This is a genomic window from Bacillus sp. C1, from assembly GCF_054570475.1.
On record NZ_JBTMZT010000015.1, the window covers coordinates 1 to 57,671 of the forward strand.

A 57,671-nucleotide genomic window follows, 5' to 3' on the forward strand; every position below is an offset into this window, starting at 1 on the left:
AAAATAAAAGGCAAAGCCTTTTGGCTATGCCAAACCGAAATTCATCTCCCACCTACCGTTGGGCTAAGCCCTTCACACGCTTGAGGAAGGAGAATTCTTTCGGGGAATTCGTTAAATTAATAACACTTAAAAATATCAGATTTTTGAGGTGAGAAAAGATGCGAGTTTTATTTTTAGAGAGCCATCCAATGTGGATCCATGGTTTACCAAACGGGTTTCGTGACGCTGGACATAAAGTAAAGGTTTCAGGGCCTTTAGATGAACATATTATTTACAAACTGATAGATGATTTTGCACCAGATTTAGTTATAACAATGGGATGGGGGCCAGAAAATTCATCTAAGCTCAAACAACAATTGATTTTTGAATGCATGAAAAAATTTAATATTCCACATGTTTACTGGGCAACGGAAGATCCAACTTCTACAGAGATTTTCACATTACCGTATATACAGAGAACACGTCCAGATTTTGTATTTACAATTTGCCGAGATATGGTAGAAGTTTACAAAGGGAAAGGGATTCCTGCCGAACATCTAGATTTCGGTTATCATCCAATTGTTCATCATCCAATGGATAAAGATGCGGAATATTATGCACCAGTTGCACTTGTTGCAAATGGATATCCTAAAAAATTGAGTTACCTTCCAGATCATTTTCGGCATCAATCATTAAACATATTAATCAAACCTTTGTTAGAAAATAATATTAAAATAAATTTTTATGGTAGGTATTGGGATGAAATGAAGGATATTTTAGGTGTCGATATTCCAAAGGAGTGGATTCGAGGATATATTGATTACACAAATGCAAATAAAGTTTATAGCTCATCCGATATTATTATAGGACTTCAAAATCTCCCTACGCAACTTACGCAACGTACGTATGAAATACTTGGCTCTGGAGGCCTTCTCTTAACAAACGATATTCCTGAAATTCATCGCTTATTTAAAGCGGGAAAAGATCTTCTCACATCTTCTTCACCTGAGGAAACGGTTAAATTAGTTAATTATTATCTTCAGCATTCTGAAATGAGAGAAAAGATTAGGAAACATGGAAGAAAAGCAGTAAAAAAATATTCTTATGAAAAACGTGCAGAGTATATGATCAATATTTTAAAGGAGTACGGGATATTTAGAGGTAAAAGAAGTCATTATGTTTTGGGAAATGAAAAGAACAAGACATACAAACAGGGAGAATTTGAAATTTATAATGTACGCAATGGCGATACATTATCTAGTATAGCAAATGAATTAGGAATAACGGTAAGTTCAATGAAACAATTAAACAACCTTACTTCTGATAAAATTGATGCTGGAAGACCGTTGAAAATAAGAAAAACAAGTGAAAATCAGCTTGCAAATTATAAGTATTATACGATTTGTCACGGAGAGACTTTAGGTAGTATTTCAAGACGATTTGATATCTCAGTAGAAAAAATAAAGTTAGATAATGAATTGGATTCAGATTATATTCTTGCAGGGCAATTAATCAAAATTGATACACGCGATTCTAAATCAACGGTTTTCCCATCTGTGCTGATTTCAAAGGGATTAAATACTAAAAAAATGATTTCATTAACTTACGATGCAGGTGCTGATGCAGATAAAACTGAAGAAATTTTAGAAGTATTAAAAAAACACGATATCAAAACTACGGTGTTTTTAACAGGTGCATGGGTAGAAAAATTTCCAAGTCTCGCTAGACGTATTGTTTCAGAAGGACATGAAATTGCAAATCATTCATACAGTCATCCGGATTTGACGAAGTCATCGTATAGGGACATTATGGAGGAATTTAAGAGAACCACTAGGTGTTTTGAAAAAATTATGGAAACGAAAGGAAGTCCGTTATTTCGGCCCCCTTTTGGAAATTGGAATAAAGAAATTCTAGAGATTGCTGGTAAACTAGGTTTTCCTTACACAATTCATTGGAATATAGATTCAATTGATTGGAAAGAGCCTTCAGTTAAGACTATAGTTAATAGAGTACTGGGAGGTGTTAAAGGCGGGGATATTGTATTATTTCATTTAAATGGAAAACCGACCGCTGGTGCTACAGATATTATAATTTCTGAATTAAAAAAACAAGAATACCAAATAGTAAAAGTAAGTGAAATGCTCGTGTAGTCTTTTTAAGTACCTTAAAAATTAAGATTATTGTAAGAAATTTTGAAAGAATTACGTGAGGTAAGGAGTGAAATGAAATGCGTATTCTTTTTTTAGAGAGTAGCCATATATGGAAGAATAATTTACCTAGAGGGTTTCAAGCAAATGGGCATGATGTTTTAATTTCGGGCCCGTTAACCAAGAATCTTTCGCAAATGTTGGAAGAATTTAATCCAGATTTGGTGATCTCAATTGGTTGGGGACAAGAACAAACAAAAGAAAAACAAAAATTAATAAGAGAATGTATGAAGAAAACAACAATCCCCCTTATTTATTGGGCGGTGGAAGATCCTGCTTATACAGAAATTTGGTCTATTCCATTAGTCAAAAGGATGAAACCAGATTTTGTGTTTACAATATGTCCAAAAACAGTTAAAGTCTATCGGCAATTAGGAATTCCAGCTGCTCATTTGGACTTTGGCTTTGAAGAAACGGCACACTACAAATCTCCTAAATCCTCAGAATATAATTGTTCAATTGCAGTTGTTGCAAATGCATATCCTCATATTTTAGAAAAATACCCTAATCATTTTAGAAGTAATGCTCTAAATGTACTAATTCGTCCTCTTCTGGAAAAAAATATTCGTATTGATTTTTGGGGAAACAATTGGGATGAAATGGATCGTTTTTTTGGTATGGATATACCAAAAGATTGGATTCATGGTCCTATTCACTATTTAGAGACATATAAAGTGTATAACTCGGCAGACATTATACTAGGATTACAAAATTATCAAGAGTTGATTACCCAAAGAACGTATGAAATTTTAGGCTCAGGTGGATTTCTTCTTACGATAGATACTCCAGGTGTTAGGGAAATATTTAAGCCAGGGAAAGATTTAATTACGGTTTCGTCACCAAAGGAAACCCTTCAAGCAATATATTATTTTTTGAATCATCCGAAAAAGAAAACGAAAATTCAAGAACAGGGGCGAATAACAGTGCAGGAGCATACTTATCAAGCTCGTGCCAAGCAAATTATAGATACACTAATTGAGCATAATATTTTAATAGAGAGAACAAAAACAAGTAAGCAAACAGGGAAAATTATGCATTTTACGGATTTAGAAGAAGACTATGAAATGTATACAATTGAAAAAGGAGATACGTTACATGGGATTTCACAAAAATTCGGTGTATCTATTGAATCTTTAAAAACATTGAATCATTTAACATCTAATATGATATTAGAAAACCAAAGATTAGCAATAAGAAAGAAGAATACTAAATGAAACTTTTAAATAGCATGTTGCTTAGTGGTTATAACAAGCTTTGACTTTTAAAGATTTCCCCTCAAATTATGAGCATCTTTAAAAAGTTTCTGTCTAGGTTTTATATATGCGCGTTTCGCTTTCTTGTATAATAAATCTAATAAGATGGGATGAGTGATAACTAAAAATTTACATATGTTCTTTACGACGGAATCGTACAATTGAATGAGTCTGTACAGCGTTTTCACTACAAGTATCCATTACAATTTTGTTAAAGTTGTTATAGGCTACAGAAATTAACAAATTTTGACGTTCTTTCTTTGGTATAGTGTAAATAATCGGAATAATCGGTTTTGAATTGGAATGTTTATGGATTGTGCATATAAAATTTTTTTATGAAGGAGTGTACACATGCATAAAGAATTTGAGATTGAGGAATACACAGCAATTGAGGAACAAATTCATTATTATAGTCAAAGTTTATTAGTACATCACCCCGAACAAATTGTAGAATATTTAGAAAAAAGGTTAGAAAAGTATACAGAAACATTAAACAACCCTCATTTATATCCTGAAAAAGTTATTTTACCTATACAGCAATTAATAATTGAATATTCTTTTGACCTCGCTAGGATTAGGAAGTATTTAAAATTAGAGACGTAGTTTATAACGGATGTTTTAAAATGACACAGGGTCGGCAATTAGAAATCTATTCTATTGGCGACTCTGTGTCATTGTTTTATAGAAAATAGTACATACTTACGAATTGACATATCATATTTTAAAAGTAAAACAAAAGTGAGTACTCACTCATTTTATAAAAGGAGGATGATGTTCGTGTCACAAATCGCTGTGGATTTACAAGAGGTATCAAAACGATTTGGAAAGAAAGAAGTGTTGCATAATAAATGTATTTGCTTTAAAGAAACATCGTAGAATATGATTTTTGATAGAGAAGGGGATTTATGAATGGAGAAAGTTAATTGCTCATGCAGATAACGATAAACGGAATGAACGCCAACTACGTATATTAGAAGCTGCTGTAGATATGTTTGGAGAAAAAGGATATGCTTCAACTTCAACAAGTGAGATTGCAAAACGTGCGGGGGTAGCGGAAGGAACGATTTTTCGCCACTATAAGACAAAAAAAGATTTATTACTAGCTGTTGTTATGCCGACTTTAACAAAGCTTGCTGCACCGTTTTTCGTTCAAGCTTTTGCGAAAGAAATACTAGAAAATACGTATGAAACATATGAGGAGTTTTTAAGAAACGCAATCTGAAATCGATTTACTTTTGCTAAAAAGCATTTTCCGATGTTAAAGATTTTAATACAAGAAGTACCGTTTCAATCCGAATTAAAAAAGGAAATACAACAATTAGTGGAAAGGGAACTTTTTTCCCGTTTCAAAAAAATCATTATACATTTTCAAGAGCGAGGACAAATTATTGAAATGCCGACATCTTCAGTTATACGCTTTACTTTATCAAGTATAATGGGATTCATTTTAACTCGTTTTTTGTTATTACCAGAAGAAAAATGGGATGATGAAGAGGAAATTGAACAGACAGTACAATTCATATTACATGGATTAACGCCACGGAGGTAGCATAAACCAATAGTTGTTGTAATTGATGCTTAGAATTTGATGGGTGCCGTTATAAAGGGAGGTATAATTTCCGATATCAAATAAAAAAGTGCACAATTCGACAAAAATCCCTACACTGTTGTAGAACAATGTAGGAATTTTTTTGTGCATGAGTACAGATTCTGTTTTAAAATTAAGTTATGACAGAATTATAACAATTATCCAACTAATATTTTTGTCTCTTAAAAAGTAATGTTTGTAGTACAAACTCGCACGCTGTCGAAACTCAATATTCGATAAGGGATGTGTAGCGGAATGGAATTTACTCTAACTCGCGAAAAACAAATGATTAAAGAAATGGTACGTGACTTTGCTGAAAAGGAAATTGCACCAAAAGCTGTGTATTATGACAAAACAGCTGAATTTCCATACGAAACATTTCAAAAAATGGGTGAACTAGGTTTATTAGGAATCCCATTCCCAGAAGAGTATGGAGGATCAGGCGGCGATACGCTATCGTATGCGTTAGCAGTTGAAGAAATTGGTCGTGCTTGTGGTGGTACAGGCTTAAGTTATGCAGCAACAATTTCATTAGGTGCTTCGCCAATTTATTACTTTGGTACAGAGGAACAAAAGCAAAAGTATCTAATTCCAATGGCGTCAGGAAAAACATTAGGTGCTTTCGGGCTAACAGAGCCAAATGCTGGATCTGATGCAGGTGGCACACAGACAAAAGCATTTTTAGATGGTGATGAATATGTAATTAGCGGTGAGAAGTGTTGGATTACAAATGCGGAGTATGCAAATACAATTATTGTAACCGCTGTCAATGGTGTTGAAGGGAATGGTAAAAAACGTATTTCTGCATTTATTGTGCCGACAACAAGTGAGGGGTTAACGATTTCAAGTCCATACGATAAGATGGGCGTTCGTGCTTCTAATACTTGTGAAATCGTACTTGATAGTGTTCGTGTACCAAAAGAAAATATCCTTGGTGACGTCAATAAAGGATTTAAGCAGTTCTTATATACACTTGATGGAGGTCGGATTTCAATTGCAGCATTAGCTGTAGGGATTGCCCAGTCTGCTTTTGAGCGTGCGCTTCAATACGCAAAAGAACGTCAGCAATTCGGAAAAGCGATTTCTAATTTTCAAGCGATTCAATTTAAATTGGCAGACATGGCTACTGAAGTAGAATTAGCGCGTAATTTAGTACATAAAGCAGCGTGGTTAAAAGATCATGAAAAACCTTTTGGTAAAGAAGCGGCTATGGCAAAATTATTTGCATCTGAAGCAGCGAGCCGTATTGCGAATCAAGCAGTGCAAATTCATGGTGGTTATGGTTATATGCGTGAATATGAAGTAGAGCGTCATATTCGTGATGCAAAGCTTCTAGAAATTGGTGAAGGAACTTCTGAAATTCAACGTCTCGTAATCGCAAGACATTTAGGGTGTAGATAAAAGGAGGACTCACTATGTTTCAAAAAATTTTAATTGCTAACCGTGGTGAAATTGCAGTTCGTATCATTAAAACTTGTCAAAAACTTGGAATTCGTACAGTTGCGATTTATTCTGAGGCAGATGAAAATGCACTTCATGTAAAACTAGCAAATGAGGCTTATCTAGTAGGTGGACCGCGTGTCCAAGAGAGCTATTTAAACCTTGAAAAGATTATAGAGGTTGCTAAAAAAACAAATGCTGAAGCGATCCATCCTGGTTATGGATTATTATCAGAAAACCCATCCTTGGCGATTCGTTGTAAAGAAGAAGGGATTGTATTTATTGGTCCTTCTGAAGAAATCATTGCGAAGATGGGAAGTAAAATTGAATCACGCCTTGCGATGCAAGAAGCAAATGTTCCAGTTGTACCAGGAATTACAACGAATATTGAGACTGCTGAGGAGGCAATTGAAATTGCAAAACAAATTGGATACCCATTAATGCTTAAGGCATCCGCGGGCGGCGGAGGCATTGGAATGCAGTTGATGGAAACTGAGCAAACGCTCACCAAGGCGTTTGAGAGCAATAAAACGCGCGCACAAAACTTTTTTGGTAATGGCGAAATGTATGTAGAGCGTTACATTGCAGATGCACATCATATCGAAATTCAGCTTCTAGCTGATACTCATGGAAATACAGTGTACTTATGGGAGCGCGAATGTTCTGTACAACGTAGAAATCAAAAAGTAATTGAAGAAGCACCATCTCCATTTCTAGATGAAGAAACACGTAAAGCAATGGGCGAAGTTGCTGTGCAAGCAGCAAAAGCTCTTGGTTATACAAATGCAGGTACTGTTGAATTTCTTGTAGATGATCAGAAAAACTTCTATTTCTTAGAGATGAATACAAGATTACAAGTGGAGCATCCTGTTACGGAAGAAATTACAGGTTTAGATCTTGTTGAACAACAATTACTCATTGCGTCTGGTGAAAAGCTCTCCTTTACGCAGGAAGATATAAACCTGAGTGGTCATGCCATTGAAGCGCGTATTTATGCGGAAGACCCAAAAACATTTTTCCCATCACCCGGGAAAATTACAGGACTGACTTTACCAACTACTGTACGTATTGATCATTTTTTAGAAAATAACGTGACCATTACACCGTTTTACGATCCGATGATTGCCAAAGTAATTGCTCATGGGGAAACACGTCAAGAAGCAATTGAAAAACTGCAGAATGCACTTCAAGAACTGAAAGTAGAAGGAATTAAAACAAATACACCAATGCTATTGCAAGTATTAGAAGATGAAGTGTTCCAAAGCGGAACGTATACAACAGGTTTTGTAACAAAACAGCTTGTAAAAAAATAAGCTTTATAAATATTAAAGGGGGAAAAAATGATGACAAAAGTGTATGCATCGATGGCAGGTAACGTTTGGAAAATCGTGGTAGGAATAGGGGATACAGTAGAAGAAGAACAGGATGTCGTCATTTTGGAATCTATGAAAATGGAAATTCCAATCGTTTCAGAAGAAGCTGGCACAGTCATGAAAATCAATGTGCAAGAGGGCGATTTTGTTAACGAAGGAGATGTATTGGTAGAGATTGAATAGAGAGAAAAAGGGGTGAAATGGATTGAAGCTACCTACTTTCGCTGTTATTAAAGAAGTAGGACCACGCGATGGTTTGCAAAATGAAAAGAAAATTGTTGGCACAAAAGATAAAGTGAAGTGGATTCAATTACTTTCAGAAGCTGGATTATCGTATATTGAAGTTTCTTCTTTCGTTCATCCAAAGTGGGTTCCTGCTTTAGCTGATGCAAGCGATGTATTTGCAGAGCTAGACAGAGAATCTGATGTTACATATGCTGCGCTTGTTCCAAATCAAAACGGTTTGGAACGAGCTCTTTTGCAAAATGTAAATGAGGTGAACGTGTTTCTATCAGCGAGTGAATCGCATAATAAAAGCAATATTAATAAGTCTATTAAAGAAGCGTTATCGGTAATACAAGATATTGTGAAGCAAGCCGAGTTTGCGGGGAAAAAAGTAAGAGGCTACGTTTCTACTGTATTTGGTTGTCCTTATGAAGGAGACGTAAGTGTCGATGCTATAGATGAATTATGTAATCAACTTTTTTCATACGGTATTTATGAGGTTTCACTTGGAGATACGATCGGTGTAGCAAATCCATTGCAAGTAGAGTGTGTGTTAGAACAATTGCTAAAAAAATATGATCCTACTCAATTTGCGATGCATTTTCATAACACGTATGGCATGGCCCTTGCGAATGTCGTGCAATCGTTACAATACGGCGTTACGACCTTTGATAGTTCTTGTGGTGGACTTGGTGGTTGTCCTTATGCACCAGGTGCCTCAGGGAATGTTGCGACCGATGATTTAGTACATATGCTCCATCAAATGGGTGTACAAACAAATATAAATGAAGAAAAACTAGTAAAAGCTAGTCAATTTATTCAAAGTAAACTAAATATTCAATTGCCAAGTCATGTGTATAGAGCACTGCAACATAAAACAATAAGTAGGTGATAAAATGCTACAATTACAAAACATTTCAGTAGAGTATGTAACACCTCATATCGTAAATATAACATTAAATCGCCAGCAACAAGCAAACTCGTTATCTCTTGCACTACTAGAAGAGTTGCAATCTATACTAAGTCGTATAAACGAAGAGGCTGATGTTCGTGTTGTTATTTTAACAGGAGCTGGTGAGAAAGCATTTTGTGCTGGAGCGGACTTAAAAGAGCGGGCGAATATGAATGAGGAACAAGTACGCCATGCGGTTGGAATGATTCGTTCTACAATGGATATGGTTGAGCAGTTAGCACAGCCTGTTATTGCTGCAATAAATGGAATTGCACTTGGTGGTGGTACAGAATTAAGTTTAGCGTGTGATTTTAGAATTGCAGCAGAAACAGCAAGCCTTGGACTTACTGAAACATCTTTAGCGATTATCCCAGGAGCTGGTGGTACGCAGCGCTTACCAAGATTAATTGGTGTTGGTAGAGCAAAGGAATTAATTTATACAGGGAGACGTATTTCAGCGCATGAAGCGAGGGAATATGGGATGGTAGAGTTTGTAGTACCAGCTAACTTACTAGAAGAAAAAGCAATTGAAATTGCGAGAAGTATTGCTAGTAACGGCCCAATTGCGATTCGATTGGCGAAACAAGCAATCTCAAATGGTATACAAGTAGATTTGCATACTGGATTGCAAATGGAAAAGCAGGCATATGAAGGTGTCATTCATACGAAAGATCGACTAGAAGGACTACAAGCATTTAAGGAAAAACGTAAGCCGATGTATAAGGGGGAGTAAATGTGCTAGAACAAAAACAACAATCTCATTCGTTCGCAGAACGTGTTGAAACAATTAAACAAGGCGGAGCACCGAAATATCATGAACAAAATAAAGCAAAAGGAAAAATCTTTGTTCGAGATCGTTTAGCTCTTCTATTTGATAATGGCGAGTATGTAGAAGATGCTCTATTTGCAAATTGTGAGCAAACAGGTCTACCAGCAGATGGTGTTGTAACTGCTACGGGTAAAATACATGGCCGAACTGTATGTGTCATGGCGAATGATTCAACAGTGAAAGCTGGTTCTTGGGGTTCTCGTACAGTTGAAAAAATTTTACGAATTCAAGAAACAGCTGAAAAGTTACGTGTACCACTTTTTTATCTCGTTGATTCTGCGGGAGCTCGTATTACAGATCAGGTTGAAATGTTTCCCGGACGCCGGGGCGCAGGACGCATTTTTTATAACCAGGTGAAGCTATCAGGTAAAGTACCACAAATTTGTTTGCTATTTGGTCCGTCAGCAGCTGGTGGTGCTTATATTCCTGCTTTTTGCGACGTTGTTATGATGGTGGAAGGAAATGCCTCCATGTACTTAGGTTCTCCACGGATGGCGGAGATGGTCATTGGTGAAAAAGTCACACTTGAGGAAATGGGCGGTGCGCGTATGCATTGTTCAGTATCAGGATGCGGCGATGTATTATGTAAGACTGAAGAAGATGCAATTTCTCAAGCAAGGCAATATATTTCTTATTTTCCAAGTAACTATTTAGAAAATGCTCCTACGATGAAACCTCAAGAACCAAAGCAGTTCGAAAAAACGCTAGAACAAATCATCCCAGAAAACCAAAATGCACCTTTCAATATGAAAGATCTTATTAATCGTATTATTGATGAGGGTTCTTTCTTTGAAGTGAAGAAATTGTTTGCGCAAGAACTCATTACAGGATTAGGACGTATCGATGGGAAGCCTATCGGTATCGTAGCAAACCAACCGCGTATGAAAGGCGGTGTGTTATTCCACGATTCTGCTGATAAAGCAGCGAAATTTATTAACTTATGTGACGCATATCATATTCCATTACTATTCCTTGCAGATGTACCAGGATTTATGATCGGAACAAAAGTTGAGCGAGCAGGTATTATTCGTCACGGTGCGAAAATGATTTCGGCAATGAGCGAAGCGACAGTACCGAAAATTTCAATTGTTGTTCGTAAAGCATATGGTGCAGGTTTATATGCAATGGCGGGTCCAGCATTTGAACCAGACTGTTGCCTCGCATTGCCGACAGCTTCTATTGCTGTAATGGGGCCTGAAGCTGCTGTCAATGCTGTATACGCAAATAAAATTGCAGCGTTGCCAGAAGAAGAACGGGCAAGCTTCATCGCAGAAAAACGGGAAGAGTATAAAAAAGATATCGATATTTATCGTCTAGCGTCAGAAATGGTGATTGATGGTATTGTTCATCCAAATGACTTACGTGAAGAGTTAAAGAAACGCTTTGACATGTATATGAGTAAATATCAAGTGTTTACAGATCGAAAGCATCCAGTTTATCCAGTATAAAAGCCCTATTTAAGGGCTTTCTTGTTCAAAAAACGGGGAGGGAAAACAGTGAAACAGGCCGTTTGGTTTCCAACAGAAGAGTACAAAGATAAAACACGTTTATATGAATGGATGAAATCGCTTGGATATGAAGAGTATGAAGCGTTTTATAATAAGTCAATTGAAGAAACTGCATGGTTTTGGGGAGAAGCAGAACGTGCAGTTGGCTACCAGTGGATGACGCCATATACAGAAGTGTTAGATTTAGCAAATGGTACACCATTTGCTAAGTGGTATACAGAGGGGACGTGCAACGTAGTAGAATCGGTTTTATCTCGTTGGCTTGCAGATGAAGAAACAAAAATACAACCTGCTCTTATGTATGAAGGTGAAAATGGCACAACAAAATCATTTACATACGAAGAACTTGATAACTGGGTAAGCCGCGTCGCAAATGGGCTCAAGCATTCTGGTATCAAGAAAGGTGACCGTGTAACGATTTATATGCCGATGATTCCAGAAACAGTTGTTGCTATGCTAGCTGTAATGAAAATAGGTGCAATCATTTCTCCGATTTTTTCTGGATTCGCAGCGGATGCAGTCATGACACGTGTACAAGCGGCAGGTTCAAAAATGATTATTACAGCGGATGGATTTTCACGCCGCGGTAAAATCGTTTCGTTAAAAGACGAGGTAGATAAAGCATGTGAAAATTGTCCATCTGTTGAGAAAGTTGTTATTGTTCGTCATGCTGGAAATGATTTTACACCGCATAATTATGATCTTTCATGGAGCGTTTTAGAAAAAGAAAAACCATTTACACATGCAGAAGAGATGAAAAGTGATGATCCTCTTATGCTCATATATACATCAGGCACGACTGGTAAGCCAAAGGGAACAGTACACACACATGCTGGATTTCCGCTAAAATCAGCGTTTGATGCCGGATTTGGTATGAATATTAAGCAAGGTGACCGTGTATTATGGGTGACTGATATGGGATGGATGATGGGACCATTTTTACTATTTGGTTCTCTAATTAACGGTGCGACAATGGTAATGTATGAAGGAGTACCAGATTATCCAGAAGCGGATCGACTATGGGAAATCGTTGATCAATATCAAATTACGCACCTTGGTATTTCACCAACATTAATTCGAGCGTTGATGGCAAAAGGGGATGACTACGTACAAAAACATTCTCTAGAAAGTTTAGAAGTATTTGCATCAACGGGAGAACCTTGGAATCCAGATCCTTGGATGTGGCTCTTTGAAACAGTTGGGAAAGGAAAAGTACCAATTTGTAACTATTCAGGTGGGACAGAAATTTCTGGTGGGATTTTTGGGAATGTATTAGTAAAGCCAATTGCACCAATCAGTTTCAACGCACCTTTACCTGGAATGGCAGCAGTTGTTTTAGATGAACAAGGCAATCCAATTTACGATGAAGTTGGGGAGTTGTGTTTAGAAAAACCATGGGTTGGAATGACGAAAAGTTTTTGGGAAGATGATGAACGTTACATAAATACGTATTGGTCCCGCTTTGAAAATAAATGGGTACATGGTGATTGGGTTATTTATGACGGGGAACAATATATCATTACAGGACGTTCTGATGATACATTAAATATTGCTGGTAAGCGCATTGGACCTGCTGAATATGAATCAATTCTTGTAAAGCATCATGATGTAATAGAAGCAGCGGCAATTGGTGTACCAGATGAAGTGAAAGGCGAAGTTTGCCATTGCTTCGTTGTTTTACAAGAAGGAATAACATTTACAACGGAGTTAAAAAAAGAGTTAATGAGTTTAGTAAACTCTCACATTGGAAAAGCGTTATGTCCAAAAGATATTCATGTTGTAGAAGATTTGCCGAAAACACGCAATTCAAAAGTGATGAGACGCGTTATTAAAGCGGCGTACTTAGGAAAAGAATTAGGAGATTTATCTTCTTTAGTAAATCCAGAGGTTGTTTCATATATTCAAGGATTAAATGCTAGACAAATATAAAAAACAAAGGATTGGCTCTTTGGAAAAAGAACCGATCCTTTGTTTTTCGTCTTTAAATATACTATAGGACAAGCGTTTGTTTTCTTATAACTATGTATTTATCTTTATCATTTTATTCATTTTTACATATTTTATAGTAAAAGAATAAAGGGGGGAGAAATCATGGATTGTCGTAAAGAGTGGTCTGAAAAAAAAGGTTCTAAACATGGAGAAGAGTATAGTGATGACTGCCGGGAAAAATATAAAACGTGCAAAAAAGAGAAACACGAAGAATGTGATTGTTGTTGTACGACAGGTATTTTTCGTAAGTTGAAATCACTAATAACTAGTGTCAATTCCATTTCGATTCTCGTCAAAGGTGCAAGTATGGATGATGCAATTATCGGTGTTGTTGAATCGGTAAATTGCGATACTGTTACTTTAAGAGCTGGTCGTGATACGCGTATCACAATATCTCTTTGTGAGATTGTTGCAGTTGCGGAAACCGAACCACGAATTGCTTCTGAAATACCTGAAGAGCTTCTTAACGCTTTTAGTAAGAAGAAATAGTACTTCATTACAAAGTGAAAGACCCATCTATGATTCATAATAAGAGATAAAAAGAAACCTCGCAGCCTTTATAGTATAAGGAAGCGAGGTTTTTTGAAATAAAAGTTTCACTTTATAAAAAATGTATGAAATAGGTGCTGTTTTCCTAAAGGGGTTATATGTACTGCTCTTGTTTGCGGCACTTTTGTTATCCAACCGCGTTCTAACATTCGTTCTAACATGGCATTCCCTAAGGCCCCAGCTATATGATGTTGTCTTTCAGTCCAGTCTAAGCAACATTTTGAAAAAAATCTTCTTTTATTATGTAGTGCATGCAAATCGATACCAAACTCTTCAAAAAAACGTTCGCCTTTTTGAGTTACATGAAATAGCATGTTTTCCTTCAGCAATATGTTATTTTGTAAAAGAGAATTTGTAATATCAACAGCTAATTTTCCAGCTAAATGGTCATAACAAGTTCTGGCAAGTCGAATTTCTTTTGCTTCCTTCGATTGCTTAAAAGACTGAATGGGTTCAGGAGGAGCTAAATATAGTATTTTTTCTAGTGAGTCTGCGATTTCAGGATTGGCTATTTTGTAATAACGGTGTCTTCCATGTTTTTCGACATCTATAACTTTTGCTTCATATAACTTTTGTAAATGAAAACTAGCTGTTTGTGGTTTGATTTTTGCGGCATGTGCTAATTCAGTAGCTGGATGCGGCCGGCCATCCAAAAGTTGAATTAAGATTGTTGCTCGTGATGTATCACTAATAAGAGAAGCTATTTTTGCTGCATTTACATTCATTTGCATCACTCCTTATTTTAACATCCATATTTCGATGATAATGGAATTATTTGTGTTTTACAATACAAATAAAGAATAGAATATAGGAGTGATCATATGAATACGAATATAGATAAACTGTTATGTAAAGAGGTAAAACCAAAGATTTTATATTATGGAATGCCAATTTACTTTTTATCAACATTGAATGAAGATGGAACAACAAATATAAGTCCAATGTCGTCTTCATGGGCTTTAGGTAACTATATTATTTTAGGTATTGGACTTGGAGGGAAATCAATTGAGAATCTTGAAAGAAATAGAGAGTGTGTAATGAATTTACCTTCTTCATCGCAGTGGGAGCAAGTAGAAAAAATTGCGCCTTATACAGGAATGGAAAATATCCCGGTTTATAAACAAGAAATGGGATTTACATATCAAAAAGATAAATTTACAATAGTGAGTTTTACACCAATTGATTCAAAATCTATAAAACCACAACGTATGAAAGAGTGTCCATTACAAATTGAATTGAAGGTAAAAGATATTCGAGTTCCTGAATACGATCCTTTTTTTGCGATTGTTGAAACGGAAGTAATTCGTGTTCATGCGCATGAAGAGATTCTAAAAGGAGAAAATCATATAGACCCACAAAAATGGAGTCCGTTATTTTATAATTTTAGACATTATTTTTCAATAGGAGAAGAGTTAGGAAGGAACTATCGAGCTGAGAATTAGAGGTGTAAGAGAAAATGATTGAGCTTAAATATTTTGGAAGAAGAGATTTTCAACAATTAATAGATTGGATTGATTCAGAGGAATTTTTATTACAATGGGCAGGGCCAATATTTTCATACCCATTACAGGAAAAACAATTAGAGAAGTATATAGAGAATGCAAATGATGAGAATGCAGAAGTATTTGTATATAAAGTGATAGATCAAGAAACTAAGAAGGTTATAGGTCATATTTCACTTGGGAAAATTGACCGGGTAAATAAGTCCGCACGAATTGGAAAAGTTTTAGTTGGTGACACAAGTATGAGGGGGAAATCTGTTGGGAAAAAGATGATGGAAGAAGTACTTAAAGTAGCTTTTGAACAATTAGGTTTACATAAAGTTTCTCTTGGCGTATTTGAATTTAATACACCTGCTATTAGATGCTATGAAAGAGTAGGTTTTGTAAAAGAAAGGCTATTAAGAGATGCTAGGAAAATAGGAGATGGGTATTGGAATTTGTGGGAAATGAGTATGTTAGAACATGAATGGTTAAAAAGAGGTGGTTCTCTTGAAAAGTATGATACCTAATAAAATTCATATCATTGGTTCTGTAGGCAGTGGAAAAACAACCCTAGCAAGAGAATTATCATCTCAGCTAAATATCCCTTATTATGAGCTAGATAATGTCGTTTGGAGAAGGACAAAAAGTGGCGATGTAAGAAATACACCTAAGGAAAGAGATGAACAACTTAACAATATAGTACATTCAAACGCTTGGATTATTGAAGGTGCCCATCATAAATGGGTGCCGCAAAGTTTTCAAGAAGCAGATTTAATCATATTTTTAGATGTCGGTGTAGCTAAGAGGAGAGCCAGAATAATAAAAAGATTTGTTTTGCAGTTGCTTAATCTAGAAAAGGCTAACTATACACCTACATTTGAAATGTTTATGAAAATGTTCCAGTGGACAAATGATTTTGACAAAAGTAGTAAAGTAGAGATTTTTAATATGTTGAGAGAATATGATGATAAATTAGTTGTTTTGAAAGATAATACAGAGCGTGAATTATCAAGAATAGGAATGCCGATTTTGTATTGAACTATTTTACTGATAGTTGTCATAGAGTAAAAGACACCGAGACGTTAGGCGTACATAAATCCTAAATTTCGGTGTTTTTTTAAAGTAGGAAGGTTTTATTTATAATTCAAAGTGAATAGAAAAAGCTGTTTTGTAGTGAATGTATTGTAATGACAGTAAGACAATGTCTAAATTTAAGATTTGTATGGGGGAGATATGATATGGATAGAGAGGGCTGTTTTGTAGGTGAGGATAGTGAGCAAGACATTAAATTTTCTATTATAATACCCGCACACAATGAAGAAAAATATATTGAAAGATGTCTGGATTCTATAGTGGCTGCATCAAAAATTTATAAAAATCAGGTTGAAGTTATTGTTATACTAAATCGTTGTAGTGATCGAACAGAAGAAATTGCAAAATTATATCAATGCGTGACTGTACAAGATGAAAATAAAAATCTTTCTAAAATAAGAAATGCTGGCGCAAAGATAGCTAGAGGCGAAATTATAGTTACAATTGATGCGGATAGCCAAATGAGTGAGAATATGCTCAGTGAAATAGAAGGGCATTTAATAAGTGGAAAGTATATAGGTGGAGGTGTAAGAGGGGAATTTGAACGTATTTCCGTAGGGATTATCATTTCAGCGTTGTTATTAATTATTCCACTCATTTTTAAATACGGATTCGTATCTGTCGGGATGTTTTGGTGTTATAGAAAAGATTTTGATGCAATTGGTGGCTTTAACGAGAAGATGTTGATGGCTGAGGATGCAGAATTTGCAATGCGATTAAAGAAATATGGTAAGACGTGTGGTAGAAAATTCGCTACGATAAAGAAAGCATATATGACAACTTCTTGTAGAAAATTTGATGAACATGGTGATTGGGCGTTGATAAAGAGGCCGCAAATTATTTTTGCATATTTAAAGGGAACAAATAAAAAATATGCAGATGAGTTATATTATGAGAAAGAGAAAGACAAATAAGAAAAACCGACTTGTGTTGAAAACGCAAGTCGGTTTTTTTTCCGCTATTTGCGGGCAGTAAGACTCCCACCTCAAAGTTTAGCGAATGCAAAGAAGTTAGGTAGGAGTCGGGCTGTCCGTAAAAGCCCGATTGGTGAAGGCTAATAATCAGTGGGGGATGAAGAAAACCCCACTGATTAAAGTTTCACTTTATGTAAAAGAGGCTTTAAATTTAAAAATCCTCTGAATCTTTTTTTCGTTTATGTACAAAAAGTAAAAGAGCAATAACAAGAAAAATTGTTATGGCTTGTAAAAAAATATTTTTAAACTGAAAGATAGATATCCAGGATTTCACATAATCTTTAACAGATTGAAGAGAAGGCAGGCGATTAGGCTCAAAACCATAAGTAAATAGTTTTTTCGTTTCGATAAACGTACTATTTTCTCCATTTGCTTTCATTATAATAGAAATAAACCGTTTGTTTCCCTGTTTTGCTGTACCGGCAAAGCTATATCCATCAGTATTGGAAAAGCTAGTTTGTAACCCATCGACTCCTTTAAATTCCACATTGCTATCAAGTGAATACAACATTTTATTTGTATTGAAAACATGTATATCTTTGAGGGTGAATTGATAAGAAGTTAATTGAGCGATTTCCAATATTATCGGATAATCTGTTATTAAATGCTGGGCTAATTTTGAGGCATCTAAGGCGGTTATGCTAGATTTTTCGTACTTATTCATTATGCCGGTTGCATTTGCAAAATGCGTTTTATTAGATAATCCTAATTGCGCTGCTTTTTCATTCATTACATTTGTAAACTTTTGTTCGCTTTTTGAAATATGTTCTGCTAAAGAAACGGCGGCACTATTATCCGATGCAAGAACCATTGCATGAAATAAATCACGAACCGTTATGTTATCTTTAGTGGTTATGTTAATATTGTTTCCTTCCGTTTGAATAGCGGATTTGTTTATTTTTACACGATCGTCCCACTTTATTGTTCCGTTATATATATGCTCTAACACAATATACTCTGTCATCATTTTTGATAAACTGGCTGAGGAAAAAGAAGTATCTTCATTTTTTTTATATACAATTTCTTCTGATGTTGCATCTATTAAAATAGCAGATTCTGCTTGAATGGAAGGTCCGTTTACATAGAAATAAAAATAAAAAACAAGAATTGCAGTAATAAGAAAAGACAAGATAAGAAGCATCAAATTCTTAAAGTGTTGCATAAGCTATCCTCCTTGTATATCGATATTACTAGTGTAAAAATTAATATTTAATTAGGAGAAAAGAAAAGGTAAAGAATTTCTAAAGAATTATAAGGAAAATATTAAGATTGGATAATTATGGTGATATTGAGGGGGAAGTGTATTTGTATTTAAAATACAGAATATTTAGGATTAAATGGCTAGAATACATTAAGAAGATTAAAAATATTATTCTAGTGTAGTAACACCTCTTTAAATCCATCGAATAGGGAATTTGCATGTGAAAAAGGAATTTTTTTTCTTTTGTAGAATGATATTTACATTCACTTTATTAAAATTTAGAAAGGAGTATATTTATGAAGCATTCCCTATTGGAGAAAAATGCAAATCTAGAAAAGAAAGAATCATTGCTTACAAGATGTGCGAACGTATTTTCAAGATGGTCTCAAAAGTATGTCCCGGATGCCTTTGTTATTGCTGTGCTACTCACCTTATTTACTTTTATTGTTGCACTGTTTATGAACCCATCTAAGCCATACGCAATCGTAAAATCTTGGGGAGATGGGTTTTGGACTTATTTAACTTTTACAATGCAAATGGTATTGCTAATGGTTACAGGGATGACATTAGCTTCTGTCCCGTTTGTTAATAAGGGCTTGCAGGCTGTTGCCAAGTTAGCCAACACACCTCAAAAAGCTTATACGATGACATTTTTGATCAGTGCAATCGCATACTATATTAATTGGGGATTAGCAGTAGTTGTGGGAGCAATCATCGCGAAGGAAGTAGCGAAAAAGAATACAGATGCACACTTTCCATTACTTGTAGCAGCTGCTTATGCTCCGACAGCCTTATATAGCGCAGGCCTCTCCAGCTCCATTGGCTTGACAATTGCGACAAAGGATCATTTTCTTGCAGATATGATTGGAATTATTCCTACCTCACAAACAATCTTTAGCTACTCTACTTTAATTATTTTTTTCGCTCTATTTATCACGATGCCAATTATTATCGTACTTATGGCTCCAAAAAGCGGAATTATTAAGTATAAAGCACTCGAAATAGATACAACCTCTTTTGTAAAACCACCTCAAAAGGATTTAACGACTGCAGAAAAATTAGAATGGACACCGGTTCTAGGAATCGTATTAGGTGCAATTGGCACGTTATATTGTGTGTATGAATTTATTAACGGTCGCAGTTTAGATTTAAATATCATTAATTTGTTTTTTTTATCACTCGGTTTACTACTACATGGTTCTCTCGGTAACTTTGCACAAGGGTTCAAAGAGTCCACGCAATCGATCTCTCCCATTATCCTGCAGTTTCCATTTTACGCTGGAATTATCGCTGTTTTAGGAAGTTCAGGATTGGGAAGTTCTATCATCGAATGGATGACATCCATTGCGTCAAAGGATACATTTGATATATTTACATATTGGTCAGCCGGCTTGGTGAATTTATTAGCACCATCTGGCGGAGGACAATGGGCTTTGCAAGGGCCACTGCAAGTCCCGGCAGGATTGAAGTTAGGAGTAGATCCAGCTACTATCGCTATGGCGGTAGGATGGGGGGACGCATGGACAAATCTCATTCAGCCGTTTTGGGCACTCCCATTGTTAGGGGTATTAGGACTGAAAATGAAAGATATCATGGGTTATTGTTTCATTCTCTGTATTTGGGTTGGAATTGTTACAAGCGTATTGATGTTATTTGTATATTAGCTGTAGTCGGGGTAGCGTCAGGATTTTGCTGATTTACAACGTCAAAGTGAAAAACCTTGTATCAACAGGGTTACTCTATTGATACTCAACTGATTTTATTTCAAATAAGGCTTGATAGTGTCTCATATGACTTGTCTCAAAATCCTTATTGTTGTTAAGTTATTCATTTTTAATGATATAAACAACTTAACGTTGTAAATCCGCATTCTCAGGACGCTACCCCAAAAAGAGTAAAAAATGGCGGCTTAGCAAGAATTATTAATGGTAATTTAACTGCTACAAATGGAACAACAGGTAAGTAATAATATATTTTTATATTAGAGTATTTGTAGTAAAATCATAGTAGTTATCCATTAATTTAAGTTAAGGAAGGATAAATACATTGAAGAATAAACTGATACTGACACTAATATTAATTGTTTCTGTTATCTTAATTTTATCTTATTGTCAAAGAAATTATAGTGATAATTATGTAAGATGGGGTGACACAATAGAAAATGTAGATTTAAAAAAACTCGAAAGAAATAATATCCCATATAAAATAAATAATGATAAAGTATTTATTCCTGAAGATGCAGTTAATAAAGCAGTATATTGTTGTACATAAAATATTCATTTATTGATGTCTAAATTATTGTTTTTATACAACGATAGGTAACATAACACAACATTATCGGTAGCAAGGATAACGGACAAACCCTTGATATTATTAGGTTTTTCTGTTTCTTTTTTCTATCGTTCTATGCATGGTTTTATACATTGTGGAGACTTTAGGGGTTTTCAGGTTTACGGATATTCTGTATTAGTACAAAATTTTGTATAAAATCTTGTATATAAAAGTAGTTAGATTAGTGTGTTTTACTCCAGTTAATTTCAAAAGATAATTAAAAACACATCTTTAAATTTAAAAAAGAAGGTATTACCTTTTTAAAGACGGAAAACACTACATAATTAGGGCACCCTTTCATGCAGTACTGCATGAAAGGGTGTTTTAATTTATGTCTATAAACAACCATACGCCGGTTGAGGAGTTACGTATACTTGGTGAAGAATTCCAAAGTAAAGTTTCTATCCATCACCTACAGGAACTTGCATATCAAACAGGTATGATTCAGCGAAAACGAAAGTTTCAGGCACAAGACCTTGTATCACTCTGTGTGTTTTTGAGGCAAACAATCAGTGCTGAATCCTTAGTTAGTCTCTGCGCAAAATTAAATGAAGCCACAGGAACTCGCTTTTAGCTGCCGAAATGCCTATATCTTATTGTTTTTGTAAGGAAGAAGTTTTACAGTAAATGTTGTTTTTTCATCATTACTATATACATCAATGGTGCCACTATGAATTTCCACAATACTTTTCGCGATTGCTAAACCGAGACCCGATCCTCCTGTGTATGCGGAACGTGATTTTTCAACACGATAAAAACGTTCAAAAATATGTGGTAAATCTGTACTTGGGATAGGCTGTCCGTAATTCGTAATATCAATTGCAATCATGTTACCATCTTGATAGGCTGCTATATCAATGAATTCCCCATCATTTCCATACGTCATCGCGTTCATAATTAAGTTTTCAAATACACGCACTAATTTATCACCATCAGCAAGTACCATTAGTTTTTCCGTTGGAAATGAAGGTCTACATTCAATATTGGCTTCTTGAAATTGTATACGAAATTGAACAGATAGCTGACCGAGTAATTCAATTATATCAATCGGTACAGTACTTAGTTGTAACTCTTTATTTTGGACACGCGTATATTCAAACAAGTCATTCATTAGCATGTTTAACCTAGTTACTTTATCATAAATAACTTGAATATAATGACGCAATTCTACTTCATCTCGGTAATTATCATGATGAATAAGATTCACATAGCCAACTATGGATGTAAGTGGTGTTCGTAAATCATGCGATACATTTGTAATCAGTTCACTTTTTGCTTGTTCTGTTTGACGCTCTTCTTCAATAGAAACTTTTAACTGCTCTACGATATGATTGACACCGGTTGCTAAATCTTCTAAATAATCATGTTGTAAAATAGATACTTTATGATTAAAATTCCCATCTGCAATATAGCGAATTTCTTCAATCATCTGCTTTATACATACTTCATAATATAATTTTTTTTCGTGACGATAAAAAATATAAACATAGAATGAAAAAATAGAGAATAAAAACAGATAGGATCCTATCATTGTCCAAAGAGACTCTTTTAATCCGCGATATTTTTCATAACCGACGATTCTAACAAACTCTTCACTTAATGCCGTTAATGTAAGGGAACTATCAATTACACTTGTAACAAGGCGCGCTATGACAACTTCGGTAATTGGTGTAAGTAAAATAGATACGAAAAGCCAAAGTACAATTTTCCATTTTGGGATGGCTTTCAATATATCAAATGTTTCATTTTTCAATTTTATAACCTACTCCCCAAACAGTATGAATGAGCTTTTCACTACTTATTTTAGTTTCAAGCTTATCCCTTAAGTTACTAATATGAACCATTACAGTTTTATTAGAACCATACCCATCTTCATTCCAAACGCGTTCAAAAATTTCTTCGGAACTAAATACTCTACCAGTATTGCTAGCAAGCAAATATAAAATATCAAATTCAATGGATGTAAGTTTAATAGATTCTCCATTGACGTTCACAGTATGATTGTGCTTATGTATTTCCACGGAACGAATTCGAATGATCCCGTCTTCTTTTATTTGCGATGCAGCATACTGAAAGGAGGATCTACGTAATAACGCTTTAACTCTAGCGATTAATTCTAATGGATTAAAAGGTTTAATCATATAATCATCTGCACCTGTCATTAAACCTAAAATTTTATCCATATCTTCTGCCTTTGCACTTAACATAAGGATCGGCACAGTATTTTCTTCTCTAACTTGTTGACAGACTTCGAGGCCATTTCGTTTTGGCATCATAATATCTAAAATCATAAGGTCCACTTGATGAAGAGAGAGCATGTGTAACGCTTCATCACCATCATATGCCTTATAAATGTTGTAACCCTCATTTCGCAAATAAACTGCCAGTAACTCTACAATTTCTTTATCATCATCAATAATTAAAATATTTCTTTCCATTGTATTGTTAATTCCTTTCTACATTTCATCATTATTAATATAATAACAAACATTTAGATGTTTGGAAGTTAAGTTAAGATTACATACAAAATTTCATGTAACGTATTAAAAGGATTTTAAAAATACATCAAGAATAAAAATAAAAGGATGCTTTATTGTTGATGATGAACAGAATATAAGTTTTGTTAGGAGAGAGTAACGTGTTACAGAAAAAAATAACTACATTTGAGCTGCGCGGTGATTGGGAGAAAGATATAAAAACGTTTTTATTACAATACAATCATTTGTTTACTTATGAGCATTCGGTATGTGTTGCAAATAAAGCAAGAGAAATAGCAAAAAGGTTTCAAGTGAATGAAGAGCAAGCTGCTGCCTGTGGTTATTTACACGATATTAGTGCAATATTCCCTAATGATGAGCGCATTGCAGTTGTAGAAAAGCTAGGGATAGAAATACTACAAGAGGAACGAGAATTCCCAATGATTATTCACCAAAAAATATCGAAAGTAATTGCAAAAAAATTTTTTAAGGTTGAGGATGGAATGATATGAAACGCTATTGGGTGTCATACAACATTACATAAAAATGCTACGCAAATGGATCTTGTATTATTTGTTGCAGACAAAATAGAGTGGGATCAAAAAGGTACCCCACCATATATTATAGAAATTAAAACAGCTTTAGAAAAATCACTTGAGCATGCTGCCTTTGCATATATTTCATATCTCTGGGAACGAAGAGATACTCTAAAAGTAGTACATCCATGGTTAGAAGAAGCATATTGGGATTTGAAATGTAAAATTGGTTAAAGGAATAATATCCTAGAAAGGATTTAGTAATGAAACTAACAGATTATTTCCCTTCCCTTCATCCACGTTTAGGAAGTAAACAAAAAATCTCCTATCCAGATGTATTTTTTGTGAATGCGACTAAACCTATTATCATGTTTGTTTAGGATGATAGAGGATGTGAGGTAATTGCGAAGAATAAAGAAAGGATACGACATTTGTATGAAAAATACAAAGAGTGGATTCCATACGGTGAGAGAGAACATATCGATCATTTATTTAAATGAAAATAAGGGAAGTGACAAGTATAGATGAAACGGATTGCAATTGTATCTGCATGGGAACCAGAGCTTGCATACTTGCAACAACATTATCCAAGCTATCGTGTAGAAAAGCGAGCAGCTTGGGAATTTCATTTTCATTATATAAATGAATTAGAAATAATATCGGTCATTACAGGCGTTGGGAAAGTGAACTGTGCTAGTTGCGTACAGTTACTAATAAGTGAGTTTAAGCCGGAACAGTTATTTATGACCGGAATTTGTGGAAGTTTATCTGAGAAAGTGAAAAATGGTGATATTATTGTCGCTCTTAACACATTGCAGCATGATGTAACAGCTGCGGGAACGGGAACAGATAGCTTTGATTTATATACAGGGAGATCGGCCCCTATTGAGACAACAAAATATCTTGTGAAACAAATGAAAAAAACACAATCGGATGACCAAGTACATTTTGGAACGTTTATATCAGGAGATCAGCGTATTCGCAGTACAGAAACGAGATATTTATTACATACGGTATATGGGGCGATAGCTGTTGATCAAGAAGTAGCAGCTTTTGCATATGTGTGCCATGCAAATAAAAAGCCTTTTCTCTGCTTAAAAGCAGCTTCTGATCAAGCGAATGACAAAACAGCCGAAGAACAACGAGTATTTAAAATGTTAGCTTGTGAAAAATCGTGTAAACATTTAATTTCATTTTTACGTGTACATGAAGTTACGATATCCCGCTAATAAATCATTGTTCTTTAGAAGGAGAAGAATTCTATCCATGCTAACAATAAATAAAATAGCAATTATTGGCGCAACTGGAAAAGCAGGTAGATTTTTTGTAAATCAAGCACTGCAAGAAGGGTATTTCGTTCGTATTCTTACACGAAATCCACAAAAATTTACAATAGCGCATAAACATTTGGAAGTTATAAAAGGAGATGCTCGTGATATTTCTGCAATCCACCAACTACTGCAAGGTTGTCAAGCTGTTATAAATGCAGTAGGACAACCGAAAAAAGAGTCTTATATATTTAGTACAGTTACGAAAAATATTTTAGAAGTAATGGAAAAATATGAGATCAATCGATATATTCTTATTTCTGGAGGATCATTACATGTACAAGGGGATAACAAGAGTTTATTAAATAGACTAGGGGCAATGTTATTTCGTTTATTTCTTTCAGATATGATGAAAGATAAGTATAAAGAATTACAACTCGTACAAAATAGCCATTTAGATTGGACGATTGTGCGATTACCTTTTGTCGTGGAAGGAGAAGGAAACGGTAACATAAAAGAGAGTCTTAAAGATTTATTGGGGATTAAAATTCAAAATGGAGATATCGCTCCATTTGTTATAAACCAAATTAATAATGATATGTATAGTAAGCAATGTCCGTTTATTTCAAATTAGAAGGAAAGGTAGATGAAAGTATTGATGGAATATAAAAAATGTAGTGAAGTCCATATAAATTTCGTATACGAAGCTTTCCGAGATGGATTTTCAGATTATATGATAAAAATGGATGTTTCGAAAAATGATTTTATAAAGAGGTTTTTCGGCCCAGAAGGGAATAAACTGGAACACTCTTACCTGGCATTAGATGAAGATAAACCAATTGGAGTTATACTTGGCGGAATTAAAAACTATGAGAGTATCAAAACAATGCGCTGCGGAACATTAGCGATTCATCCAGACTTTCGCGGGGCTGGCGTGAGTCATAAATTATTTGAACTTCATCACGAAGAAGCGATAAAAAATGGATGCCAGCAGCTTTTTCTTGAAGTCATTGTCGGTAATGATAGGGCGATTCAATTTTATAAAAAGTTAGGGTATGAAAAAGTATACGATCTATCTTACTATCATGTGAAGGATCTTTCTAATTTAACAAGTAAGAATGTACAAAATGTAGAAATAAAACAGATTCAGTTTGATGAATTTCAGCATGAAGTGCAAAAATGGTTAAACTTTCATATGAATTGGCAAAATGATATTGATTATATGGAGAAAACAAATAATTTTTATTATGGAGCATATATTGATAACAATTTAAAAGGATGCCTATGTGTGAATAACAGCGGGAAAATTAGCTTTTTATTTGTTGATAAAGAAAACAGAGGAGTTGGCATAGCTACAAAATTATTACAAACAGCTAGCATAGAAAGGCAACTTTCTAATCTTTCCATTAGCTTTTCGAATAATGGTTTACTTGAAGGGTTTATTAAAAAGTGTGGGTTTAAAAAAAGTTCATTAGCTCAGTATGAAATGTACCTTACATTGTAATATTTATATGATAATAAAAATATATAGTTACTTAATTATTACACAATAAATATTAGATTATAAATAAAAATGGAATGAATAATTGACTCTCACATTATGTCATTGTTTACACTATATTTGAGCTTCGAAATAGTAGTAATATACAGGAGGCACTTATGTTTAAAATAGGAGATTTTTCGAAACTATCTTCCATTAGTATTCGAATGTTGAGGTATTACGATAAAATGGAATTACTAGTCCCAGAAAAAATTGATCCTCAAACAGGTTATCGTTATTATTCAGCTGCGCAGTTAAAGAAAGTAAATCAAATACAACATTTAAAAGTAATGGGATTTGGTATACCAGCTATGAAAGAAATAATAGATAATCATGGAAACAGAGAATCTATAAAAAAATATTATATAAATCGTAGTTCTCAACTACAAGAAGAGATGAAACATCTTCAAAAACAGTTACGCCTCCTCGAAGACTCAATACGAACAATAAGAGAGGATGTTGTTGAAATGAGTTACTATGTTTCTATGAAAGAGATTCCAGCAAGAAGAGTGGCTAGTGTTCGAAAGGTGATTCCAACTTATCATTGTGAAAATACATTATGGGATATACTCGTGCAAGAAATAAGGTTACAGCATATTGATATAGGGAATCCGAGGTATGGCTTAGCTATATTTCATGATCATGAGTATAAAGAAAAAGATGTAGATGTTGAAATACAGATGAATGTTGCAGGTGAATATAAAAATACAAAAGATGTTATGTTTAAACATGTAGATTCATCTCTTGTAGCTTCTATCACAGTAAACGGCAATTATGAACAAATACCGGCAGTCAATGAGGCTGCGGCAAAATGGATTGAAACGGAAAGATACGAATTAGCAGGGCCGATGTTCAATATTTATCATGTAAGTCCAGCGACAGAAGAAGATCCGGACAAGTGGGTGACAGAAGTTTGTTATCCGATCAAAAAGTAGCACAGTGAGGCATGAATTTTTCTTTTGGAAAGTTTATGCTTTATTTTATTTGAGGTACAGTCTTAAAAATGTGCATGTCAAAAAACCTAGATAGGCATCATTATTAGCTTGATAGCGATGTGGTAATACCCAACAGCCTTGCAAACTTCTAAGTACACAGAAGGGCGCTGTAGTCTTATATAAATTTTATATAAATTTATTACTAATAATATATTATCCACATTAAAAAATGGTCTTTATAATGAAGGTATCACTTGTAAAAGGAGGAACTAGAATGGAGTTTAGTAAACTTGGCAATAGCGGATTAACAATAAGCAAGATTGCATACGGAAACTGGATAAATCATGGAGGAAAAGTAGATGAAGACACTGCAAAAGAGTGTGTTAAAGCAGCACTAGATGTCGGTATAACAACATTCGATACTGCTGATGTGTATTCAGACACGAAAGCTGAAGAAGTACTCGGCCGGTCTTTACAAGGTATACGACGGGAGAGCATTGAACTATGTACAAAGGTGTGTCATCCGACTGGGAATGGGCAAAACGATAAAGGTTTATCACGAAAACATATTCTAGAAAATTGTAATGCATCTTTGCGTCGGTTACAGACCGACTATATTGACGTCTATTATGCACACAGATTTGACCCAACTACTCCTCTTGAAGAAACGATGTTAGCTTTCGCGGATCTTGTAAGACAAGGTAAAGCGCTCTATATCGGTGTAAGTGAGTGGACAGCAGAACAAATCACCCGTGGTACAGCACTTTCACGGGAATTGAACATTCCGCTTATCGCTAGCCAACCCCAGTATTCAATGCTGTGGAGAGTTATCGAGACCGATGTGATACCAACCTGTCAACGTGAGGGACTTGGGCAAGTAGTATGGTCGCCGCTCGCACAAGGTGTTCTCACTGGAAAATATCAACCTGAAAAACCAGTACCAACTCAATCACGTGCTAATTCTCCTGCTGGTAAACCATTTTTTAATAAGCTTGCACAACGTTGGATGAACGACAATGTGCTCACTGCTATCCAGAATCTCAAACCCATCGCACAAGAGATTGATCTTACCCTAGCCCAACTCGCAGTAGCTTGGGTACTACAAAACCAGAATGTTTCCTCAGCCATTATCGGTGCTTCGAGCCCGGAACAGGTAAGAGAGAATGTGTTTGCTTCTGGTGTCAAACTGGAACCTGAAATAATGAATCAGATTGACGAAGTACTAGAAGGTTTCATTGAGTACGACCCGAGTAAAACAGGTTAAGTTTTTGCACATGCCTTAAAAATATATATAAATGAAATATTTTACTACCCATCCTCTAAGGATGGGCTTTTATTCTTGGGGATCAATTTGTAAAACCAAAGACACCTCTCTAACAGCTGTTAAGAAATGATCTACTACTGTAGATTTTTCATCTTGCCTCCATCCAACATATAGATTTACTTTTGGTGTAGTCTCTTGGAGTTTTTTATAGACAACCCCAGGACGTTTATAACTTTCCACCGACGATGGAACGACAGAAACACCCATTCCTGTTGCGACTAAATTAACAATAGTTTGCATTTGAATAGCTTCTTGCACAATATTTAAACTTACACCATGATCCCAAAAGTAGCTAATAATTAAATCATAAAAATTAGGACCAAAATGACGCGGAAACAAAATAAATGGTTCATCAATTAACAATTGGAGTGGAATTTCAGGCAATGAGGCGAAAGGGTGATCTTGATGTAAAACCAATCTTAAAGATTCTTCGGAACAAACTTCAGAAGACAGTATCTCGTTGTTCTGTTTAGAACGAATAAATGCAATATGAATTTGTTTCTCATAGAGAGCTTTTAGTTGCTGCTCCGTTGTCATTTCACGTAATATAAGATGGATTTTAGGAAAGCGTTCTCGAAATTTATTAAGAACTTCTATAACGATTTCCGTAGAATCGACAAAACCAATTATTAAGTTTCCTATTTTTCCTTCAGCTGCAAGTTGTGTTTCTTTTATGGCTCTTTCTAATTGAAGTAGTGTTTGTTGAGATCCTTCTAAAAATATCTTCCCAGCATCCGTAAGTTCAACCATTCTTTTTGTTCGATGAAAAAGTCGAACTCCCAATTCTTCTTCTAATTTACGAATTTCTTGGCTTAAAGGAGGTTGTGCCATCCTAAGACGTTCTGCTGCACGACTAAAATTCAATTCTTCTGCCACCATTATGAAATATCTCATTTTCTTAATATCTATTTTTATCCATCCCTTCTACTAAAATCCAATAAGAACTTTTCTTTTATTATCAAACTAGTATTTTCGTAGCCTTTCTTTTTATGTTTTACGGCTCTTTGGTATTAGGGAGAGAAGATGCTTTAGTGTTTATCGACCTGTTCTATAGATAAAAAATACCTTTCTTCAAACAACTTGTCATTAAGTAATTGCACAAACCCATTTTAACATAAATATCCAACAAAAAAACCGCCTCAAAGAATAACTAAAGAGGTGATTTTTATCCATCTCTATTATAAACAATCAACTTTTTTATAAGGTTACACCGAGTTCTAACAGTGTGCTAAGTGAAGGGACACCAGCATGGGAAATCCATCGTGATGTTCAAGCAGCAACGGCAGACTTTGTTATTCGAAAGTCTTCTTTAGAGGCTTTCTATCAAACAACGCTACAATAAGAATTTTTTTGGATAAGCAAGATTATTATATAGTAATATATTTATATATATTGCTTTTTTATATTTGCAATAAACTTACACGTAATTAAAAATATTGAGGTGGTTAATAATACGTGTGAAACTAGAAAGTATGATTCAATACATAACACTACTTTTTTGCTTATCACTATTGTTTCTATTGTTATATTGCTCTTTCAATTGATTTATTTTTACATAAAATAGAAAAATGTGTTGTGAAGTTAAAAAAAGCATACGTAGGTTTATAAATTAAAGTTAAATTTTAATGAGTTACTAATAACAGTTCTAATACTGGTTTTTCCACATTTTATCCAAACAATATACCTGTTGATGTGATGGAGAGAGTTATAAGTATTTACGGGTTTATTGAGGCTTTTTTAATTATTATCGTTACTGCAATCTTTGGTATTTCTTCCGAGCTTATATCTATACGATTTATTGTAGTTTCAGGAACATTTATAATGTTTTTACTACTGATAATGAGGGATTATGTGAACTAGAAGTGTATGGGATATTCATTTTCATTATCTAAAGCATGAACCAATCATTTATTTGATAGGAAAATAAAGGTAAAATAATAGTGATTACTTTTGAAGGAGGCGATGTGTTATGAAAACCAAAATCTTATTGGCCAGGGCACAATTATTAAAGGGGACAACGCATAACTAGCCCTATAACCTGCGTGATTCCCCACTAGACTTGGAGGATTTATGAAAAAAAAACAGGAAAATACGAATCAATCAATTGTTACTTTGGACTCCGTTACATTTCAACTTCAAGAGCCACATAATTTTGATTGGCTAAAAGCTTTAGGAAATGTTTTTTGTGTATTTGACCAACAGGACTCTGGAAATATCTGTTTTGGTGTAGAAAAAGATAATAAAAAACAATTTGTAAAATATGCGGGTGCAAAGCCTTTGGACTTTTCAGGCAATCCGCAAGATGCAATCCTGCGGTTATCACAGGCCATTCCTTTATATACAGCGTTGGCATATCCTCACTTAATAAAGTTAATGGATCATTTTCCTACAGCAAATGGTTATGCAGCTGTCTTTGAATGGACTGAGGGTGAGTGTTTACATTCGCATTGGTCTTTTGGCGGACGAGCAAAATACACCCATCCAGATTCGCCGTTCTATCGTTTCAGAAAACTTCCGATCGCAAAACGTTTAAACTCTTTAGATGTAATCTTTTCTTTTCATGAACATGTGGAGGCAAAAGGATACGTGGCAGTTGATTTCTATGATGGCAGTATCCTATATGACTTTTCCAAAGATAAGACAACAATCTGTGACATTGACTTCTTCCGAAAAGCTCCTTCGTGGAATGATATAGGAAAAGAGTTCTGGGGAGCTACAAGATCGAAAGCTCCAGAAGAATTCATCCTACACGCCCCTATTGATGCCCGTACCAATGTTTTTACGATGGGAGCTATTGCTTTTGGCTTATTGGGGGGAGAAATGGATCATTCGTTTTCTAAATGGGAGGCTGAGGGCGCCTTATTTGAGATTGCATTAAAGGCAGTGAATACAGACAGAAATTTACGATATGCAAGTGTAGCAGAATTTAAGAATCAATGGGATATTGCACGAACAAATTACTTGAACTCAATTTCCAAATAAGAAGCACATATACACATGAATATAAAAAGGGACCTTTAGAATAAACTAGAAGGTCTCTTTACATTATATATGCTAGATGGATTGACTTCCGAGTTCGGGATTTATGTAAATACAAAATTCCTTCAAAAACAATTGGTTATTTTTAAATGGTATAATATAATATATTGAATATATAGTGGAAATTAGTAGAAAGGAAATAAAAAATGAAAAATAGATCAGTGATTACGTTACGAATATTGATGTTTATTACATTTTGTATCATGTTGTTAAGTGGATGTCAGAATACTGGAATTGATGGGGTATGGGAATTATCTCAAAAACAGAAGGATAATTGTCCAGTATATTATAAATTTGAAACGGTTGTAAAAAAAGAAAAGAAAGAAACTATAGTTAATCATTTAGTAGATATGTATACAAGAGAACGTGTAAAAGGAAATTTATATAGCGGAATATATTTACAAATTAATAAAGGGGATATATATAATCTCGATTATGGAGATTCTTTTACATCAACACAAAGTATAAAACGAAATGGAGATATATTGGAAGTGTTTTTTAGTGATGTAGATAAATTGTGTACTTATAAAAAGGCTGAATAAAATAATTTTCAAACGGTCGAAATAACCCCTTTATTTATCATATTTTGAATGTATACTTTTATTAATGTTTTTGGAAAAATAGGTAAAGAGAAATAGAGTCAATAAAACCAAGGTAATGAAAGTAAACAAATGAATATTAGTTTACTTTCATTACCTTGAATTTTGTGTCCGCAAAAGGAAGGGACAGTTCCTATCAAATTGTAATCATTGATGATGTTCTAAATAAGGCTAAATTAGAAAGGAAATCTAAAGTTTTTAATCCCCATAATTTACTTACTTTCGAGAGATAAAAAATTGTTTTAGGGGTAATTCAAAATCTTAGCTTGATGGATATGGAGTCTCACCAACACAAAGCGAATTTCGTACATGAATTAGAGTATCTAAGCATGGGCATCGTATACGATTACGAGATCGAGGGGAATTATTGAATGGTGCCAAGTTAAAAACGGGAGAACGATGACCCTCGCTCTTATTTTAATAGCATGGTAGAATTCAGATGAAAAATGAGGGAGAAACAGAATGAATAATGGTGTAAATTATAAAATTTGGACGGTATGTATGGTTCAAAATGAGGACAAGGTTTTACTCCTCGATAGGCAGCATGACGATTTCAAAGGATTTATTCCTCCTGGAGGAAAAGTAGAGTTTCCGGAAAGTATTGTTGATAGTGCCATTAGAGAAGTTAAAGAGGAAACTGGTCTTGAAGTTAGCAACCTTGTTTATAAAGGACTTTATGAATATGTTAATCCAATCGCCAAAGATCGATATATGATATTTAACTATTTTACAAAGGACTTTAAGGGGGATTTACTTAAAGATTCACCAGAAGGAAAAGCTGTTTGGGTGAATATCAATGAAGCTTACAATCTTCCTATGCAAAAATCCATTCGTAGAAGATTCCCTTTGTTCTTTGAAGAAGGAACATTCGAAATTCAAGTAGAATGGGATCATGAAAAAAATCAAGAGGGACTAGTTACTATAAAAAGAACATAGACAAAACAATGCTTGGCCTACACATATTAGATATGACTAATATGTGTAGGCCAAGCATTATTAAATTTAGGTCTTGATAACGTACGCTAATGTAAATTTGAATTAAAATCGCGATGTTTACAAAAAAGATACTATATTTCACCCATTCGTTGTAATTTTTGAATTATTATATAATAAGGCTAACTTTAAATGGTTAAGCTTATTTCAATCGTTAGGAGAGCCGTATTGGAACTTGTTTGTAATAACGTTATAGTAGGAGGGAATTAAGTGATTACTTTAAAACCGATGAATAGAGAAGAATTTCAACTATACATTTCTGTTGCAATTGAGGACTACGCAAAAGGCAAGGTTATTTCAGGAAACTGGATTGAAGAAGAAGCAATAAACCTATCTAAGAAAGAATTTTCTAGATTGTTACCTAAAGGTGAGAAATCTGAACTTAATTACTTGTACTCTATTTTTCAAGAACAACAATTAATTGGAATGATTTGGCTTGCACAAATATCAACTACAAATCCAGATGAAGGCTTTATTTTTGATTTTATAATCTATAAACCACACCAAGGACAAGGGTTTGGGAAGCAAGCAATGAAAGAAATTGAAATGATTGCTAAAGAATTAGGAATGAGTAAAATTGGTCTTCATGTTTTTGGGCATAATAAAGTTGCACGTGGATTATATGAAAAGTTGGGTTATGAAATTACGAATATAAATATGATGAAGACTATTTAAAAAAGATACTATCTAACTGAAATAAAAAACACTCAATTTGAAAAAATTGAGTGTTTCTTTTGGTTACTCAATCAATATTCGTATCTATTACTATTACTTGTATTTGAATGTTATTGAAAGATTCTACCTTTTATTATACATGAAAAAAGATAGTGTGAAATTCCTAATTACATCATCTTTTTAAACAACTGTATTATCTTTTATATGAATAATTACCGAAAGATTAATTTTTGTTTTTGGACTACTCAAAGCCTACGTATAGGACTAAAAAGTGCGATCAGAACTTCAATCATTTTTGTGAAAGACGCTAAAGCAAATACTAAAGCTGGGTTATAAGATGAAATCATTCCACCAACTAGGGCTCCTAACGGCATAGCTAAACGAGTAAGGACTCTTGAGAACCCTAGAACTCTGCCTTGTAGATGTGTAGGTACGGTTTCTTGACGAACGGACGCAACAATTGTATTCCAAGCAATGTTGCATGTCATAGCAATACCAAAAGAGATACCTGGCGATAGCCAATGTTCGCTCCATAGTGTGTATGTTAAACCAATTGCACCTATCCCTAATAAGATAGGAATAAGAATTCCACGCTGAAAACGCTGTTCGAGTGGCACGACAATGATACTTCCTAAAAGACCGCCTATTCCAATTAAAGCATAGTTGAACCCGCTCTGTTCAGGTGTTACGTGTAACGTAGAAAGCAAGTAATACATAAACACACCTAAAACAGCGCTAGCACCAAAGTTACCTACGGCAGCTTGCAGCGATAAAGCAAGGTTAAGTCGATCGTTCATCAACCATTTAAATCCATCTACTAAATTATTTTTTATTTTCTGCAGTCTGTTATCAGTTTTCATTACAGATTCATTTATTTCTAGTTTAGGTAATAGTAATACAGCGATTAAAGTAGCGACAAACGAAATTACATTGAGCCAAAGAACATGAAATCCACCTATTATAGTAATCAACATACCTGCTAGTACAGGTCCTGCTAAACTTGCCATTTGGTTCACCATTTGATACGCAGAATTAGCTCTTGTTAATGATTGGCCTGCAATATGCGGAATGATTGTAACAGTTGCTACGTCAAATAATAGAGATAACACCGCTAACACAAAAGAAAGTACATATAAATGCCAAACTTGCAGTTGGCCAAGTGAATGAAGAATAGGTACACTTCCTATAAGAATCATACAACTTACATCAGCAATCCACATGAGCTTTTTTCGATTGCATTGATCTACAAGTACTCCGACTAGAGGACCAAATAAAACAACTGGTAATACATTGATCGCAAAAAGTGAACTCATAACGATGGCTGATCCTGTTAATTGATATGCAATCCAAGGTAAAGCAAATGTATACAAAGAATCACCGAACCTAGAAATAAGTAATCCAAAAAGAAAAATAATATAGGAAGTGGATAAACGACTGTTTACTTTCGAATTAGAATTTAATTTTACTTCTTTATGCGTTGTCACAACTTTAAGTAACCGCCTTTTCATAAATAATGTTAAAGATAGCCTTTATTATATTTGCTCGATTAATTCTAGTTCGTTTTCTACGAAATGCATTAATTCTTTTATCGTTTCACCAGAAAAATCAAAGCAAATGCCAGCTGCTTCATATACTTCCTTTACCGATTTAGAGCTTCCTAAAGACAGCGCTTTTTTATAGTTTTGTAATGCTTGCTTTTTGTTTTCTTTATACTGTTTATACATTTGTAAAGCGCCGATTTGTGCGATTGCATATTCAATATAATAGAAAGGCACTTCAAAAATATGTAGGACAGATAACCATTGTGTAGATATCCAATTTTCATAACCTTCTATACATAGGACATTTGAATTATACATTTTCGATAACTCTAAAAACTTATGATTTCGCTCTTTCGCAGTATGGTCTGGATTTTCATATAACCAATGCTGGAATTGATCGATAACCATGATAAACGGCAAACATTCTACAATTTGTGTGAATAGTTCTTTCTTCGCTTGTTTAAAATCTTCTTTGTTTTTATAGAAAATATTCCATTCATCCATTGTGAATAGCTCCATTGTCATACTCGCTAATTCAGCAGTTTCCATTGGTAACTGTTGATATTGGTGTATTGAAATATCTTTCGTGAGATCATGATGAATGCAGTGACCCATTTCATGTAAAAAGACAACGACGTCAGATTGTGTTTTTGTTATATTCATAAAAATAAATGATAACTGAGATGCGGGTAGATACTCACAAAAACCGCCAGGTGCTTTTCCTTTTCGGCTTTCTAAATCTAAATGATCGTTCATTTTTTCTAAAAGAGTAGTAAATCCTGGGTCAATCTCTGAGAATATGAATTTACTTTTATCTATTAGCTCGTTTTCATCTTTTATAGGTTGTAAAACTTTTTGATCTGCAGGTACAGCCTGTAAGTCAAAAGGATACAACGTATCAACATGCAAATCGTTTTGTAATGTACGATGTATTTTTTCTTGAAGGGGTACGACATACGTACGAATAGATTCAGCGAATTCATTACATTGCTCAGCTGTATAATCAAAGCGTTCATATTTTTTAAACATATAATCGCGATAATTCATCAAACCAACGTTTTGCGCTTTTTTTGTTCGGAGTGTAATAAGCTGATTTAAGATTTCTTGTATTTTGTCCTCTACAGATAAAAAAGATTCAGAGATAATTGTCAGTGCCTTTTGGCGAATATTTCGGTCAGGATCTTGTAAATATATACTTAATCCGGAAATGGAGATTTCTTCGTCATTCCACATTGCTGTTACATTTCCTGTGATTTCGAAATACTGTGTGATTAACTCGTCTTCTGTAATTTCTAATTTTATATTTTCTTCATGAAAAAGACTTCTTGTATTTTGAATCCTTTTATTTAAGAATCCAAAATAAGACGAATCTAATTGTAAACGGTAGGGAGATTCATCATATTTTTTATCCAATAGACTTTTATAACGCTTTAATAGTGGTTGTACTTCTTTTTGATCAAAGTCAAAAGTTTCTTTCGCTTTTATATCATTTATATTTTGTTGAAAGGTAATATAATGTTGCATAAGTTGCTCATGAATAGCATGTAAAGTTTTTGATTGCTGTATGAGCCAGTTTTCAAGTTCTTTACTGGAATAGATTGGTTCATTTAAAAGTCGCTCCAATTCTGTTGTTAATTCTTCTATATTATGAATATTAATATTGATTACTTGCTGCATGTTATATCCCTCGCTTTTTATGTACTACTAGAGGTATTCTTTTCTTATGTAGAAATACCTTTTTTATCTCAGTATTAAAGATTGTCTAGGGGCAAAAACAGAACCTATTGGCTTTATTATTAGTTTGAAAAGAAGATCAGAATGAAAATAAAGAAAAAGAGAAGAGTGTATCGGAAAATATGGTATACTTATAAAGACTGAAAATTCACTCTAATAGTTAGAGAATCTTTTTTAAGGGAGGCGTTCATTATGAGAAATACAAATGTTGTTATCATGTTTAATTACAAGGGGATAACGCCTAATTAATTAAAAGTGTTTAGCGTTTCCCAAAATTCGAAAGGGGAATATTTTTGAATAATATTAATGTGAAACTTGAAGAATTAAATTCAGAAAACTGGTATGAATGTTGTAAATTAGAAGTATCAGAGGATCAAAAAAATTATATTGAATCAAATGCAGTTTCAATAGCTCAGTCGAAGTTTGAACCAACATTAAAGCCTTATGCTATCTATTTCGAGGGAAAAATAGTCGGCTTTTTAATGTATAATTCTGTAAGAGAAGAACCTGATGGTTATTGGGTATATAGAATAATGGTTGATAAGAATTTTCAAGATAAGGGAATAGGGAAAGTTGCAACTAAGTTAATGATCTTAGAGATGGCCAAATTACCGGATGCGAACAGAATTATTGTAGGGTATAAACCAGAGAATAAGAAAGCTCATCATTTATATTCAAGTTTGGGATTTGTTGATAATGGTGATAGATTTGGAAAAGAAATAGCTGTTATCAAAAATATAAAGAACTAAAAAGATAATTCGAAAAAGACAAAAGAAAGGATCCGAAATGGTTCCTTTCTTTTTGCGTTTACTATTTCAAATATTATTTTTTGATGTAATGCAACATAGCAAGTTGTTCTATCTTCGTTAGAGTAAATTTTGTTTCAATATCATCGCCAGTATAAAGAGAAATGCTTTTACCTAAAATGATAGGTGCAATAGCAAGTTGAAATTCATCAATTAAGTTTTTTTGAAAAATTCTCGTGCTAAATTACCACCGCCGATTAACCAAATATCTTTTCCTGGCTGTTTTTTTAATTTGTAATGAATGTTTTTGCATTTTTGTTTAAAAATTGAGCATACTCATCTTTGCCATCTATAGAAGTTGAAAAACTTTAAACAGTGTATAGAAAGAGTATGGTCAGAAAATGAAATTACATTTTTTTATTATTTTTAGTACAAATGTACAAGCTACTTTATATTTGATGAATAAGATGTAGTGTCAAATAAGCAAGGGAGTGAATTGTACTTTGGTGAAATGTTTTGTCGCTAGATTAACAGGTCGAGAAGAAGTACCTCCTGTTCGTACAGATGCTTTTGGGATTGCGCAATTTAAATTTAATCGTGATTTTACATTACTTCGCTTTAAACTAGTGGTATATGATATAGATAAAGTGACAGATGCTCATATCCATTTAGGAGCAAGAGGAGTAAATGGTCCAGTTGTTGTTTCTCTATTTGAAACTGTTTCACGTGGTATTAGTGTGAACCGAGGAATCATAACAGGGGAAATCACAGCGGATGACCTTGTTGGTCCTTTAGAAGGTCAGTCATTATTGGATCTAGCAGAGCAAATGGATGCGAGAAACACGTATGTAAATGTTCATACAGAAGAACATCCAAATGGTGAAATTCGAGGACAAATAAAGAAGCATAATTAAAAAGCTCGATTCGTATATGTTCATAATCAGTGGGGGATACGGCCCTCACTGATTAAAAGTTCACTTTGTAGATGGATTATTTTGGTGAGTGATCATTCCTTTTTATTATAAGTATGATGCTATCAACCTTTAGACATAATGATGACTAAAGGTTTTTTTGCGAGGGAATTACACTGTATGAAAAATCTTATAGGAGGCGAAATGTATGGAAGACACAAAAAAGTCAATACTTGTTTTTATATTATTAGCTCTAGCTTTAGTTTTCTTTGTTGGAGGTATGGTTTATGACTTGTGGGGGACACGATAGATATACATACGTTACCAGAGTTTTATAAATAAAAACCCTCTCATATACGAAATGAGAGGGTTTCATTATGTTTTGTTAATTGACTTTCTTTATAAATCCTTTGTAATGACGCTTTACAAGTTGGCTTTCTAATGTCTTCATTGTTTCTAATGCGACCCCAACAATGATTAGCAAGCTTGTACCGCCGATTTGTGCAGAAGGGGGAAGAGTAGCAACTTTTGTAAAGAAAACTGGCAAAATAGAAATAGCCCCTAAGAACATTGCACCAATAAACGTTAAACGGTATAAAATTTTTGTTACATATTGCTCCGTTGCTTTCCCTGGTCTAATACCTGGAACATAGCCATTTTGTTTCTTTAAGTTTTCTGCCATTTGTTCAGGATTTACTTGAACGAATGCGTAGAAGTATGTAAAAGAGATGATAAGAGCAACATAAAGCGCCATTCCAACAGGGTGCGTAGAATCGAAATATGTCCCCATCCATTTTGAAACGTTAGAATCAGGGAATAACTGTGCAATTGTGCGCGGCGTCATGAGAAATGCAGAAGCAAAGATGACTGGGATTACACCAGCGCTATTTACTTTAAGAGGTAAATGCGTGTTTTTTGCTCCTTGATATTGATTATTTCCATGGGCAGCTTTTGCATATTGAATTGGTATTTTACGAATTGCTTGTTGAATGTAAATAACCCCAACAACGATTGCTAAAATAACAAGTAAAATTAATACGATTTTTACAATATGCATAAACAGTTGATCTCCAGCATTTTGGAATTGCTGTAAATAGATCTGATTTACGACGTTTGGGATTGCTGCAACAAGTCCCGCGAAGATAATCATTGAAATTCCATTACCTACGCCGTTTGCAGTAATTTGTTCACCTAACCAAAGTAAAAATGCAGTACCGGCAGTTAGCACGGTAGCGATAAATAAATAAGTAGTCCAGCTAGGATTTGAAATTAATTGTCCACCTGCTATATTGTTAAAGCCAATAGACATTCCGATGGCTTGAATGAATGCGAGAATGATTGTAAAGTATCGGGTAAACTGAGCTGATTTTTTGCGGCCCATTTCCCCTTGCTTTGCCCACTCTGTAAATTTAGGTACAACATCCATTTGTAGTAATTGTACAATGATGGAAGCTGTAATATATGGTGTGATGCCTACAGCAAAGATTGAAAAGTGTTGCAAAGCCCCTCCGCCAAATACATTAAGCATGCCTAAAACGTTGGCTTGATCTTGTACTTTTAACACCTCTGCGTTTGTATGAGGAACTGGTATAAACGTGCCAATTCGAAAAACAATTAACATCGCAAGTGTAAAAAGGATTTTCCTTCTTATTTCAGCTACTCTCATAAAATTTGAAATCGTACGAAACATCATGTCGCCTCCTATATTTTAATCAGTTATCTAAAAGGAAAACTGATTATTATATCCTAATAGATAAACCACAAACCTCCTTCCGTGCAGAATTCATTTGACAAATGGATTTTCATGCATTTTGTAGTTTTATCATGGATATAAGGAATCGCTCGATTTTCGTAATTATTCAATAACCATAATATACCTAATAAAAGGGAATTTGTACATAGGTATGGAGGGAAAAGGGAGGTAATTCCATTTTATATGAAGGACTGATTGTACCGGTACAGTTATTATAAATACAGATTGTCGCTACTCTGGATAGCTTTTAAAATTAACGTATAAGACATTCACGAAAAATATTGAAGGAGTGCTTTATATGACAGAGTTACAAGAACAATTTTTGGCAAGGCTTAATCTTGAGAAACAACAGACTGTGACATTTGAGGATTTGAACAAAATCATGAATGCGATTGCGTATGAAATTCCATTTGAGAATTTAGATATTATAACTGGTACTACAAAAGAAATTTCTAAAGAGAATTTACAAAAGAAAATAGTAACGAGTTCACGAGGTGGACTTTGTTATGAACTAAATTCCATTTTATATTATTTTTTAAAAGATTGTGGTTTCGATGTGCAGTTAGCATTAGGGACAGTCTATAAGAGGGATTTACACGTATGGGCTCTTGAAGAAGGCCATATTACAATCATTTTAAATTATAATAAAGTACCGTATGTAGTTGATGTAGGAATAGCTTCAGTTGTCCCTCTTACACTTGTGCCGCTTACTGGTGAAATTGTGACTTCCATAAATGGCGAATATCGTGTTAGAAGAAAAGATACAGATAAAGGAACGCACATTTTAGAAAGAAGAGACACTTATTTACGACACGGGCATGAATCGCACGAAAAAAGAGGATGGCAAACATGCCACGCTTTTCGTACGGATCCTATTGATGAAACAACTTTAAATGAAGTACAAAGAAAAGTCATAGAAGATGAGAATTCTAGTTTTAATAAAGGACCGATTGCAGTGAAATTGACGCAATCTGGATATGTCTCTTTGACAAAAGGTAGTTTAACTCAAGTAGAAAATGGTAAAAAAAGAAAATTTATGATTGCAGGGAATCAATATGAAAAACTTTTACATGATATATTTAACATCGAAATGTAAACCGGATGATTCTTACTATAAAAGCGTCATAGTTTTCGTTTGCATAGAAAGGTCACTCTCTTTTATAGTAATATAAGTGCTGTAAACGTAACAATGAATAAAAGAGGAGCTTATTATGTCAATTATCGATAAATTAAATCTTAGTAAATATAGTAATATGGCAGTGATGAATCAACCAAATGATTATGACATCTTTACTGAACAAGAAACTACGCTATCTAAAGATCATGATGCTATCTTTATTTTTGTAGAAACTATTGATGAAATGGTTAAGCACACAGGGCTTATTCTTGATAAGCAATTATTACTCGAAAAAGGTTATTTATTTTTTGCTTATCCGAAAAAAGGTAACACTCGTTATGAAACGTTTATTCATAGAGATGAAATCTTTCCAGCAATGAAAGTTGGAGAGGATGGATATGTAGAGAATAGCGATATTAAATTTTCAAGAATGGTAAGTATGGATGATATCTTTACTGTCGTTGGTTTAAAACGTGAAAAGAAAAAAGTGAAGAAAACATCTGCTGCGAGTCAATGCGTCTCCGATTATGTAGAGAATATTAAAGATGTAGAAACATTACTAGCTGCTTATCCAAATGAATTACAATTTTATCAAGCTTTAACACCAGGATATCAAAAAGATTGGGCACGCCACATATTCTCAGCGAAGCAACAACAAACACGTGAAAAGCGTGTGCAACAAATGATTGAAATCCTTTCACAAGGGTATAAATCAATTGATTTGTTCCGCAGAAAAAAGAAATAAATACAATTAGAATGAAGAGGAAAAACATATTCTAGACATAAAGAAACACTCTAGAATATGTTTTTTTGTGACATTTAATAGTAAAAGTTGAAAAAGTGTCTCTTTCAAGTATACTGAATATGGTTCGATACATATGAGATAGCTAAAAAATAGCGATATAGAATAGAAAAGAATAAAGAAGAAAAGGTGTTTTGAATGAAATCGTATATTGTAGTTGGAGCTGGTATTCTAGGAGCGTCTACTGCGTATCATCTTGCTAAGGCGGGCGCTCATGTTACGTTAGTTGACCGTCAAGATTTAGGCCAAGCAACCGATGCTGCGGCTGGCATTGTATGCCCGTGGCTTTCACAACGACGTAATCAAGCTTGGTATAAAATTGCAAAAGGCGGGGCACGATATTACGCTTCTTTAATTCAGCAATTAGAAGAGGATGGCGAAACGGATACGGGTTATAACCGTGTAGGAGCCATTAGCATCCATACTGAGGATAAAAAATTAGATCAAATGGAAGAGCGAGCGTATAAACGCCGTGAAGATGCTCCGGAGATCGGAGAAATTACTCGTTTATCGTCAGATGAAACAAAAAAGCTATTCCCGCCGTTATCGGAGGAATATAGTGCTGTACATATAAGTGGTGCTGCTCGAGTAAATGGACGAGCTCTTCGTCAATCTCTTGTAAATGCTGCGAAAAAACATGGTGCCGTTTTTATAAAAGGAGATGCTAGTTTAATTCATGAAAGTAATGATGTAAAAGGTATTCATGTAAACGGCGAAACAGTAACTGCAGATCAAGTAATTATCACTGCCGGAGCCTGGGCAAATGAATTACTAAAACCACTTGGCATTAACTTTCTTGTAACTTTCCAAAAAGCACAAATTGTTCATTTACATATGCCATGTGCAGATACTGAAAGCTGGCCAGTAGTTATGCCGCCAAATGATCAGTATATTTTAACTTTTGAAGATGGACGTGTAGTTGTTGGAGCCACTCATGAAAATGATACGGGTCTTGATTATCGCGTTACAGCTGGTGGTTTACATGAAGTATTTAGTAAAGCATTGTCTGTAGCGCCAGGTTTAGAAAATAGTACGATGCTGGAAACAAGAGTCGGTTTTAGACCATTTACACCAGGTTTCCTTCCTGTAATCGGTCCATTACCTCATTTTGAAGGTATACTCGTTGCGAATGGTCTTGGTGCTTCTGGATTGACAGCAGGTCCATATTTAGGCTCTGAGCTTGCAAAACTGGCTCTTGGTCAGCCAATAGAATTAGACTTGAGCCATTATGATGTAGCAGGAGCGATTGAATAGTTAAAGTAAGAAACAAAAAAGATTAGGAACAATTACCTATCTCTCTGTCGCAAGCGAAATCGTAATAGCTTTTCTTGCATACTTATGTTATTATTTACCTTTATACCAAAAGAGGACGTGAATGAATTTGATTAAAATTAGTATCCCTGAAGTTGATGTTACAATTACAGAACGTAAACAAGTGATAAAAGGAGACGAGCCAAGAATCACTCCGATTCATGGATTTATTGATTTCCACTTGTTCCCAAGAGATAAAGGCGGTATTTTTATGTTTTATAACATTAATGACGAACTTCTCTTCGTTGGGAAAGCACGTAAAATAAGACAGCGTATTAAAAAACATTTTGAAGACAATGTTTCACCAATTAAAGCACATCGTGACGAAGTATACCGTATTGATGTATGTATTGTAGAAGATCCAATGGAAAGAGAAATTTACGAAACATATGTTATTAATGAGTTTCAAGCGAAGTATAATGTTGAAAAGGTTTTTTATAAATAAAGATTTCACAACAAAAAAGGTCAGAATAACTGGCCTTTTTTTATTTAGGAATAATGATGGATGTAGCTTTTGAATAAAGTTTGATTAAATCAACTTAATAAACCTTGATAAAAGAACAAATAGAAAAACGTGTTTTGAAAAAAAGATTGATCAAAACACGTTTTTCTATTGAATCATCCTTTTATAAAAAAGTTTGATAATTTTTGTTATCCTTTCTCAATTAAAGCATCTGTTTCTAGAATAGTCCTACACAAATTATATAATAGTCTCCTTTGTGTATTTTGAATACTTTCCTTGTATCACAATTTTCGAAAAACATGAGAAGTACAAAGCACTCTTGTTCATTCATTCTATCTTTTGTTAAAGAACGTGAATTCAGTCAAGTTCTTGGTTTACGGTATTTCTACTATGGCAAGAACGGAACTGACTCGGTGAAAGTCCTGTATTTCTTTTAAATGCATTATAAAAGCTAGAGACACTTTGATAGCCTGTTTGATAACCAATATCCGTACTATTAAAGACCGTTGTTAAGAGAAGTTCCTTTGCTTTCTTAACTCTGATCCTTTCTAAATATATTCGAGGAGTATACCCTGTTCTTTCTTTGAAAATCCGATTTAAATGAAAACGACTAACTCCTACCCTTGATGCAATTTCATTTAAAGACATGTTTTGAACATAATTATTTTTTATCAATCGCATAGTATCTTTCAAAACGCATTCGAATGGGTCGTATATTTTTATATTTAGATCTGGTCGGCATCTTTTGCATGGTCGATAGCCTGCCCTTTGAGCTTCGTGCGCATTTGAAAAAAAGGATACATTTTCATAATTAGGAACCTTAGACTTGCAAGAAGGCCGGCAGAAAATCCTAGTTGTCTTGACTGCGTAAAAGAACATCCCGTCATACGCTGGATCACATGATACTGTTGCTTTCCACATGGTACATCTGGAAAGGTTATTTTGATCCTTCATTTGATTTTAACCCTCCCTTGTAGACGAAAATCTTATTACTCAAAATCATATAAATCGCATATATGGCCACGACAATTAAAGGAACAAATATATACAATTGAAAAAATGGGATCACCAGCAAACATAAAATGAAAGAGACCAACGATGCCCACCATGCCAGTGTGTTTTTCCTAAACAATTTAACACCTGCTGCCATTGAAAGAACATAAACGAGAATCCCAAGAGAAGTCGGTATAAACAAAATATCATCAAACGTCAGTGACAAAGCCTTCGTCACTAAAACACCAGCTACCGAAAAACAGATAACAAACAATACCATCTGTCTTGGAATTTGAGTAGTTGCATGCAGCCTTGAGAAAAATTTTGGAAAAGCACCATCCCTGCTTAATGAATATCCTAATTGCGTTAGGCTAGCTACAAATGCGTTGGATGTGCCTGTACAAATAATTAAAGCTAAAATAGCCGTGACGACTTTGGCACCTACACCTACAGTATCTCCCATTATAACACCTATAGGAGACAAGTTACTTTCTTGATTGCCGTACGTTGCTGTCCCAATAGTAACAAGGCTTAACGTTAAAAATAATAATCCAATGACAACTGCACTAATAACCGTTCCTTTGACAATATCCTTTTCTGGCCTTTTAAAGTGATCAGCTAAACTACAAATCGCCTCCCAACCAAAAAAGGACCAAAAGATAACCGTTATAGCACTCCCAACAGAAAACCATCCATTTGGGACAAAGGGAGTAAAATTCCCCCATTGTATTCTTGGCAGCGACACAAATATAGCTACCAGTAAAAGAATTAATAATAAAGAACTTAAAATCAATGCTACTTTACCACTAACATTTACGCCGTAATAATTGGAAAATCCTGCAATTACCAAAATAAAGACGGCAATTACAGTTGTTTCAAAACTTGAAAATCCAAATGCCTGACTGACGTAATAAGCACCAGTTAAGGATACAATTGTTTGACCGACTGCTGCTGTTACAAAGTAAAACCACCCAACGATATTGCCAAGATGATATCCGAAAGAATGTCTAACAAAGGTCGCTGCCCCACCGGCATCAGGATATTTTCTTGCCAAACAAGCAAAGGAATAAGCAAGTGGAAAGCATATTAAAATAACGATAAACCAAGATACAACGGATGCAGGGCCTGCTATTGAGGCTGTTACTCCCGATAAAAAAAGGACACCTGAGCCTAAAATAGCTGCAATGTATAACGCAATTCCTTGAAATAATCCAATGGATTTATTGTTCATAATCTCCCCCCTTTTATAGCATTTAGTTTACTAGTAAAGGGAGGAGAATTCTTCTTGTTTTTTGCGGTTTAATTCGTTTAATAAAACAATTAAAAGTATTTTTATTATATTTCTTATTCAATAATCTGGCCCGAGTGTTAAACAAATAAATACTCTACAAAATGGATCTTTTTATCAAATTTTTTTACAAATTATCAATCTTTATTATAAATGATCGAACTTTATTTTAAATCAACAATAGAGTGGCTTTAAAATACTGGTGTTTGCAATAAAGACGAAAAATCTAGAAGTGGTACTCGATCTATGTAAATGTTAGACAGTATTGTATTATACTTATGAGTAAATAATTAATGTAAGTATGGGGCTGATGAAGTGTTTAAATATAATGTATGTTTTTTAAAAAGTAACGATAGAATCTTAATGCTAAATCGTGAAAAACCACCGATCATGGGCGTGTGGAACGGTGTTGGCGGTAAAAACGAAGTAGGTGAAACTGCTGATGAGGGCGCAATTCGTGAAGTGTTTGAGGAAACAGGCTTCAAAGTAAATCAATATTATTCAAAAGGTGTCATTACATGGAATACAAGTGATAGAAAAAAAGATGGATTATATGTGTACGTATTTGAAGTAGATGAAACATTAAGTAATGAATCAATGAGAAAAACAAGAGAAGGTATTCTCGATTGGAAACACATTGATTGGATAATGAATCCCAATAATTTAGGGATTGCTGAAATGGTAAATCAGTATTTACCTGTTCTACTGGAACAAGCAGATAATTATTTATTTGAATATAAAAACGGTATAGTGACGCTTATAGAGTAAGTGGCTTTATATAAATACTTTATAAGTAAACAACTTTATTATCTATTTTTGAAGGTACGTATAATGAAATTGATTTACAGAAAGAGTCTTGCTACATATGAATTGTAGTAAGGCTTATTTTTTTTGTATCAAAATTAAATATATTCATTCTCTCTATATAGAATGAAAGAGAAATTTCTAAAACAATAATAGACTCTATATTCATTTTATAAAAAACTCAATATACAAACCTATACATAAAAGAGCCAGAGTACATATAAATATATTAATTCTAATGAAAGGAATGATTTAAGTATGGGTGAATCGCATGGTAAAAAATGCAAGAAACAAGGTGGACTTTCCCCGCAACCACTATTATTATTGTGTGGACAATCTACAGGTAACGGAAGAAGAGTTGATGGTGGTTTTAGTAGCTTTGAACCAACACAGCTAGCTTTTGTTACTGTAGATACAGCTGGACTCTCTCATCCTAGTGTAAAGATAGAGTTTTCTAACAATATACGATATGAGCCGATAAGCGAAGGCGGAGGTTTTTCTCAAATTCGAATTAGATATGATTTATTTAAACAATGTAAAGGACAAGTAACTCCAACTTTATTAAGTTCATGGTTTTATGAAAGAAACGTAAATCTAGCTGCCCCCAATTTTATTAGCACGACAGATATTAATAGTTTTCATTACTGTGAGAGTTGCGATGTCGAGTGTTATGAATGCTGTGATTATTTTGTGAGAGCTACTGTTGAAGAGTTTAATAATGCCGTAGTAACTTACCTGAATTCTGAAATAAGCGCTTTAGTGCAAGAAAGTGTTTTTCATAAAGGCGATTATTAATAACAATTAAACTATTGGTAAGTAAACAAAACGGTCTCAGTATTTTTCTGGGATCGTTTTGTATTCAATATGCATTTTTAGGTAACGAAAATCTATTTTGAATACATACTTTCTTTCATAATACAAAAGACACATCATATACTGGTACAAGCAAACTTGAAAGGGGATCATCATGAACTGGTTAGAAGCTTTTATACTAGGAATTATTCAGGGGCTAACAGAATTTTTACCTATAAGCAGTACCGGTCATTTATATTTAGGGCGGCATCTTTTTAAGTTAGACGAAGCAGGTCTTTTTTTAGATACAATGCTTCATATAGGTACACTGCTAGCGGTGTTTATATATTATAAAAAAGAGTTTATCTATTTAATTAAAAATCCATTTTCAAAACTTACATGCTTACTCATTGTTGGAACAATTCCAGCTGTTATAATCGGTCTATTATTTAAAGATTTCTTTGAAGAGATTTCAAAAACAGGTGTAACAATCGGATGGGAGTTTTTAGTGACGGGTTTGTTTTTATATATGGCAGAAAAACAAAAAAATGGACGTAAAAAAATGGATGACATTACATATCAAGATGCACTTATTATCGGTTCCTTTCAAGCATTTGCTATTTTTCCAGCAATCTCTCGTTCTGGTATGACAATTGTCGCTGCACTTTGGAGGAAGCTAGATCGTGAAACAGCAGCATATTTTTCATTTTTATTATCAACACCAGCAATTGTTGGCGCAATCATTTTACAATCTGTAGATGTTTTTCAAGGAAAGGCAGAAACAATTTCAAGTACTTCGCTAATCATTGGTACTTTATCTGCGGCTTTTTTCGGATATATAGCAGTATCTTGGATGATCCAATACTTAAAACAGCATTCTCTTAAAGTGTTTGCCTATTACGTATGGGCTCTAGGTATTATCATTTTAACTTTACAGTTCACAAATATTTTTTAAAAAGATGAATAAATGTTGATAAAAAAATCCTGTTTTGTAATTTTGTAGCAGGATTTTTTGTTTTATGATTTTATAAATATGTAAGAAATATGAAACTAGCAGAAGTGTTAATCAGGAGGTAGAGAAATGCTAAAAAAAGCAATCGTCATTGGTGGAAGTATCGCTGGGAAACTAGCAGCAAAGGCTTTATCTGATTCTTTTCAAGAGGTGATTATTTTAGAAGCAGGCGAAGAGTGTAATGAAAAAAGCCCGCGAAAACGAGTACCTCAAACTTATCATCCCCATGTGTTATTAAAAGGTGGTGAAGAAGCGATTGAAAAATTATTCCCAGGGGTTATGACGCAATTAAAAGAAGATGGCGGTATCGTTAATAATTTTACCGGAGATTTGAAATGGCATCATTTTGGTTTATGGAAACAACCATTTCATGGGGAGTTAAATGCGGTTCAACAAAGTCGTCCTCTGCTTGAGTGGCATATACAAAAAAGAATGAGGGAAGTAGCTAATATCACAACGAAATATGAAATGATGGTTGAACAATTGATAATCGATCAGCAGTATAACAAAATCTCTGGAGTAAAAGTACGGTGCATGAAAACAGGAAATAAAGAAAATTTCCACGCAGATTTAGTTGTAGATGCGAGCGGATTTGGTTCGAAAAATATAGAGTGGTTAAAAACACATGGCATAGAAGTAACAGAAGAAAAAGTATGGATTCAATTGTTTTACGCGACTAGGGTATTTTATCTAAAACAGAATGAACGTCCTAATTGGTGCAACTTACTTTTTTCTCCTAGTTTTCCTGAAAATCCTTATGGCGCTTTTATTCAAACAATTGAAGACAATCGTTATTTCGTAACTTTTAGCGGTTATGCTAATGAGCATGCACCAAAAACAGATGAAGAATTCCTTGCATTTGCTCGTAAGTTACCTGCTCCAGATGTCATCCAGTTTCTAGAACAAGCAGAACCAATTACAGATATAAAAATACATAAGATTCCATATCAAGTACGTCGTCGATTCGATTTAGTGAAAAATATGCCAGAAGGTTTTTTTGTAATCGGAGATGCCTATTGTCGCTTTGATCCAGTCTTTGGACAGGGAGTTTCTGTCACTGCTATGGAAGCTGCCGCGCTTCAGACGAGTTTAAAGAGAAGAACATCACTGCCGAATGGTTTTACTCGAGAATTTTATAAACGTATTTCTAAGATTATTGCAACGCCGTGGGAAATGGTTACAACAGAAGCATATCGTCATCCGAACATAAAAGGGAAACAGTCTTTTATACGACCATTTCAACAATGGTATACGAAAAAAGTATACCAGCTTTCCGCGAGTAATACAGACATTTACATGCGTTTAGTTAGGGTCATGAATTTGATTCGTAGCCCATTGCATCTTTTTCATCCTAAAGTATGGATTGCTATTTTTACGACTCGGCCGAAATAAAGGTAGGAATCTTGAAACGAGCAGTAGGAGTTTATCTATTCAACGCCGAATTTATAATAGTTAACTGATTAAAAAGGAATGAGTTATGAATGGAAATATACATAGAAAAGTTAAAGGAACAACATGCAGAAGAACTGTTTGCTTTCGAGCGTTATAACAGAACCTTTTTTGAAAAGATGGTACCAAGTCGTGGTGATGATTATTATGTTTACGAGACGTTTCAATCTAAGCACGATGAATTGCTAAAGGAACAAAAAGAAGGTGCTTCCCACTTTTATCTCATACGGAATACAGAAAAAACAATTGTAGGACGAATAAACTTAGTAGATATCGAGAAAGACAATCAATTGGGGCACCTTGGTTATCGTGTAGGAGGAGATTTTATTGGACAAGGAATTGCAACTAGAGCTGTTCAATTACTCTTAACCCAAGCGGTAACTGATCAAATTACTGAAATTCACGCGAAAACAACAAATCATAACATTGCTTCCCAAATCGTATTAGAAAAAAGCGGCTTTTCACATACGACAATGGATAAAAAAGTTATAGAATTACATGATCAAAAGGTTAATTTCATTCATTATGCTTGGAAACACAATAACATATTATAAAAGAAATTTTAAAACAAAAGGGGAACAATACGATGAAGGACTTACGTTATCCGATTGGAAAATTTACTCATGAAGAAAGTATTACAGAAGAAAACGTAGAAAAATGGATTCAAGAAATTGAAAATCTTCCTCGAGAACTAACGAAGGCAATTGAGGATTTAGATAAAGAGCAGCTAGATACACCATACCGAAAGGGTGGATGGACAGTAAGGCAAGTTGTTCATCATGTCGTTGATAGTCATATGAATAGCTATATTCGTTTTAAGTTAGCTCTTACAGAAAATAACCCGACAATTAAACCATATATGGAAGAGAAATGGGCAGAGCTTCCGGATTCAAAATTACCTGTTGATGTTTCCCTTGTGTTATTAGATTCATTACATAAAAGGTGGGTAAATTTATTAAACTCTTTAGAGCAGGCAGACCTTGAAAAAACGTTTAATCATCCAAAATCAGGTGAGACAAAACTTGAGATCGCAATTGGATTATATGCGTGGCATGGTCGTCACCATGCTGCACATATCACTTCTTTACGGGAACGGTTAGGTTGGTAAATGCTATGAGCATAAAACTCGAAAAAGCAACAAGTGTAGATGCAGAATCTATTTTCAATATGCAAGTACAAGCATTTATACCATTGCTAGAAACATATAAAGATTACAAAACAAATCCTGCTAATGAAACGATTGATAAAGTAATTACAAGAATAAACAATCCTAATGGTGGATTTTATAAAATAGTATTTGATCATACTCTTGTGGGAGCCATTTGTGTATATTGGAAAGAAAAAAAGACGCATTTTTGGATAAGTCCTATGTTTATTCTGCCTCATTATCAAGGGAAAGGAATAGCCCAGCAAGTACTCATTCTAATAGAGAAAATGTTTCCACAAGCTACGAGTTGGGAACTAGCTACAATTTTAGAAGAAAAACGTAATTGTTATCTATATGAAAAAATGGGTTATATTCAGACAGAGATAAGCAGAAAATTGAATGATCATACAACACTTGTTTATTATAAGAAAACATTATAAAGAAAAAGGATAGATCAATGCCCGTGCATTTCTCTATCCTTTTTGTATTTTTAAAAGGGATTCATGCATGTTGTTCCAAGAAATACGGGGTATATACTTTTAAAATTGAATAAATATACAAAAATAATTATTTTGTTGTGTATGTTACTAATGCTTTTTGAATACTTAAAATAGTATCGTCACCTTTAAATTCTTTTGTAATTGGTTCATGCATGCTCGATACCCAAATTTTTAGTTCAGCATCTAAATCGAAATGTCCTGCTGTTTCGATGCTGAATTGTGTGATGCTTTTATATGGAATAGAGTGATATTCTGATTTCTTACCAGTTACTCCTTGCTTATCCACTAAAATCATTCGTCGGTTTGTAAATACAATTAAGTCTCGAATTAATTTATATGCATACTCAACTCGTTCATCATCAAGCATAATTTTTTGTAAATCATGCTCAACATTTTCTGTACTCGTATCAGATGCATTTCCTAAAATACCACTAAATAAACCCATATGAAATTCCTCCTTTATGATCTGTGGAATGAGTTTCTTTTATTGTATCACGTTATAGACTAAGAAATTCTTACAATGCAATTAGGGCTTTTTAAAGAGAATGCAATGATTTGTTAATATCTCATCATGATATCTTGTGCTAAAATGAGTTATAAAATTAAGAGAGAAGTGTAGAGGGAGTATAGATGAAACATATCGGTTTAGTATTAGAAGGCGGAGGCATGAAAGGGTTATATACAGCAGGAGTACTTGAGTATTTTATGGAAAATGATTTGTTTTTCCCATATGTAGTTGGTGTATCGGCAGGTGCATGCATGGGGGCAACTTATTTGTCGCGTCAAAAAGGGAGGAATAAAAAAGTAAATACAGAATTAGTATCGGATCATCGTTATATATCTTATCGAAATTTAATCCGAAAACGAGAATTGTTTGGTATGGACTTTCTGTTTGATGAAGTGCCTAATAAAATTGTACCCTTTGATTTTCAAACGTTTTTACATACAAATGAACAGTTTGTAATCGGTACAACAGATTGTAAGACGGGACAAGCTGTTTATTATAATAAGCAAGAGCATGGGAATGATATATTAAAAATTATTCGTGCATCAAGTTCTGTACCATTTATTGCGCCTGCTGTGGACTATGATGGTAAGAAGCTATTAGACGGCGGAATCATTGATCCTATTCCTGTTCGAAAGGCGCAAATAGATGGGTTTCAAAAGAATATTGTTATTATGACAAAACAAAAAGGGTATGAAAAAAAACGTAATAAGTTTTCGCTGGTGGCAAAATATTTATTTAGACGATATCCGAAAGTCTCTGAGCTTTTAGTAGACCATTATCGGTTTTATAATGAAACTGTTTCTTACATGGCTTCGGATGAACAAAAAGAAAACTTTTTTGTCATTCAACCAAGTGTGCAACTTCCTGTTAGCGGGATTGAAAGAAATAAAGACAAACTTGTTCACTTATATAACTTAGGGTATAGCGATGCAAAAGAACAGTACGATAACTTATTACAGTGGATAAATAACTAAAAAATTTGAGGTGAGCGATTGATATTAGGAAAAAAGGTGATTTTTGAAGAGTTAAAGAAACTATATAGCCATTTATATAAACCATTCCCATATCGTGATACACGTAATATGTACCGAGATTTTAAGGAGATGTTTTCTGAGGATGATTGTATAAATGCTGATTTGAATCTATATTGGATGAATATTTCCGGGACATTAAGTTATGTGTTAAATGGAAGGATCGAAAAAATTCCATTTGAGCAAATAAAATTACTTCACGTATCATTTTTTGATCACTTTAAACAATTCCACTTTTTAGAAAAACACATTACAGATTACCACTTACTCTATAGAGACTATATGTATTATGAAAGAGCACGTAAATTATTACTTTATTATCTGACTTATGAAAACTCCCAACACACAGACTAAACTTGTTTGTGTGTTTTTTGTTCATAAAAAATACAACATATGTACCTTGTTTATATAGGAATTTATTTGCCAAAAAAGAAGTATTAATATAATGCGGTGAAGGAGGAAGGAATGAAGTCAATAGCAGCATTTTATGCAGCGCTTCAGAATCCTCATATTTTTGGAAATGTGCTGTCATTGTCAGGTTCTGCACATCGGAAAAAGGATGGGGATGAAGAGGGACTTCCTTGGATAGAGAAACAATTTTTATCAATTCGTCATTCACTGCGATTACGTACATATATAGCAGCGGGTAAACTTGAAAACGAACCGCTTTTAAAGGCTAATAGAAGCCTATCTAAGGCACTTAGAGAAAAAGAGTATCAGATTGCCTATAGTGAATTTCCAGGCGGCCATGACGAAATTTGGTGGCGTGAAAAGTTGGTTGAGGGAATATTAGCGCTAAAACATTCAAGGGCGTTATCTTCAAAAGAAGGGAAGAGGAAAAATATGAATCAAAAGGATATAGATAAAGCGTTAAAAAAACAAGAGATTTTAGTAAAGGATGAGAAAGTTTGGTCTTATACGTATGAGGATCATGTTAGTTCTATCATTAAGCGTGCAGAAAAATCAGGAGCTTTCGATGATTTACCTGGCAAGGGGAGGCCGCTTAATTTTGATAAAAATCTCTCTTATAATCCTGAAAAGCAACTTTATAAAACATTGAAGGATAACCACGTTTTACCTAGGTGGATTGAGCTTTCAAAAGAAATTGATCATTTAAAAGACAAACTGCAAGAGATTACATATTCTGCAGAAGCAGCAAAGCTAATTGAAACTATAAATAAAAAAGCTTCGGAACATAATGTATTGTGTCCACCAACTGCTCAAAAGATGAGGATAAAAAAGGATTTTTAGTGTTTTTCTATAAGCCTACCACTTGTTATATAATTGATGGAAGCTTATTTTTTATTATGTAAGGGGGAATGGAGAATGACAAATACATATCACTTACAAATACCAAAGCAGTTAGAACGGTATAGAAGTGTTTTAGAAGCGAGTGTAAAGCCTTATATTAAAGTGACGGGAGAACTAGGTGAAACAACTCTATTTGAGAGTAAATTTGGCGGTTATCCGTATTTACCAATTAACCATGAACACCCGCAAGATTCAAAGGGAAAATCTATGATGTTACTTGCGCAGTTGAACTTTGAAGAGATTCCTCATATCGAACTTATGCCGGAAAAAGGATTGCTGCAGTTTTTTTGTGAGCGGTGAAGATGATCTTGTTGGGGCTGATTTTGATCATCCAACACAGCAAAAAGACTTTCGAATTATTCATCATTCTGAAGTAAATCATGATGAATCACAGGTTGTAACGGACTTTAGTTATTTAAATGCTATTAATGTAGAGGATTTTGTTGTGCCAGAAGCAGCAAAATTAAAGTTTGAGGCAGGTTATTAGCCTGTAACGCTAAGAGATTATCGTTTTGAGTCATTTTTTAAAGATATTGTAGATTTAGAAGATATCATTGATAGCGAAAATGAAATAGAGTTTGGTGACTTGTATGGAGATTCTTTCGAAAGTCAGGGACACAATATTGGCGGATATCCGTTCTTTACACAAACCGACCTAAGAGAGTGGGAGGAATCATATCGAGAACACAATATTTTACTGCTGCAAATTGATACAGATGATTCTTTAAATATAATGTGGGTTAAAGAATCTTCCTAAAAAGCAGGAGGATTTTTTTAATATGTAAAATAGGAATTATGTTAACTAAAATAAAAAATCGCAGCAAATCCGCAAAAAGAACAATAATAACGGGAATAAATTTTAATTTCATTCATATTCAATAAATTAGATATATTAAAAGAACCAGAAATAGAGGAATAATTGACACAGCATACAAATGAAAAGAATTTATATAAACGAAATATAATTTATGAATTGAATCAAAATTTATTTTAAGCTGGCGTTTTAATTTTCATCTCTAAGATTTTTAATGTAAAGATTGCTACAAAATATTTTGGTGAAATGAATGATATAAAATGAGCGTGAAAATGTTTAAAATCTAAAATAAATAGTACGTAAAGAAAATCTCATCCAATATTTCTCTTTCGTCTCATTTAGTATAGTTTACTTGTATTTAGAGACAGAGAAATGCTATTTCTTCATAACTTCCTATAATTTATATTATGTTAACTAGAAAAACGATAAACTTGTTGAACCTCATTATTCCTTGTCCCCTGTTGTTTAGCGACACAAACTCGGGATCTTTTCATGTATATGATCATTTAATTAAAATTAGTATCCGAATTTGTGTCGTATTTTTTATTGATTCGTTTTAAATCAAGTCAATATGCGTGATATCATGCGAATTTGTTATTGATATTCTTATTTAGTTTTTTCTAAAAGGCCTTGGGGATTTTATGATAGTAAAACAAATGTCTTCGTTTATGTAATTCTACTTTGATCCCATAAGTATCTTATTGTATAAAATTTACCTTACTTAGGTTCTATGTACTCAAATGAATTTCCATCAGGATGCCGTGCAATCATTTTTAATCCATTAGGAATCGATAAAGGCTCTACCAATAATTCTCCGCCTTCACGCTTGATAAATTCTTTAGCATCATTAACAGAGTCTACTACAATGGTCGCCGTGATATTATAAGCGGGGTTATTTTCAGTTCCAGCGAGTACTAATAAGTTCGGAAACTTTGCAACATCAATTTTTCCTATAGAAAATACATTTTGAACTTCTTGGTCTAATAATGATTTGTAAAAAATCTAGATGGGGATTTAATTCAGGAATATATACTCTCGGTATAATTGATAGTACTTTCATATATTATTTCCCTCCGCATTTACATTTTTATAATCGTTTTTAAAACTCTTTCTTTCATATTTTTCAGCACTTGTTGCGCCAGGCTTTTATGCTTATTATATATCGCTTTATTTTTAAGTATCGTACATGGTACTGCTTCAAAAAATATTTTTTACCTCCCTTCTCTCATTTTTCATTTTAGTTGATTCCCTTTCCTAACATTTGCTAAAAATGAGCTATTATCA

Annotated in this window: 54 protein-coding genes and 6 pseudogenes; 48 read left to right on the plus strand and 12 right to left on the minus strand. The window is 34.1% G+C overall.

Features of this window, described 5'->3' with window-relative positions; all coding sequences use genetic code 11:
* The first annotated feature begins 158 nt into the window (after positions 1 to 158).
* From ACX5JI_RS23525 to ACX5JI_RS23580, 12 genes and pseudogenes are all read left to right on the plus strand, one after another.
* Positions 159 to 2,129 (plus strand): DUF3880 domain-containing protein, encoded by a 1,971-nt coding sequence (locus ACX5JI_RS23525; RefSeq protein ID WP_459503415.1) that lies wholly within the window; start codon positions 159 to 161, stop codon positions 2,127 to 2,129.
* A 77-nt stretch (positions 2,130 to 2,206) separates the two neighbouring features.
* Positions 2,207 to 3,400, plus strand: a complete 1,194-nt coding sequence (locus tag ACX5JI_RS23530; protein ID WP_459503416.1) for a DUF3880 domain-containing protein — start codon at positions 2,207 to 2,209, stop codon at positions 3,398 to 3,400.
* 390 nt (positions 3,401 to 3,790) lie between these two features.
* On the plus strand, positions 3,791 to 4,042 hold the full coding sequence (locus tag ACX5JI_RS23535) for a hypothetical protein (RefSeq protein WP_459503417.1): 252 nt from the start codon (positions 3,791 to 3,793) through the stop codon (positions 4,040 to 4,042).
* A gap of 298 nt (positions 4,043 to 4,340) precedes the next feature.
* A pseudogene (locus ACX5JI_RS23540) lies at positions 4,341 to 4,988 on the plus strand (TetR/AcrR family transcriptional regulator).
* Positions 4,989 to 5,282: 294 nt separating this feature from the next.
* Entirely contained in the window at positions 5,283 to 6,428 is a 1,146-nt protein-coding gene (locus ACX5JI_RS23545; RefSeq protein WP_459503418.1) for an acyl-CoA dehydrogenase, read from the plus strand.
* Between the two features lie 14 nt (positions 6,429 to 6,442).
* The gene (locus ACX5JI_RS23550; protein WP_459503419.1) at positions 6,443 to 7,780 is read left to right on the plus strand and encodes an acetyl-CoA carboxylase biotin carboxylase subunit; all 1,338 of its coding nucleotides are present in this window, start codon (positions 6,443 to 6,445) and stop codon (positions 7,778 to 7,780) included.
* A gap of 27 nt (positions 7,781 to 7,807) precedes the next feature.
* Positions 7,808 to 8,023, plus strand: coding sequence for an acetyl-CoA carboxylase biotin carboxyl carrier protein subunit (locus ACX5JI_RS23555; protein WP_003197789.1), 216 nt, complete (start codon positions 7,808 to 7,810; stop codon positions 8,021 to 8,023).
* Positions 8,024 to 8,045: 22 nt separating this feature from the next.
* Positions 8,046 to 8,957: a hydroxymethylglutaryl-CoA lyase gene (locus tag ACX5JI_RS23560; protein WP_459503420.1), complete on the plus strand. Its 912-nt coding sequence runs from the start codon at positions 8,046 to 8,048 to the stop codon at positions 8,955 to 8,957.
* A gap of 4 nt (positions 8,958 to 8,961) precedes the next feature.
* Positions 8,962 to 9,750, plus strand: coding sequence for an enoyl-CoA hydratase (locus tag ACX5JI_RS23565; RefSeq protein ID WP_459503421.1), 789 nt, complete (start codon positions 8,962 to 8,964; stop codon positions 9,748 to 9,750).
* A gap of 2 nt (positions 9,751 to 9,752) precedes the next feature.
* Positions 9,753 to 11,294: an acyl-CoA carboxylase subunit beta gene (locus ACX5JI_RS23570; RefSeq protein ID WP_459503422.1), complete on the plus strand. Its 1,542-nt coding sequence runs from the start codon at positions 9,753 to 9,755 to the stop codon at positions 11,292 to 11,294.
* Between the two features lie 48 nt (positions 11,295 to 11,342).
* Positions 11,343 to 13,283 carry an AMP-binding protein gene (locus tag ACX5JI_RS23575; RefSeq protein ID WP_459503423.1) on the plus strand — a complete coding sequence of 647 codons (1,941 nt, stop codon included), beginning with the start codon at positions 11,343 to 11,345 and terminating at the stop codon, positions 13,281 to 13,283.
* A gap of 162 nt (positions 13,284 to 13,445) precedes the next feature.
* Positions 13,446 to 13,832, plus strand: coding sequence for a hypothetical protein (locus tag ACX5JI_RS23580; protein ID WP_459503424.1), 387 nt, complete (start codon positions 13,446 to 13,448; stop codon positions 13,830 to 13,832).
* 107 nt (positions 13,833 to 13,939) lie between these two features.
* Here ACX5JI_RS23580 and ACX5JI_RS23585 read toward each other — a convergent pair whose 3' ends face one another.
* Complete coding sequence (locus tag ACX5JI_RS23585) at positions 13,940 to 14,617, minus strand: ArsR/SmtB family transcription factor (RefSeq protein ID WP_459503425.1); 678 nt, start codon at positions 14,615 to 14,617, stop codon at positions 13,940 to 13,942.
* Positions 14,618 to 14,713: 96 nt separating this feature from the next.
* On the opposite strand from ACX5JI_RS23585, the gene ACX5JI_RS23590 reads away from it, so the two are divergent.
* The 4 genes from ACX5JI_RS23590 to ACX5JI_RS23605 all read left to right on the plus strand — a co-directional run bounded on the left by ACX5JI_RS23590 (position 14,714) and on the right by ACX5JI_RS23605 (position 17,382).
* Positions 14,714 to 15,334 (plus strand): flavin reductase family protein, encoded by a 621-nt coding sequence (locus tag ACX5JI_RS23590; RefSeq protein WP_459503426.1) that lies wholly within the window; start codon positions 14,714 to 14,716, stop codon positions 15,332 to 15,334.
* Between the two features lie 14 nt (positions 15,335 to 15,348).
* Positions 15,349 to 15,903 (plus strand): GNAT family N-acetyltransferase, encoded by a 555-nt coding sequence (locus ACX5JI_RS23595; protein ID WP_459503427.1) that lies wholly within the window; start codon positions 15,349 to 15,351, stop codon positions 15,901 to 15,903.
* Complete coding sequence (locus ACX5JI_RS23600; RefSeq protein WP_459503428.1) at positions 15,884 to 16,414, plus strand: AAA family ATPase; 531 nt, start codon at positions 15,884 to 15,886, stop codon at positions 16,412 to 16,414. The genes ACX5JI_RS23595 and ACX5JI_RS23600 overlap by 20 nt, the downstream gene beginning before the upstream one ends.
* Before the next feature lie 200 nt (positions 16,415 to 16,614).
* Positions 16,615 to 17,382, plus strand: coding sequence for a glycosyltransferase family 2 protein (locus ACX5JI_RS23605; RefSeq protein ID WP_459503486.1), 768 nt, complete (start codon positions 16,615 to 16,617; stop codon positions 17,380 to 17,382).
* Positions 17,383 to 17,593: 211 nt separating this feature from the next.
* On the opposite strand, the gene ACX5JI_RS23610 is transcribed toward ACX5JI_RS23605, so the two are convergent.
* Complete coding sequence (locus ACX5JI_RS23610) at positions 17,594 to 18,604, minus strand: D-alanyl-D-alanine carboxypeptidase family protein (RefSeq protein ID WP_459503429.1); 1,011 nt, start codon at positions 18,602 to 18,604, stop codon at positions 17,594 to 17,596.
* Between the two features lie 335 nt (positions 18,605 to 18,939).
* Here ACX5JI_RS23610 and ACX5JI_RS23615 point away from each other — a divergent pair, with 335 nt between their 5' ends.
* From ACX5JI_RS23615 to ACX5JI_RS23620, 3 genes are all read left to right on the plus strand, one after another.
* A complete protein-coding gene (locus ACX5JI_RS23615; protein WP_459503430.1) occupies positions 18,940 to 20,307 on the plus strand; it encodes a short-chain fatty acid transporter in 1,368 nt (455 codons plus the stop codon).
* 382 nt (positions 20,308 to 20,689) lie between these two features.
* Positions 20,690 to 20,914, plus strand: a complete 225-nt coding sequence (locus ACX5JI_RS26425) for a hypothetical protein (protein ID WP_505307677.1) — start codon at positions 20,690 to 20,692, stop codon at positions 20,912 to 20,914.
* Between the two features lie 391 nt (positions 20,915 to 21,305).
* Positions 21,306 to 21,548 carry a hypothetical protein gene (locus ACX5JI_RS23620; RefSeq protein ID WP_459503431.1) on the plus strand — a complete coding sequence of 81 codons (243 nt, stop codon included), beginning with the start codon at positions 21,306 to 21,308 and terminating at the stop codon, positions 21,546 to 21,548.
* A gap of 12 nt (positions 21,549 to 21,560) precedes the next feature.
* Here ACX5JI_RS23620 and ACX5JI_RS23625 read toward each other — a convergent pair whose 3' ends face one another.
* Both ACX5JI_RS23625 and ACX5JI_RS23630 read right to left on the minus strand, forming a co-directional pair.
* Positions 21,561 to 22,727 (minus strand): sensor histidine kinase, encoded by a 1,167-nt coding sequence (locus tag ACX5JI_RS23625; RefSeq protein WP_459503432.1) that lies wholly within the window; start codon positions 22,725 to 22,727, stop codon positions 21,561 to 21,563.
* Positions 22,717 to 23,412 (minus strand): response regulator transcription factor, encoded by a 696-nt coding sequence (locus ACX5JI_RS23630; protein ID WP_459503433.1) that lies wholly within the window; start codon positions 23,410 to 23,412, stop codon positions 22,717 to 22,719. Before ACX5JI_RS23630 ends, ACX5JI_RS23625 begins: the two co-directional genes overlap by 11 nt.
* 200 nt (positions 23,413 to 23,612) lie before the next feature.
* Between ACX5JI_RS23630 and yqeK the strand changes: the two are divergent.
* The 7 genes and pseudogenes from yqeK (at position 23,613) to ACX5JI_RS23665 (ending at position 28,994) form a co-directional block, all read left to right on the plus strand.
* A pseudogene (yqeK, locus tag ACX5JI_RS23635) lies at positions 23,613 to 24,221 on the plus strand (bis(5'-nucleosyl)-tetraphosphatase (symmetrical) YqeK).
* Between the two features lie 47 nt (positions 24,222 to 24,268).
* Positions 24,269 to 24,487: pseudogene (locus ACX5JI_RS23640) on the plus strand (DUF3885 domain-containing protein); the annotation flags it as partial.
* Between the two features lie 24 nt (positions 24,488 to 24,511).
* Positions 24,512 to 25,216 carry a 5'-methylthioadenosine/S-adenosylhomocysteine nucleosidase gene (mtnN, locus tag ACX5JI_RS23645; RefSeq protein WP_459503434.1) on the plus strand — a complete coding sequence of 235 codons (705 nt, stop codon included), beginning with the start codon at positions 24,512 to 24,514 and terminating at the stop codon, positions 25,214 to 25,216.
* Positions 25,217 to 25,253: 37 nt separating this feature from the next.
* Entirely contained in the window at positions 25,254 to 25,889 is a 636-nt protein-coding gene (locus tag ACX5JI_RS23650; RefSeq protein WP_459503435.1) for an SDR family oxidoreductase, read from the plus strand.
* A gap of 21 nt (positions 25,890 to 25,910) precedes the next feature.
* A complete protein-coding gene (locus tag ACX5JI_RS23655) occupies positions 25,911 to 26,759 on the plus strand; it encodes a GNAT family N-acetyltransferase (protein ID WP_459503487.1) in 849 nt (282 codons plus the stop codon).
* A 155-nt stretch (positions 26,760 to 26,914) separates the two neighbouring features.
* Complete coding sequence (locus ACX5JI_RS23660) at positions 26,915 to 27,730, plus strand: MerR family transcriptional regulator (RefSeq protein ID WP_459503436.1); 816 nt, start codon at positions 26,915 to 26,917, stop codon at positions 27,728 to 27,730.
* Between the two features lie 274 nt (positions 27,731 to 28,004).
* Positions 28,005 to 28,994: an aldo/keto reductase family protein gene (locus ACX5JI_RS23665; protein ID WP_459503437.1), complete on the plus strand. Its 990-nt coding sequence runs from the start codon at positions 28,005 to 28,007 to the stop codon at positions 28,992 to 28,994.
* A gap of 69 nt (positions 28,995 to 29,063) precedes the next feature.
* On the opposite strand, the gene ACX5JI_RS23670 is transcribed toward ACX5JI_RS23665, so the two are convergent.
* A complete protein-coding gene (locus tag ACX5JI_RS23670) occupies positions 29,064 to 29,963 on the minus strand; it encodes a LysR substrate-binding domain-containing protein (protein WP_459503488.1) in 900 nt (299 codons plus the stop codon).
* A 735-nt stretch (positions 29,964 to 30,698) separates the two neighbouring features.
* On the opposite strand from ACX5JI_RS23670, the pseudogene ACX5JI_RS23675 reads away from it, so the two are divergent.
* The 5 genes and pseudogenes from ACX5JI_RS23675 to ACX5JI_RS23695 all read left to right on the plus strand — a co-directional run.
* A pseudogene (locus ACX5JI_RS23675) lies at positions 30,699 to 30,914 on the plus strand (MFS transporter); the annotation flags it as partial.
* A gap of 210 nt (positions 30,915 to 31,124) precedes the next feature.
* Positions 31,125 to 32,036: a protein kinase family protein gene (locus tag ACX5JI_RS23680; protein ID WP_459503438.1), complete on the plus strand. Its 912-nt coding sequence runs from the start codon at positions 31,125 to 31,127 to the stop codon at positions 32,034 to 32,036.
* 203 nt (positions 32,037 to 32,239) lie between these two features.
* Positions 32,240 to 32,635 (plus strand): hypothetical protein, encoded by a 396-nt coding sequence (locus tag ACX5JI_RS23685; protein WP_459503439.1) that lies wholly within the window; start codon positions 32,240 to 32,242, stop codon positions 32,633 to 32,635.
* Between the two features lie 519 nt (positions 32,636 to 33,154).
* A complete protein-coding gene (locus ACX5JI_RS23690) occupies positions 33,155 to 33,628 on the plus strand; it encodes an 8-oxo-dGTP diphosphatase (RefSeq protein ID WP_459503440.1) in 474 nt (157 codons plus the stop codon).
* Positions 33,629 to 33,895: 267 nt separating this feature from the next.
* The gene (locus tag ACX5JI_RS23695; protein WP_459503441.1) at positions 33,896 to 34,360 is read left to right on the plus strand and encodes a GNAT family N-acetyltransferase; all 465 of its coding nucleotides are present in this window, start codon (positions 33,896 to 33,898) and stop codon (positions 34,358 to 34,360) included.
* Positions 34,361 to 34,605: 245 nt separating this feature from the next.
* Here ACX5JI_RS23695 and ACX5JI_RS23700 read toward each other — a convergent pair whose 3' ends face one another.
* Entirely contained in the window at positions 34,606 to 35,775 is a 1,170-nt protein-coding gene (locus ACX5JI_RS23700; RefSeq protein ID WP_459503489.1) for an MFS transporter, read from the minus strand.
* A 117-nt stretch (positions 35,776 to 35,892) separates the two neighbouring features.
* On the minus strand, positions 35,893 to 37,578 hold the full coding sequence (locus tag ACX5JI_RS23705; protein WP_459503442.1) for a M3 family oligoendopeptidase: 1,686 nt from the start codon (positions 37,576 to 37,578) through the stop codon (positions 35,893 to 35,895).
* Between the two features lie 350 nt (positions 37,579 to 37,928).
* Here ACX5JI_RS23705 and ACX5JI_RS23710 point away from each other — a divergent pair, with 350 nt between their 5' ends.
* A complete protein-coding gene (locus ACX5JI_RS23710; protein ID WP_459503443.1) occupies positions 37,929 to 38,384 on the plus strand; it encodes a GNAT family N-acetyltransferase in 456 nt (151 codons plus the stop codon).
* A 73-nt stretch (positions 38,385 to 38,457) separates the two neighbouring features.
* Here ACX5JI_RS23710 and ACX5JI_RS23715 read toward each other — a convergent pair whose 3' ends face one another.
* Positions 38,458 to 38,613 (minus strand): dihydrofolate reductase family protein, encoded by a 156-nt coding sequence (locus ACX5JI_RS23715; protein ID WP_459503490.1) that lies wholly within the window; start codon positions 38,611 to 38,613, stop codon positions 38,458 to 38,460.
* Positions 38,614 to 38,884: 271 nt separating this feature from the next.
* Between ACX5JI_RS23715 and ACX5JI_RS23720 the strand changes: the two genes are divergently transcribed.
* Positions 38,885 to 39,295: a CHRD domain-containing protein gene (locus tag ACX5JI_RS23720; RefSeq protein ID WP_459503444.1), complete on the plus strand. Its 411-nt coding sequence runs from the start codon at positions 38,885 to 38,887 to the stop codon at positions 39,293 to 39,295.
* 382 nt (positions 39,296 to 39,677) lie between these two features.
* On the opposite strand, the gene secY is transcribed toward ACX5JI_RS23720, so the two are convergent.
* Positions 39,678 to 40,982, minus strand: a complete 1,305-nt coding sequence (gene secY, locus ACX5JI_RS23725) for a preprotein translocase subunit SecY (RefSeq protein ID WP_459503445.1) — start codon at positions 40,980 to 40,982, stop codon at positions 39,678 to 39,680.
* Between the two features lie 361 nt (positions 40,983 to 41,343).
* Between secY and ACX5JI_RS23730 the strand changes: the two genes are divergently transcribed.
* The 4 genes from ACX5JI_RS23730 to ACX5JI_RS23745 all read left to right on the plus strand — a co-directional run bounded on the left by ACX5JI_RS23730 (position 41,344) and on the right by ACX5JI_RS23745 (position 44,720).
* Positions 41,344 to 42,141, plus strand: a complete 798-nt coding sequence (locus tag ACX5JI_RS23730) for an arylamine N-acetyltransferase family protein (protein WP_459503446.1) — start codon at positions 41,344 to 41,346, stop codon at positions 42,139 to 42,141.
* Between the two features lie 115 nt (positions 42,142 to 42,256).
* On the plus strand, positions 42,257 to 42,907 hold the full coding sequence (locus ACX5JI_RS23735; RefSeq protein WP_459503447.1) for a YdeI/OmpD-associated family protein: 651 nt from the start codon (positions 42,257 to 42,259) through the stop codon (positions 42,905 to 42,907).
* A gap of 195 nt (positions 42,908 to 43,102) precedes the next feature.
* Positions 43,103 to 44,218, plus strand: coding sequence for an NAD(P)/FAD-dependent oxidoreductase (locus tag ACX5JI_RS23740; protein WP_459503448.1), 1,116 nt, complete (start codon positions 43,103 to 43,105; stop codon positions 44,216 to 44,218).
* 121 nt (positions 44,219 to 44,339) lie between these two features.
* Entirely contained in the window at positions 44,340 to 44,720 is a 381-nt protein-coding gene (locus tag ACX5JI_RS23745) for a nucleotide excision repair endonuclease (RefSeq protein ID WP_459503449.1), read from the plus strand.
* 375 nt (positions 44,721 to 45,095) lie between these two features.
* On the opposite strand, the gene ACX5JI_RS23750 is transcribed toward ACX5JI_RS23745, so the two are convergent.
* Both ACX5JI_RS23750 and ACX5JI_RS23755 read right to left on the minus strand, forming a co-directional pair.
* Entirely contained in the window at positions 45,096 to 45,692 is a 597-nt protein-coding gene (locus ACX5JI_RS23750; protein ID WP_459503450.1) for a bifunctional transcriptional activator/DNA repair enzyme AdaA, read from the minus strand.
* Positions 45,676 to 46,962 (minus strand): APC family permease, encoded by a 1,287-nt coding sequence (locus tag ACX5JI_RS23755; protein ID WP_459503451.1) that lies wholly within the window; start codon positions 46,960 to 46,962, stop codon positions 45,676 to 45,678. Before ACX5JI_RS23755 ends, ACX5JI_RS23750 begins: the two co-directional genes overlap by 17 nt.
* Positions 46,963 to 47,334: 372 nt before the next feature.
* Between ACX5JI_RS23755 and ACX5JI_RS23760 the strand changes: the two genes are divergently transcribed.
* The 7 genes from ACX5JI_RS23760 (at position 47,335) to ACX5JI_RS23790 (ending at position 52,663) form a co-directional block, all read left to right on the plus strand.
* Positions 47,335 to 47,787: an NUDIX hydrolase gene (locus ACX5JI_RS23760; protein WP_459503452.1), complete on the plus strand. Its 453-nt coding sequence runs from the start codon at positions 47,335 to 47,337 to the stop codon at positions 47,785 to 47,787.
* A gap of 294 nt (positions 47,788 to 48,081) precedes the next feature.
* Complete coding sequence (locus ACX5JI_RS23765) at positions 48,082 to 48,618, plus strand: DUF4489 domain-containing protein (protein WP_459503453.1); 537 nt, start codon at positions 48,082 to 48,084, stop codon at positions 48,616 to 48,618.
* Positions 48,619 to 48,790: 172 nt separating this feature from the next.
* Entirely contained in the window at positions 48,791 to 49,570 is a 780-nt protein-coding gene (locus ACX5JI_RS23770) for an undecaprenyl-diphosphate phosphatase (RefSeq protein ID WP_459503454.1), read from the plus strand.
* 126 nt (positions 49,571 to 49,696) lie between these two features.
* The gene (locus tag ACX5JI_RS23775; protein ID WP_459503455.1) at positions 49,697 to 51,019 is read left to right on the plus strand and encodes an NAD(P)/FAD-dependent oxidoreductase; all 1,323 of its coding nucleotides are present in this window, start codon (positions 49,697 to 49,699) and stop codon (positions 51,017 to 51,019) included.
* A gap of 89 nt (positions 51,020 to 51,108) precedes the next feature.
* Positions 51,109 to 51,630 (plus strand): GNAT family N-acetyltransferase, encoded by a 522-nt coding sequence (locus tag ACX5JI_RS23780; protein WP_459503456.1) that lies wholly within the window; start codon positions 51,109 to 51,111, stop codon positions 51,628 to 51,630.
* Positions 51,631 to 51,662: 32 nt separating this feature from the next.
* On the plus strand, positions 51,663 to 52,184 hold the full coding sequence (locus ACX5JI_RS23785; protein ID WP_459503457.1) for a YfiT family bacillithiol transferase: 522 nt from the start codon (positions 51,663 to 51,665) through the stop codon (positions 52,182 to 52,184).
* Positions 52,124 to 52,663 (plus strand): GNAT family N-acetyltransferase, encoded by a 540-nt coding sequence (locus tag ACX5JI_RS23790; RefSeq protein ID WP_459503458.1) that lies wholly within the window; start codon positions 52,124 to 52,126, stop codon positions 52,661 to 52,663. The genes ACX5JI_RS23785 and ACX5JI_RS23790 overlap by 61 nt, the downstream gene beginning before the upstream one ends.
* A gap of 127 nt (positions 52,664 to 52,790) precedes the next feature.
* On the opposite strand, the gene ACX5JI_RS23795 is transcribed toward ACX5JI_RS23790, so the two are convergent.
* Positions 52,791 to 53,168, minus strand: a complete 378-nt coding sequence (locus ACX5JI_RS23795) for a PH domain-containing protein (protein ID WP_459503459.1) — start codon at positions 53,166 to 53,168, stop codon at positions 52,791 to 52,793.
* 185 nt (positions 53,169 to 53,353) lie between these two features.
* Here ACX5JI_RS23795 and ACX5JI_RS23800 point away from each other — a divergent pair, with 185 nt between their 5' ends.
* From ACX5JI_RS23800 to ACX5JI_RS23815, 4 genes and pseudogenes are all read left to right on the plus strand, one after another.
* Positions 53,354 to 54,205: a patatin-like phospholipase family protein gene (locus ACX5JI_RS23800; RefSeq protein ID WP_459503460.1), complete on the plus strand. Its 852-nt coding sequence runs from the start codon at positions 53,354 to 53,356 to the stop codon at positions 54,203 to 54,205.
* Between the two features lie 18 nt (positions 54,206 to 54,223).
* Positions 54,224 to 54,616: a YxiJ family protein gene (locus tag ACX5JI_RS23805; RefSeq protein ID WP_459503461.1), complete on the plus strand. Its 393-nt coding sequence runs from the start codon at positions 54,224 to 54,226 to the stop codon at positions 54,614 to 54,616.
* Positions 54,617 to 54,736: 120 nt separating this feature from the next.
* Positions 54,737 to 55,513 (plus strand): annotated as a pseudogene (locus ACX5JI_RS23810) (DnaJ family domain-containing protein); the annotation flags it as partial.
* A gap of 75 nt (positions 55,514 to 55,588) precedes the next feature.
* Positions 55,589 to 56,312: pseudogene (locus ACX5JI_RS23815) on the plus strand (YwqG family protein); the annotation flags it as partial.
* Positions 56,313 to 57,671: the final 1,359 nt, after the last annotated feature.

What these genes read in the sequence shown, in the direction of transcription:
- ACX5JI_RS23535 (WP_459503417.1), top strand. Translation starts at nt 3,791, where the DNA reads ATGCATAAAGAATTTGAGATTGAGGAATACACAGCAATTGAGGAACAA.
- secY (WP_459503445.1), bottom strand. Translation starts at nt 40,982, where the DNA reads ATGTTTCGTACGATTTCAAATTTTATGAGAGTAGCTGAAATAAGAAGG.
- ACX5JI_RS23525 (WP_459503415.1), top strand. Translation starts at nt 159, where the DNA reads ATGCGAGTTTTATTTTTAGAGAGCCATCCAATGTGGATCCATGGTTTA.
- ACX5JI_RS23690 (WP_459503440.1), top strand. Translation starts at nt 33,155, where the DNA reads ATGAATAATGGTGTAAATTATAAAATTTGGACGGTATGTATGGTTCAA.
- ACX5JI_RS23735 (WP_459503447.1), top strand. Translation starts at nt 42,257, where the DNA reads ATGTCAATTATCGATAAATTAAATCTTAGTAAATATAGTAATATGGCA.
- ACX5JI_RS23685 (WP_459503439.1), top strand. Translation starts at nt 32,240, where the DNA reads ATGAAAAATAGATCAGTGATTACGTTACGAATATTGATGTTTATTACA.
- ACX5JI_RS23755 (WP_459503451.1), bottom strand. Translation starts at nt 46,962, where the DNA reads ATGAACAATAAATCCATTGGATTATTTCAAGGAATTGCGTTATACATT.
- ACX5JI_RS23650 (WP_459503435.1), top strand. Translation starts at nt 25,254, where the DNA reads ATGCTAACAATAAATAAAATAGCAATTATTGGCGCAACTGGAAAAGCA.
- ACX5JI_RS23750 (WP_459503450.1), bottom strand. Translation starts at nt 45,692, where the DNA reads ATGAAGGATCAAAATAACCTTTCCAGATGTACCATGTGGAAAGCAACA.
- ACX5JI_RS23555 (WP_003197789.1), top strand. Translation starts at nt 7,808, where the DNA reads ATGATGACAAAAGTGTATGCATCGATGGCAGGTAACGTTTGGAAAATC.
- ACX5JI_RS23580 (WP_459503424.1), top strand. Translation starts at nt 13,446, where the DNA reads ATGGATTGTCGTAAAGAGTGGTCTGAAAAAAAAGGTTCTAAACATGGA.
- ACX5JI_RS23800 (WP_459503460.1), top strand. Translation starts at nt 53,354, where the DNA reads ATGAAACATATCGGTTTAGTATTAGAAGGCGGAGGCATGAAAGGGTTA.
- ACX5JI_RS23550 (WP_459503419.1), top strand. Translation starts at nt 6,443, where the DNA reads ATGTTTCAAAAAATTTTAATTGCTAACCGTGGTGAAATTGCAGTTCGT.
- mtnN (WP_459503434.1), top strand. Translation starts at nt 24,512, where the DNA reads ATGAAACGGATTGCAATTGTATCTGCATGGGAACCAGAGCTTGCATAC.
- ACX5JI_RS23530 (WP_459503416.1), top strand. Translation starts at nt 2,207, where the DNA reads ATGCGTATTCTTTTTTTAGAGAGTAGCCATATATGGAAGAATAATTTA.
- ACX5JI_RS23785 (WP_459503457.1), top strand. Translation starts at nt 51,663, where the DNA reads ATGAAGGACTTACGTTATCCGATTGGAAAATTTACTCATGAAGAAAGT.
- ACX5JI_RS23595 (WP_459503427.1), top strand. Translation starts at nt 15,349, where the DNA reads ATGATTGAGCTTAAATATTTTGGAAGAAGAGATTTTCAACAATTAATA.
- ACX5JI_RS23705 (WP_459503442.1), bottom strand. Translation starts at nt 37,578, where the DNA reads ATGCAGCAAGTAATCAATATTAATATTCATAATATAGAAGAATTAACA.
- ACX5JI_RS23630 (WP_459503433.1), bottom strand. Translation starts at nt 23,412, where the DNA reads ATGGAAAGAAATATTTTAATTATTGATGATGATAAAGAAATTGTAGAG.
- ACX5JI_RS23620 (WP_459503431.1), top strand. Translation starts at nt 21,306, where the DNA reads ATGTCTATAAACAACCATACGCCGGTTGAGGAGTTACGTATACTTGGT.
- ACX5JI_RS23590 (WP_459503426.1), top strand. Translation starts at nt 14,714, where the DNA reads ATGAATACGAATATAGATAAACTGTTATGTAAAGAGGTAAAACCAAAG.
- ACX5JI_RS23605 (WP_459503486.1), top strand. Translation starts at nt 16,615, where the DNA reads ATGGATAGAGAGGGCTGTTTTGTAGGTGAGGATAGTGAGCAAGACATT.
- ACX5JI_RS23545 (WP_459503418.1), top strand. Translation starts at nt 5,283, where the DNA reads ATGGAATTTACTCTAACTCGCGAAAAACAAATGATTAAAGAAATGGTA.
- ACX5JI_RS23665 (WP_459503437.1), top strand. Translation starts at nt 28,005, where the DNA reads ATGGAGTTTAGTAAACTTGGCAATAGCGGATTAACAATAAGCAAGATT.
- ACX5JI_RS23615 (WP_459503430.1), top strand. Translation starts at nt 18,940, where the DNA reads ATGAAGCATTCCCTATTGGAGAAAAATGCAAATCTAGAAAAGAAAGAA.
- ACX5JI_RS23795 (WP_459503459.1), bottom strand. Translation starts at nt 53,168, where the DNA reads ATGGGTTTATTTAGTGGTATTTTAGGAAATGCATCTGATACGAGTACA.
- ACX5JI_RS23780 (WP_459503456.1), top strand. Translation starts at nt 51,109, where the DNA reads ATGGAAATATACATAGAAAAGTTAAAGGAACAACATGCAGAAGAACTG.
- ACX5JI_RS23775 (WP_459503455.1), top strand. Translation starts at nt 49,697, where the DNA reads ATGCTAAAAAAAGCAATCGTCATTGGTGGAAGTATCGCTGGGAAACTA.
- ACX5JI_RS23765 (WP_459503453.1), top strand. Translation starts at nt 48,082, where the DNA reads ATGGGTGAATCGCATGGTAAAAAATGCAAGAAACAAGGTGGACTTTCC.
- ACX5JI_RS23680 (WP_459503438.1), top strand. Translation starts at nt 31,125, where the DNA reads ATGAAAAAAAAACAGGAAAATACGAATCAATCAATTGTTACTTTGGAC.
- ACX5JI_RS23565 (WP_459503421.1), top strand. Translation starts at nt 8,962, where the DNA reads ATGCTACAATTACAAAACATTTCAGTAGAGTATGTAACACCTCATATC.
- ACX5JI_RS23745 (WP_459503449.1), top strand. Translation starts at nt 44,340, where the DNA reads ATGAATTTGATTAAAATTAGTATCCCTGAAGTTGATGTTACAATTACA.
- ACX5JI_RS23730 (WP_459503446.1), top strand. Translation starts at nt 41,344, where the DNA reads ATGACAGAGTTACAAGAACAATTTTTGGCAAGGCTTAATCTTGAGAAA.
- ACX5JI_RS23770 (WP_459503454.1), top strand. Translation starts at nt 48,791, where the DNA reads ATGAACTGGTTAGAAGCTTTTATACTAGGAATTATTCAGGGGCTAACA.
- ACX5JI_RS23740 (WP_459503448.1), top strand. Translation starts at nt 43,103, where the DNA reads ATGAAATCGTATATTGTAGTTGGAGCTGGTATTCTAGGAGCGTCTACT.
- ACX5JI_RS23610 (WP_459503429.1), bottom strand. Translation starts at nt 18,604, where the DNA reads ATGCAACACTTTAAGAATTTGATGCTTCTTATCTTGTCTTTTCTTATT.
- ACX5JI_RS23585 (WP_459503425.1), bottom strand. Translation starts at nt 14,617, where the DNA reads ATGAATGTAAATGCAGCAAAAATAGCTTCTCTTATTAGTGATACATCA.
- ACX5JI_RS23660 (WP_459503436.1), top strand. Translation starts at nt 26,915, where the DNA reads ATGTTTAAAATAGGAGATTTTTCGAAACTATCTTCCATTAGTATTCGA.